The following is a 57,671-nucleotide window of genomic DNA, read 5'->3' as shown; positions in this document are numbered from 1 at the left end:
GATTAAATTTAGCGCTTTATCTCTTGTTGCTTTAACCAGTTTTTCTTCCGCACTATTTCTGCCTGCATCTGCAATTAAATAAATTTTATTAGGATTGTATTCTCTAACCCTTTCAAATATGACGTCTAATGTTTCCTGACGTTTAAAAATAAAAATAACAACCGGAAGTTTATTCATTATAAAACTCACTTAATTAAAACTAACAAATACAAAAATAAAAACAGACTTAACCATACTTACTAAATTCATTTTAGAGATTAGGATTTCACTCATCAACTATAGCAATCTAAGGATTAATGAATTAATGAATTAATCAGAATTAATGTATTAACATTTAAAAACTAAAGTCAAACAGTGTTAACGATCAGTTTGTTAATAATTTATCTAAAAGCTTATGATTAAGAAGTTAATTTAAAATGTTGCAAAAAATTAATATTTAAAGATAAAAATTACTCTATATCATATTAAAACAACATTAATAATGCGGCTAAAAAAATACTATTAAATACTTACTTTTGAGTTATCGCCCCATTCCAAACAACACAACCTTAACTGTTTTAAATAAGATTTTGATATCTAGATAAGTGCTATGATGCTTAATGTAATAAATGTCATATTTGTGTTTCCATACAGCATCTTCTACTGACGCACCGTATGGATAACAAACTTGCGCAAGCCCCGTTACGCCGGGTTTAACAGCATGCCTAAAGCGGTAATATGGAATTTCTTTTTCAAGTTCTTCAATAAACACTTCACGTTCTGGTCGCGGGCCAACAATTGACATCTCACCTTTGAAGATATTGATAATTTGAGGTAACTCGTCAATACGCGTTTTACGGATAAAGTTACCCACTTTAGTCACCCGAGCATCGTTTTTAGCAGCCCATTGTGCGCCTGCTTTTTCTGCGTCATTACGCATAGAGCGGAATTTGATAACCTCAAACTCTTCGTTATATTGACCAGTGCGGTTTTGTTTATAAAAAACGCCACCGGGCGATTCTAGTTTGATTGCAAGTGCGGTCAGTAATCCGATGGGCAGAGCAACTATAGATAATAATAATGCTGCAAAAATATCAAGCAAACGCTTAGCGTATTGCGTTCGCTTAGTTGAAAGGATCGAAAAGGCTTTTTGATGTAAAAAGTAACTGCTATGTAGTAATTTCACTTCAGTATAGCCAAGGCGTGAATCTAAATAACTCACCAACGGCTCTACCCAAGCGCCTAACTCTGTAGCAACCACAAGATAATGTCGTTGCTCTTTGGTCAAGTCGCTTGCACTGTAGTGACAGACTACTTTCTTATTTAAATCGGTTATAGTGTAATCGTTAACAACCATATCAAATGAGTAATCATTTACTATTTGGCCTAAGGTTTTTTCCGTACCAATAGGGCAATACACGTAGATTACTTTTTGCTTTAACGCTTCACCTCTCGACTTGAATCGATTAGTAACTTTTATCGCTTTAAATTTATCATTGTTATAGAACATTTCATCTCTCATGAACTAAATAATTTACAAACTACTCGAAAGTCCATTTCACAGTATCTGAAAATACAGTTATGAATAAAAATCGAATATTATCTATCGATAGAAAATAGAGGATTGCCTATAGAACTCAATTTTGCACACATTAAAAACATGACTAAATAAGCGTAAATACAATCTTTTATCAACAAACATTTATGCTAAAGGCCATGGTTATTAGTTAAAAATTAGTGCTTAAAAAGGTTTATTCATCACTTTCGGTGAAGGTATGACCCTTGTTAAGCTCTTTGAAAGTTAACTATAATTGACAGTTTGCAATTTTAAGAATCAAGTTTTAGTCTCTCACTAAGCCCCTTCTTATTGCATTTTGATACAGATCAATATTCGCTAGCATGAACCTAAGTTCTGCGAAAAAATCAATCTTCTTTTCTAACAAAATATCTAATTAATACCAACATTACACCAAACATTCCACCAAGTATTGTCCCTAAAATACAGATTAATGCCCGCTTAGGCTTTGATTTTTCTTCTGGTATTAATGCCGGATCGATAGTTTTAAATACGTACTCATCGCGAACTTCGGCAAACATAATCGTTTTCGCTTGCTCTTCAATTAACTTGTATAAAATTGAGCGGATGTCGGCAATATTTGTTTGTTCGATTTGAGATTTTAAAAATGTTGTGCTGCGAGTGGCCTCAGCAACATCACGGTCTTTCATTTCTTTATTAATGTCTTGTACTAACCAATTGACCCATTGATGAGCGACCTCGGGTGAAATATGTTCGACAGATAAAGTAACCATGCCCGTCTCTTTATCAGCATTAACCTCAATAATTTTACTGAATTCTTTATAGGCTTCTTGCATTGACGGTTTAGGCTTAAACGGTGCATCAACTATGCGAAGCCACTTTTTATCGGCTTGGTTATAGAGTTCTTCATCGTAGCTAATTGAGTTATCGGCCATATTCCATTTTTCTGCCGCCATTAAGTCAGGCAAAAGACCATGTTTTTGAATAAAGTTACTGGTAAATTGACGAGACTTCATTACCTCGATAGCCATTTGGGGTTTATCAACTCCACCGACACCGCCTAGGTTGATGCCTGCCATACTTGCTAAACCACCAAACTGCCCTGCAAGTGCTGCTAAACCGCCACCGCCTTGTTCAGAGTCTGCTGGGGCTAACAGCGCTTCTGATTTGTAGATATTAGGCTGATTAATCGCAAAAATAACAGAACCGATGGCAAACACAGCTGTGATGGCGATGATTAGCCATTTTCCTTGCCAAATAACAGCAAAAAACTCGCGCAAATCGATTTCGTCGCTTTCAACGCTACCCATTGGTTGTGATGATGCAAAGTTGGCGTCATAAGTAGGTTGCAGGTTTTGTTTAGTCATAAGTCTTATTTTTCTTGAAAGAAGAGCGCTACGCTTCTAGGTTCTAGGACGCTTCGCTGCTATACAAGCAAAGTAAAAGCCTAGATTCTAGGACGCTTTGCGGCTAGAGCGCTGCGCTGCTATAAGGTCAAAAGATACCAGCAGAAATCTGCTAAGTGTTAAGTTTATTACTGGTTAGATCGCTTGCCTTAAAAGCAAAAGCCTAGATTCTAGGACGCTTCGCGGCTAGAGCGCTTCGCTGCTATACAAGCGGAAATCACAAGCTTGCGTATTAGTCACTTTGTTTGGTAATCGGCATTATCTTCTTTAATCTGTGCTTGTTTTTGTTTAATAAGAGTACCTAATATTTTAGCTAACTCTTTGGCTTCTTTTACCATCGACATAGCTATTTGTTTATCAAGGTATTCGATTTCTGCTCCGATATATAACTGAGTCACAAGCTCACCTAGAGATCCTTTTGCGTAATACAGAAACCTTATCTTTTCTTTTAGTGTTTCACGTTCCTCTCCCTCCGCGATGTTTGAGGGAACAGATAATCCTGAACGTGTAATTTGATCTTTGAAGCCCCAGTTACTGACTGACTCAGTAAACCGATAAATTTCACAAGACATTCTAGAAGCTCTTTTCCACACATCCAATTGCTCGAAACGCATATCAGTTCCTTCTGACATTGAGTATCTTGTATCTAGAATCTTAGAGCGCTTCGCTGCTAGAGCGGCCTACGGCCTGCGATAAAACCCTAGAAGCGTAGCGTCCTAGCAGGACGTAGTCCGCCCTCTGGCGAGCCTGCGAGTTTCTAGAACCTCCAGTTCTTAGATACCTGAAACAGCTGCAAATGCTACCGCGGTATTATAAAGAATCTGCGTGACTTGCGACCAAAGGGTTAAGTTATCTTTGTACTCAGTGTCTAGCGGTACAATCACAGTATCGCCGGCCGAAATTTGCGAGTCGGTATTAAACCAAATACTTTGAGCTGGCATCATCACAGAACCATCAGCCTTGATAACGTAGACCCGGTCTTCATCACCGCGCTCTCTTGGGCCACCAGACATGTCTAAATAATCGCCAAGGGTTAAACCATCTTTAAATCTGTGGGTTGAAGGATGTTGAACCTCCCCCATAACGGCAACTGTTTGCTTAATGGTTGGCACGTACAATACGTCGCTGTCTTCAAGTTGAACATCAGCTTCTTTAATACCTAACTCAAGCGCATTTAAGTCTATAACTAATCGGCCAACGGCTTTGATATTTTCTAAGTCAGTTAACATTAATTGTGCTTCGGAATAATTAATGCTTAAGCCATCTTTTGATACCCCACGAGTAGCGATATCTCGGCGAAGTTGATCGGCTAACTTTTTAATTTCAATCTGTTCTTGCATCCGCACTGATTCACGGACAAATACTGCAGCAGAAGGATAAGCGAACTCAGTATAGCCACCTGCTCTAGCGATAACGTCTGATAATGTCTCACCACGCCTGATGTTATAAGTACCTGGGAACTTAACTTCCCCTTTAACTTCGACTACTTTTCTTTCTTGCCAGTCTGGCGTAGTCAGAATCGTCATCATATCGCGCCCTTTCAGCTCGATATTGTCTTGTTGGTTACCATTAAGCGCAGCAGAAAGGTTAACTTGTTGGTGAATAATATCGGATACAGCTGAGGTGGTATGAGTGCGTGTTAGTTCAGCTCGTTCAATATAAGCGCCTTCGAGTAGGCCGCCTGCCGCTTTAACTAAGTCGGTCACTTTTGCTGAATTTGTTAACGGGTACACACCTGGATGGCGGACTTTTCCCGCGATAGCCACAATCAAAATGCCATGTTGTGAATTTCCTTGCTGAGTTAGCTTGGTTACAATGGGATACAGCAGTTCTTTACGTGACATAACATTACTGAGTTTGATTAAATCACGGTCTTCAAATAAATTAGACAGCATTTTAGCCACTTCGCTGCTTACCAGCGTTTGCTCTTCAGATGTTTGCTCATTTAATGCGACACCAGCTATTTGATTGGTGTATTTGCTTGCTACGGTATTGTCTAAGGTTTCAAATCCAGCTTTAAACAGATCGGCATCCAGTAGTGAGTCACTTTTCAGTGATTTAACTTTGCTGACACGCTTTTTAACTAATGAATTCAATTCAAAACGGTTTTGAGTATCGTCACTGAAGTTAAAGATGATTATTTTATCACGAGGCTGTAAAACGATGTTTTGAATAGAATTAGGTGATGTAATGGCTTCACCTGGAGCAAACTGCAATGTTTCGATGTCACCATGTTTGTTGATTTCACGAACCACTAAACCGTAGTCGAGGTCAGCAGATAATAATAAATCGCCCCAAATTGAAGGTAATACATCGCTAATGCGTTGTTGCTTCCACTGATATTTACCCGGGCGAACCACGGCACCGACCACAGTGATAGCGTCTTCATATTGATTTGAAGCACTTTTAACCCGAATGTAATCACCAGCTTTGGCTATCGTGTTGTTGCCTTTATCTGAGGTTAAATCAACATTAATAATCGTTTTCAAACCATTAGCATTGTAACGTTCGATACTGCTATTTTTAGGATAGGCATCTTGCTTGATACCGGCAGCCATATTGATGACATCGGCAATAGTTTCATGCTTTTTCAACTCGTATATAGCAGGACGTTGCACTTCACCAGCGACACTGACTAACCCGCCAATCGATGGAATGAACACTACATCACCAGAACGAAGATTAATGTCTCCAGAAGCGTCGCCTCGAAGCAGTAAATCGTATAAATCTAATGAGCCGACTAACTTGCCGCCACGCTTAACTTGTACATTACGAAGACTACCGATTTCGTTAACACCACCAGCGACAAATAACGCCTGAGTAATGGTTGATAAACTCGATACAGTATATGAGCCTGGTTTGTAGGCATCGCCAGCAATGAAAATGCGAATTGAACGTAATTCACCCATGGTGATATTAGATTCGATACCAATCGTTTGCTGCTTTATGCGTTTAGACAATTCTTGACGTAAATCGGCAAAGCTTAGTCCAGCAACAGATACTGGGCCTAAATCGGGGATTTGTACCGTACCATCACGATTAATGGTTAAACTGTATTCGTTGCTTTCTTTGCCATAAAGTTGAACTTTAATCACATCGCCAGGGCCGACCATGTAGTCGCTTGGTACAGGTACGTCTGTGACAGGTGCAAAGGTGGTTGGCTCGCCAGCAAACATTTCGTAGCCAAAACGTTTTAATTGGTTTTTATCACTGTCTTGGTTGAAATCAAACTCACTCTTTCTAGCGCTTTGTTGCTGTTCATTTGATTGATTTTGACGAGGTTCAACAACAGTAGGGTTGCTTACGTTAACAGCGTTATTGGCACTGCCTGATAACATTGAAGGATCTATTCCATACTGACGCGCAACTCTTTCCTGTTCAGATTTAGGCAATTGTTTAAACTGCTCAATCATTTGCGGTGTTGGAGTAATAGCCTGCACTTGGGTGGTTAAAATAATAAAGGCCGATAAGCCAGCTAGTAACACGTTTTTGGTTTTATGTAGCACCAGATATCTCCAATATTATTTTTTATAAGAAGGTTGTAGGAGCTCGCAGGCTCGCCAGAGAGCGTGACTTCGTCACTTCTAGGTCCTAGTAGCGAAGCGTTCTAGTAGCGCAGCGTCCTATTTAAGACACGCTACCGCCCATGGATTACGGCTTCCAACATGCCCTTCGCAGTACGAATCTTTAATTTTTTATTAGCGTTAAACTGTAACAAGCGCTAATCAAGCGCGGAATTATACTTAAAAACAGACTCTGATGCTCAAGTAAAAAACACCTAAACGTTTGTAAAATGTTGCAAAAGAGTAAAAACACTATTTAAACGGACAACATTTAACCTTTTTGAGGTGAAAAAGCCCTTTTAAACATTAGCCCTAAATTTACAAATGGACAATTTCCTACAACAAAAACCGCTATTCTCTGACAAACAGTTTATTTAAGTCGGTTTATCGGTTGTTGATATCGCTTGTAAACTGGTCAATTCCACCAGAATTCGTTTCTGTTGGCCCATAATGTTAAATAACACATGGCAACGCTTATCAGGATTGTTCTCGTCAAATATGGCTTCAAGATCTTTAAACGGTCCGTCGATAAATTTGACCTTACCGCCTTTATCTAACGGCTTGATCTCTTCTGGCACATAGCCTTGGACACGTCTTTTAAGAGCCAAAATAATTCTATCGTCAATGGGAGTCATGTCTTCTCGACAACCCACAATGCGGTTAGCACCACGGGTATTGTGGATTTTGCTGACACTAGTGATTTGAGGATCGAAATAGATGAACAGATAGCTAGGAAACAGAGGTGCTGTAACCATTTGTGGTTTGTTACGCACTGTTTTTTGTTGGGTGATCATTGGTAAGTAGCTTTCGACTTCTTGCAAAGCCAAATTTTGCTGAGCACGGACTTCATGCCGTGGCTTGCAATACAGTAAATACCAAGATTTCATTATGTCTCACTTTTTATATTTGCTCATCAGTCTGAACAAGTGACGTCCCATTCACGGCTTAGGATACTAGCAAACTTCCCTATCCTTTTGAATGGGTATTTAAGCCTTAATGCCTATAAATACAGCGTTTAAATCATCGGTTGATTTTATTTTCATCAAAAACACAAGACATTAATAAGTAACTAATTGATTTATCATTCGACGTTGAAAAAACAACTTTAACATATGGTATTCGGTTAATTTTGTTTTATGTGTTCTAAAAAGTGGTAATTAACAGTAATTCACATCAAAAGATTTGCTTGAGAGTCAAAAGCGCCACTTTTATCACTGCATCTGTGGTATTAACAAAGTGATAAATCAATCAAGACAACGAATGAAAGATTTGCCTGTGTCATCTAGGATATTAACCATTACGGCCTAAAGCTAGAATCGACAGCATCATCATTGCGATGTGTAAGGATGCAACTAAGTTAGAGTCTGTTGATCTTCCAAGCTTGTTACTACACATTATTGGTTCATAACAGAAACCGTAAATAATAAGACAAAAGCTTGATGATGGCGTTATGCCACATAAATGCCAACAACACCCTTGAAATGGCCAACTAACGCGCCTCGAATGGCCAGCTAAAACGTTTTACTTTTTGTTGAGTGCATTTTCTCCAAGTAATAGTGCTTAAATTGCTAGGCGGCAATCCACTCGTCTCGATTAACACTCTTACACCGAACAAAACTTAATCAGCGAAGCTCACTGACTCTATGCATGCTCACAGTATAATCTTGTTATGAAATGTAAACCGTTAACCTTATGCGCTTTATCACAATAAGTCTTTTATGCTCAAACATTGATGAACAAAGGGTTTATGCAACAAAAAAGCCTCGGTAATCGAGGCTTTTTGCTAGCGTTGTTTATTTAACGTCAACGTTTACTGTGCTGGCTTAGGTGGATAATCCTTCATGACTGTATCAATAGCATGATTGATAATCTGGATACGCTCTTCAGGGGTGTTTTGATCTCGAACAGTATCAGCGACTGTGCCACGCCAAATAAGCTTACCTGTTTTGTTGTCGACTAAGTCGACCATTAAGGTACCAACATCGTATTCACGAACTGTGGTCTCAGTTTGCAGGCTGCCACCTAATCCCCAACGTGGACCATAATATGGGTTATAACCGAAGTGGCTATTAAAGGTGTCGATATTGATCTTTTTATCTACTTTGGTGATGTAGTTGACCAGCAAGTCTGCATTTTGCTTGTCTGTTTTACTGATACCTTTTTGGCTCAATTGGGTTTCGATTGCGGCACGAACACGTTGATCCATGAGTCCATCGAGATGATAGCCCGCATCATCAACCTTCTTCTCTACCCATGAGTAGGTTTTATATTGATTAAATGATACCGACGGATCGAAGTCTGAAGATGATTTTAAGGTACTACATGCGCTCAATGCCAATACTGCAGCAGCGATAAATAGGGTTTTCATACAGGCTCCAAAAAACAAGATGTTAATTCTTATTAGCTTATAGAGAGCAAAGGCGTTGTCAAGTTAACAAGATTTCATAACAAATGATAACAAACGGAAATAGCGATAAAGACCGATGACAAGCCAAGAGCCTAGAACGCTACGCGGCTAGAGACTATGAAATCAACAGCCTAGTCGCTTCGCAACTCAATCTTAGCTGCGAAGCTGTACTAGCATCCTAGAACCTAGCACCTAGTAGCGTAGCGAACTAGTTACTAATCCACACTGTTTGGTATGGTTGCAGTTGCATGGGTTGGGTGATGTCTTCTATTTGCTGCCCGGTTAATAGGTCGACCCAGTATTCAGCAATAATAAGGTTAAGTTCATTAATGGGCAGATCAGTAATTTGGTCCGATACATTACTGATGCAGAAGATACTTTGTTTACGATTACGACTTTGACGCCAGAAACCAAATAGCTGTAACCCAAGGTGCAAGGTAAATTGAGTCGCATTAGGATGAAATGCAATTTGCTGGGTACGAATATTGATTAGATGAGTGAGCGCCGTTAACACATGGCTATGGTCGCTGTTAGTATCACTCAGTTGCTCTGTTAATTGATTGAGATCCCAACGGTGACGATTGATAGCCCGATTATGCGAAGTATTGGCCAGCTTTTCATAATCATTGCGAGTTCCCAATAAACTGTGAATATAAATACCTGGAATGCCTTCTAGGGCTAACATAATGCTATGCGCGCAAACAAAACGTTGCATCCCCCATGAGTCTTTGCCTTTAGTGGTGCCTTGAAGTGCATCAAACAGCGCGATGTTCATTTCATACGGTTTTTGCTGGCCATCTTCTGTGGTTCTGGATGAAATTTGGCCGCCAAACAGTTTCATTGTCTCGACCAGAGTATCAATCTCATCATCTTCAAGTAAGCCTTCCGCTGGACGTAAACCAATACCATCGTGAGAGGCAATAAAATTAAAGTATGTGGTGCCATCTTGAGCAGGCGGCATGCTCATAAGCCAACGCTTTAAATACAAACAGCTGCCAGTAATAAGGCTGTTGATCAACAAAGGTGGCAAGGAAAAGTTATATATGCAATGTGCTTCGTTAGCATTGCCAAAGTAAGTTAAGTTTTGAGTATTGGGGATATTGGTTTCGGTAATGATTATGGCATCTTGCTGCGCATGCTCGATCAGGGTCCGCAATAAACGCACAACCTCATGGGTTTGCGCTAAGTTGATGGATTTGTTGCCAACAATTTTCCATAAAAACGCCACCGCATCGAGGCGAAAAATACTCACACCGGCATCTAAATATTGACGAATGATGCGCACAAACTCGATTAATACTTGTGGATTGCGAAAATCAAAATCAACTTGATCATGGCTAAAGGTGCACCACACATATTCCGTGCCGTTAGGTGTTTCTGTTGGTCTTAATAATGCTGAGGTTCTTGGCCGAACGACAGCGCTTAAGTCATCATTTGGATTGGCAGTAAAGAAGTAATCATGACCTATGCCCTCACCTTTACAGAAATTCTCAAACCATAAGCTCCGACTAGAGCAATGATTGATCACTAAATCTGACATTAACCTCCGTTTACTGGCAATAGCACTAATGTCTGCCCACGAGCCTAGCCCTTCGTTGACGCTTGAATAATCAATAACTGAGAAGCCATCGTCTGAACTGTAAGGAAAAAAGGGTAAAATGTGCACCGCATTGATGCAACTTAGGTAGCTGTCGATAAATTGCGCCAGTGTGGTGAGCGGTCGCTCGCCTTGTTGGATCACACTGTCACCATAAGTGATCATTATGATGTCTTTTTCAGACCAATGATTTGCAAAAGGCTCAGGTACTTGGCAATACTCTGTGATACGCATGATATCGATAAGCTGAGTTGCCAATACTGACAAGCTGATATTAATGTCGATATCATTATAAATGCAGCCCAGTTGTTGCTGCAGCTTTTGCTGTAATCCATCCATTACTGACATAAAGTGTCCTCGTTAATCGTTAATCGTTTACGTTAACTAAACTCAGCGTTGTCGGCTTCAACTGCGTCTTTAAGTTGTTCAAGTACATCGGGCATAGCACTCACCACTCGGCTCCAGGTTGGCATAAACGGAGTTTCCATTGGATTATCTAAAAAGCGTTGCCCTGCTGTAACGATATTTTGGGCAAACATTTCTACCGCTTTTTCTTCTAAATGAATGTCCGTGGTCAAGCCATTCATGATGGCATCGTTATGGTAGGTTTCGACATAATCGAGTGCAATACGGTAATACGTCGCCTTGACGGTTCGAAACGATTCATTGCTGAAAGTATGCCCTTGCGTCGCCAGTTTACGGAAAAAGGCTTTGGTGATATCAATCGACATTTTAGACAAACCGGCTTCTTCATTATCTAATGATAAGTCTTGATGTTTATGATCGTAATTGTCAGCAATATCGACCTGACAAATGCGGTTATGGGAATAATTACGCTGCATTTCTGATAGCACACCAATTTCTAAGCCCCAATCGCTTGGAATACGCAGGTCATTGAGCACGTCTCGTCTAAATGAAAACTCACCCGCTAATGGATAACGAAAACTGTCCATGTATTCTAAATATTCGTTATAACCGACCACTTTTTTAAGTGCTTTAATCAACGGCGTAACTAATAAGCGTGACACTCGACCATTAATTTGCCCATTCGAAATTCGCGCGTAATAGCCTTTACTAAACTCGTAATGAAACTGTGGATTGGCTACAGGATAAAGTAAACGAGCCAGCAACGACTTTTCGTAAGTGACAATATCGCAATCATGCAACGCAACCGATTCCGTTTTGCCTGAAGCCAAAATATAGCCCATGCAGTACCATACATTACGACCTTTACCCAACTCTTTGGGGGCTAATCCTAATGCCTGTAATTTTGCATCCAGCGCTTGTAAGCGTGGGCCATCATTCCACAAAATGCGGTGATGCTGTGGTAATTCACCAAAAAAGCTTAACGCGTGTTTGTACTGCTTAAGATCGGCTCTATCTAAGCCAATGACGATTTCGGATAAATACGGCACCTGTTTTAATTTACTGACGATATCTTTAAGGGCATCACCTTCTAGCTCTGAATACAAGGATGGCAAAATGAGTCCTAACGGACGTGTTTTTGAAAACGTTATTAAATCTTGCTCCAGCTCTTCAAGGCTACGTCGGGTTAAATTATGCATTGTGGTGACAATGCCATTTTGGTAAAAATCGGCCATATTACGCCCCTCCTAATGATAGTTGCTTTACAGGTGATTCAGCCGATGACGACAGCAGAGTTTGCTTAATGCATTCAGCCCAACCTTTAGGGCCAAATTCACTACTTTTGATACTGGGATTTTTAGTCGCTAATGAAGGAAACTCATGAACGGGGGATTTGATTTGGATTGCCAGATCAGCGGCTTCGAGCATGGCGTTGTCATTACCACTGTCACCGAGTGCAATGGTGGTCACGGGAGTGTTATATTGCTGAGAATAGACATCCGCTAACCATTGCATCGCTTTGCCTTTATCAGTATCGCCGCCAACATGAAGAAAGCGTCCACCTTGTAGGGTATGTGCACCAACACGGGTCATTAATTCAATAAAGGCTTGTTTATTGGTTTCACTGCCTTGCCAAAGTACTGGCTCGGCATAATTCCTAATCAAAGCCAACCTGGCATTATCTGGCGATAAATCGGTGATCTCACATAATGCTTCAACTGATAGAGATGAAAAACCAATAAAGTCATCGTTAAATGCTTGCGCATGTTGTGTTAACAAATCAAGCCAGTATTTTCGCGGCTGACAAAACTCTTTTACCCAGTAATATCCTTGGGTAAATGTGTCTTGTGGTTGTTGGTCAAAGTAACCAATAGGAATATATATTGCCGCACCATTTTCTGAAATAAACGGTGAATTAAAACCAATGGTTTGTTGCAGCTTTTCCATTTCGGCAAAGGTTTTACTAGTATTGGCAATAATCGGAATTTTCCGTTCATTCAATGCTTCAATCACTTCAATTGCATGGCTAAAGCTGTAGTCAAAATGATCAAGTAAAGTGCCATCTATGTCAGTAAAGATAAGTGGTCGTGTTGTCATATCCTGTCCTTTTCAATCATTGAACGAAACTAAGCATAGAGCGGACTGCGTCCTGCTAGATCGCTGCGCTGCGAGGTGCTAGGTTCTAGGCACTAGGGCGTGACTTCGTCACTGCTAGGAACGCTACGCGGCTAAGTGCTATACAAGTAATAAATATAGCGAATGAGTCATTATCGCGCTTAATCTAATCCGATTTACTTAAGATAGATTCAGGATATGTGCCAAACGTAATAAGTTTGCACCTTAATAGAACAAATAGACTTTAATCATTGATATAGTTGATTTTATTATTTTAAAAATAAAGGTGAGATAAAAAGAATTATTGAACAGGATAAGAAGATATGTGCAACGATGAATAAAAACTGCACCATTTCAGGGCAAATGAAGTGATAAAAAGCTGTAGAGCCTAGATGCTAGAGCGCTACGCTGCTAGATCCTATAAAATCCTAGCAGCGCAGCGACTCTAGCAGTGACGAAGTCACGTCCTAGCAGCGAAGCGACCCTAGCAGTGACACAGTCACGACCTAGCAGCGAAGCGACACTAGCAGCGAAGCGACACTAGCAGTGACACAGTCACGACCTAGCAGCGAAGCGACACTAGCATCTGGGCATTAACTTAGAATTGGTTTTCGAAATAACTTTCGATAATTAACACCGCTGACACGGCATCCACTTGGCCTTTGGTTAATGCTTTAAAACCACCTAATTCGAATAAGCGCGCTTTAGCATCTGCAGTGGTTAGGCGTTCATCTTGGGTGGCAATCTTGACACCAAATCGACCATTAATTCGATTAGCAAATTTTCGGGCTCGTTGAGTCATCTCTTGCTCAGTGCCGTCCATATTTAATGGCAAGCCAACAACCACAAGATCAGGTTGCCATTCTTTCAATAATTTGTCGATATCATCCCAATTAGGGATGCCATCAACCGCTTTAATCGATAATAAAGGCGTGGCACTGGCAGTGATGGCTTGACCGATAGCGACACCGATACTTTTGGTGCCATAGTCGAAGCCTAAAACGGTTTGTGGTTGCATGTGTATCTCTTTGTTTGAATCTTTAGAGGACGCTTTAAAAGTAACAGCCTAGAGCGCTACGCTGCTAGGACGCTTCGCGGCTAGATTCTATAAATCTTAGCAGCGCAGCTGCCCCCTAGCAGGACATAGTCCGCCCTAGAAGCGCAGCGAACTATTGTTAAGCATGGCCTATTTGACTCGACATTTGCCAAATATCGAAACCGAGTTGTTGGGTGGCCGACTGCCACATTTGTTCAGGTTCTACGTTAAATAATAACTCGGCCGAAGCTTTGATCGTTAACCAGGTATTGTCGGCAATTTCTTGTTCCAGTTGATTTTTACTCCAACCCGCGTAACCAAGCGCAACCACAAAATTTTCTGGGGATTTGTCTGAGCCAATCGAGGCCAATATATCTCGCGAAGATGTTAGCATTGTCTCCTCACTGATTTCAGTACTATTGAGCCAATGTTTTTGCGGCGTATGCAATACAAAACCTCGCTCTGGAGCAACTGGGCCGCCAATGAGTACTTGGCTGTCGAGGGAGAATAAAAACTCAGGCGATAAATACAGCTCCATTTGCTCAAGCAGCTCTTCAATCTCCAAACCTATTGGACGGTTAACAATGATGCCCATCGCCCCCTTTTGATCATGCTCGCAAATGTAGATCACTGAGCGTTCGAAAAATGTATCATCTAACGATGGCATGGCAATTAAAAAGTGGTCTTTTAAGCTATCCATATTCTCTCCCCAATAGTGCGTTAGCCTTGGGCTTGTTGGTCTTTCCAGATGATTTTTACCGCGATTTGTAGCCATGTCATACAAGGCAGAACTTGTTGATGAAGTTATACTAGATCAACAAGCAATAACGCAGTATAAAGCCGCTAAAAAGATTGCCCGAAGGGTTCGAATAAATATTGACCACCACAGACCAACAAGCCCTAGTATTATCCACCCGCCAATTTCACGGTGAAATTCAACTTCTCTAATATGGATTTTATTTGTTCGCGATTGTCGGTTTGTACCTCAATGCAGAAGTCTTTCACTGTACCACCGCAGCCACATTGTTTCTTCAGTTTTTGCGCTAACTCTTTTAAGGCTTTTTCATCTAACTCGAGCCCTTTGATCACACTAACGCCTTTACCTTTTCGGCCTTTACTGTCTTTGTGGATCCGCACGATACCATCACCGCTTGGTACTTCAACTTGCGGTTTAGGTTGTTCAATACGACCTTTATCAGTGCTATAAACTAATGCGATATTAGAATCTATTCTCATATTATTTCTTTAGCAATAAAACTTTATTTGAGTTTAACAAATCATAAAAGCAGAGGCGAGGATATAAAGCTAAAAGCCTAGGTACGCAACAGCCTAGCCGCATAGCGGCCAAGGATCTTAGCAGCGAAGCTGTCCCTAGCAGGACGCAGTCCGCCCTAGAAGCGAAGCGCCCTAGCAGTGACGGAGTCACGCCCTATAATTATAGAAAAGGTTTAACAAGGTTTGCCATCATATTGATATGATCATCATTATCGTTTAGACATTCGATGTATCTAAAGTTTTTGCCACCAGCATCTTCAAATACGTGACGATTTTCGCCCTTAATTTCTTCTAAGGTTTCTAAACAATCGGCACTAAATGCTGGGCAGATAACCGCGATATCGGTAACACCTTTTTCAGGCAGACTACCAATGGTTACGTCTGTGTATGGTTGTAACCATTTAGCTTTACCAAAGCGAGACTGGAATGTTGCCACATACTCATCTTCAGTTAGGCCTAATTTTTCTACCACTAAGCGAGTTGTCTTCATACAAAAACAATAATAAGGATCGCCTAAATGCAAATTGCGTTCAGGCATACCATGATAAGACATCACCAGTTTTTGTGGTTTTCCGTGTTGTTCGAAATCTTTTTCAATCGAGGCAGCAAGCGCATCGATAAGATCAGGGTTGTCATGGTAGGTATTAATAAAGTGCAGTGCGGGGATATAACGCCATTTCATTAATTCTTTGGCTAAAGCATCAAATGCCGAACCCGTTGTTGGAGCCGCGTACTGTGGGTATAAAGGCAAAACCACTAAATTATCTACACCTTGCTTGTGCATTGCTTGCAGGGTACTGGCCGTTGATGGAGAACCATAGCGCATAGCCAAATGGACGCTCACATCATGCCCTTGCGCGTGTAAATGATTGGCTAGTTTGGCTTGCTGACGTTGGCTAATGTCGAGTAGAGGCGAACCGGCTTCGGTCCACACTTGTTTGTATAAGGCTGCTGATTTAGCTGGACGAACACGTAGAATAATCCCATGAAGAATAATCATCCATATCAGTTTTGGAATTTCGACGACTCGAGGATCGGCCAAAAACTCAGCTAAATAGATGCGAACAGCTGATGCGGTTGGTGCATCTGGTGTACCTAGATTTAATAATAATACACCGGTTTTGCCACGCGCTTTGTGACCGGTTTCTTTATCTAGCCCTGAAAATCTAGCCAAAGTATCTTCTCCGTTATTAGTATGGATTTATAAATACATCAAAGTATGAGTAACTTGTGAGATGAAATTATAATTATATCGCTTTCGATTAACACAAAAAGAGCGCTAGTTATCGATTTGATGATCAAATCGATCGGCGCTCTAAAACGTCTATTTCAATTAAACTATTATCTCGATTAAATAGCTATATTAGTTAACGCTATCCTAAGTTAACTAATTATCCTAGCTAACTCATTTGGATAAGCTAACCACTTATAGAACGGACTCAATCGCTTTTATCAATTCATCGCTATCGGGTTTAACACGAGAGCTAAATTCTTTTACCGTTTTGCCATCACCTGAAACAACATATTTATAGAAGTTCCACTTTGGCTGGCCACTTTTATCACCTAAATATTTAAATACTGAGTTGGCTTCACTGCCTCTCACGGGTGATGTTGACACCATGGTAAACGTGACACCGTAGTTGATGAAACATACATCTGCGGTTTTAGCTTCGTCTTTTTCTTCTTGGAAAAAATCATCTGATGGAAAACCAATGACCACTAAACCTTTGTCTGCATATTGCTTGTGCAAGGCTTCAAGTGCTTCAAATTGAGGTGTGAAGCCACAATGGGAGGCGGTATTAACAATTAATACTGCTTTACCTTGGGTGAGTTCACATAAATTGACGTTTTCTTCAGAGTGTAATTTGCGGGCTTCAACATTGAGATAATCAGGACAACTTGCAGCGAAAGCCCCTGCACTGAGGGTAAACAAGCCTGCTGCGGCAATAAATTTAATCATGTTAAGTGTCCTTTTCTCAAAGTGAATAGGCACCGCTAAATGAATTTATCGGTGCCTAATGAAGTATCAATACATTATACGCGATACTTTTTTATTGAGATCAAAACCTTTTAGAAATAGAAACCAATATTGATGTTTAAGCGAGAATGCCATGATGTATCACCATTATTGATACCAACGCCTGGACCATCAACAAACCACATATTTTTACCGGCAATCCAATCTACATAAGAATAAAATTTACCTGCAGTGATGGCAACACCAGTCACATTCTGGATAGAATCATCAAGCCCTTGACCCGATGCCATTACCTGGCTGTAATCGTTGTAAAAATTTACATTAGAGATTGGACCCCAATCAACGTCAAACGATTTAGCAATGTTAACGGTAGCAACATCGGCTTGTGCAGCAATTTCAAATGGATATTGAAATGCACTCAGCGCAATACGTTCACTGTTGTCGATATCATAGTCATAATGAATATACTGTAACTGTAATTGCCATTGTTTCCAGTCAAGTTGCCAATGCGCTGCAGCGGCAAGACCATTGGTGTCTTCACCTACTACGGTAGCGGCATCAGCCATAAAATCTAATTGGCTGTATTGTAATGAACCACCTAACTTATGAGTCACTTCACCAGAGGTAAATTCTCGTTCAACTCGGGCGTTGATTTGTCCTGCCTCTTCATATGGTGAATCGGCTGTTGTGGCCGCATCAAATGAGTAACGATCATAATTAGAACCGTCGCCAATTTCGTCATTAGCAAAATACGCTAAGTCATAACGCCAACCATCTTGTTCATTTTTGTAATGGATACCGGCATCATAATCATCTTCAAAACCAAGATAATAGGTTGCGCCGAACCAAAATGAATGGGCGGCATAAGGTAATAATCCAAATGGCACTTGGGTTACACCCACTTGCACTGATTGGGCTTCATCAAATTGATAACCCATGTATGCATGATGCACTACGTCCATATTTTCATACCAACGATACTGAGCAGAGGCGAATAAGCCATCTTTACTCTTGTAGTTAACATCTGCACGGAACAGTTCAAACTCAAGTTTGGAGTTATTGTCGTAATCTTTCCAACCGTAGTTCACGCGCACTGCACCGCCGATATCGACTTCATCTGTGACTGGTACTGCTGAGGCCGCGAATGGAAACAAGATTAGCGAAGATAAGACGGTGACTTTTTGCCATAACTGCATGAAACATCCTTGAAAAACAATTTTATATAACGTGAAAAAATGTGTAACAGACAACGTAAAAATACGAATAAGGTTACTGAAAAAAAGATTTTTAATGTATTTTTGTTATCGCAACTTTCACAACAATAGTCATGATAACCACAGTAATGATAACAATAATGGTGACCATGGTAACAAAAAAGGCCGTAAGATGTGACTTACGGCCTTTAATAATAAACAGCTTGATGAATTATCAGCTTATTGACTGACTAAGATAATCACTAATCCATGTCTAGAGTAATGCCTTCCATTGTCCCTGACGACGCGGCTTCATTATTTTGTAATTTAATCATTAAGCGTAAATCATTAGGTGAATCGGCATGATGTAATGCGTCGGCATAACTGATTTCGCCTTCTACATACAAATCGAGCAAGGCTTGGTCGAATGTTTGCATGCCTTGTTCGCGTGACTTACCCATAGTTTCTTTAAGTAAATGTAACTCGTTTTTGGCGATCAAGCTGGCCACTCGAGGAGTATTGATTAACACTTCAATAGCTGCACGACGCCCGGTTCCATCTGATTTAGGGATAAGCTGCTGCGCGACAATACCGCGTAAATTTAATGACAAATCAAATAGTAGTTGGTTGTGCTTACTTTCTGGTACTAAATGCATAATACGATCAAGTGCTTGGTTAGCATTGTTGGCATGCAAAGTCGCCATACATAAATGGCCTGTTTCAGCAAATGACAACGCAAACTCCATGGTTTCTTGAGTACGAATTTCACCAATTAAAATCACATCAGGTGCTTGACGCAATGAGCTTTTAAGTGCGGCATCGAATGATTCGGTATCAATGCCCACTTCACGTTGCGTAATAATGCTTTTACGGTGGTTATGGACAAACTCAACCGGATCTTCAATGGTCAGAATGTGTCCGCGAGCATGTGCATTGCGGTACCCAACCAGTGCAGCTAACGATGTCGATTTACCAGTACCAGTACCACCTACCATGATGATAAGACCACGCTTACTCATCACCAAATCTTTTAAAATCGCCGGCAGTTTTAAGTCGTCAACTTCAGGAATTTGGGTTTCGATACGGCGCATAACACAACCGGCTGATTCGCGTTGCCAGAAGGCACTGACACGAAAACGGCCTAAATCTTTTGCCGCAAAAGCAAAGTTACACTCGCTGGTATCGTGAAACTCTTTCTTTTGTACATCACTCATTAAAGATTCAACAAACACCAGCGACTGCTCTGGGGTTAATTTATCTTCGGATAACTGACGTAACTCACCATCAATTTTGGCGCTGGGTGGAAAACCGGCAGTGATGAATAAATCAGACGCTTTTTTTTCCACCATCAAATTTAAAAATGGACGAACATCCATGATCCCAGCTCCTTAGAAATTAGCTTGTTTATTCGAGCTCTTCTGCATTGCATCTTCACGGGTAATTAAGCCTCTATTGACCAAGTTTTGCAGACATTGATCAAGGGTTTGCATGCCATGAGACATACCCGTTTGAATAGCGGAGTACATTTGCGCCACTTTGTCTTCACGAATGAGGTTTCGAATTGCTGGAGTACCCATCATAATTTCGTGAGCAGCAACTCGGCCACCGCCAATCTTCTTGATTAATGTTTGCGAAATAACCGCCTGAAGCGATTCAGACAACATGGTGCGCACCATACTTTTTTCACCTTCCGGAAACACGTCGACCACACGGTCAATGGTTTTGGCCGCTGAGGTGGTATGCAAAGTACCAAACACTAAGTGACCGGTTTCGGCTGCTGTCATAGCCAAGCGGATCGTTTCAAGGTCGCGCATCTCACCCACAAGAATCACATCGGGATCTTCACGTAATGCACTTCTTAATGCGGCATTAAAGCTATGGGTATGTTTATGAACTTCACGCTGGTTGATTAAGCATTGCTTATTTTGATGGACGAATTCGATTGGGTCTTCGATGGTTAAGATATGGTCATGGCGATTTTCATTAACGTAATCGACCATCGCAGCGAGTGTCGTTGATTTACCCGAACCGGTAGGCCCTGTAACTAATACTAATCCACGTGGGTAACTGGCAATTTTTTTAAATATTTCTGGAGCGCCAAGTTGCTCAAGCGATAAAATTTCAGAGGGAATGGTACGAAATACTGCGCCAGCGCCACGGGACTGATTAAATGCGTTAACACGAAAACGCGCTAAATTAGGCACTTCAAATGAAAAATCGATTTCTAGATGTTCTTCATAGTCTTTACGTTGTTTATCATTCATGATGTCATAGACAAGACTATGGACGCCTTGATGATCTAACGCAGGTAAATTGATTTTTCTTACCTCACCGTCAACGCGGATCATAGGAGATACGCCTGCTGAAAGATGTAGATCTGATGCTTTGTGTTTTACACTAAAGGCGAGTAATTCAGTGATTTCCATTGTAGAGACATCCATTTAACCAACATTATGACAACAATAGCAGACAGAATATCAATCGCCCAGAGTAGAATTAATCAAGCGGCGCAAAATTGTTCACGATCATCAGCTGAAATAAGCCTGCTGGCGGTGAGTAAAACTAAACCTATCAGTGACATCATTGCCGCTTATCAAGCTGGACAGCGTCTATTTGGTGAAAACTATGTTCAAGAAGGCGAAACTAAAATTACCGCCTTACAGGCAGATTACCCAGATATCGAATGGCATTTTATTGGCCCATTGCAATCAAACAAAAGCAAAATTGTTGCCGAGCATTTTGATTGGATGCACACCTTAAGTCGCGATAAAATTGCCCAGCGTTTACATGAACAACGCCCGAGTAACAAACCGCCATTAAACGTGTGTATTCAAGTTAATATTAGCCAAGAAGAGTCTAAATCGGGCGTCAATGCTGAAGACGTTGCCACGTTAGCGCTTACTATCAACTCTTTATCTAAGCTGACATTACGTGGATTAATGGCGATTCCTACCGCCACTAATGACGAGCAGATCCAACAACAAGAATTTGCGCAGTTAAAGCAACTATTTGATCAGCTCAAGCAACAGTATCCTAGCGTTGATACCCTTTCTATGGGCATGAGCAACGACATGGACATCGCCATCGCCAACGGTTCGACCATGGTGCGTATCGGTAGTGCGATCTTTGGCGAGAGATAAAGCTGATAGCATAGAGCAAAGCGACCCTAGAACCTAGCAGCGTAGGGCCTAGCAGGACGCAGTCCGCCCTAGAAGCGAAGCGATCTATCCGTGCAGCGGCCTAGCCCTAGAACCCAGAAGCGTGGCGTCCTAGGACTGAATTAGGTAACATACACACGAACTGGACATAAATTCACTCATTTATTGGATACAGACTCAATGACTCAAGCAAAAGTATGTTTTATCGGTGCGGGCAATATGACTCGCAGCATTATTAGTGGCTTAGTTAAACATGGCTATCCTAGTGACCTTATTCATGCAACCAATCCAAGTAAAGGTAAATTGGATGCTTTGCAGCAAGATTTTTCGATTCATGTTTCTCATGATAATAATGCAACAGCACAAGCTGCTGATGTCATTGTACTCAGCGTAAAGCCGCAGTTAATGGCCACCGTTTGCGAAGACCTCAGCTCACTGGATTTAACCAATAAGTTAATCATTACTATCGCAGCTGGTATTCCTGCATCACGTTATGCTGTTTATTTTAAACAGCCAATAAAACTTATCCGCACCATGCCTAATACTCCGACACAAATTGGTTACGGCATGACGGGTATTTATGCCGATGACAGTATTTCTGCCGAGCATAAAGCAATTTGCGAAACCTTGATGCAAAGTGGCGGCAAAGTGACCTGGGTTGATAATGAAGCTGAATTAGATCAGGTTATCGCGCTCGCGGGCAGTTCTCCTGCGTATTTCTTCTTGTTTATTGAGTCAATGATCGCTTCTGGGGTCAACATGGGCATGGCAGAAGACAAAGCAAGATTATTGGCAGAACAAGCAGCCTTAGGCGCCGCGCAGATGGTGATTCAAAACCAGCAATTATCGGTGACAGAATTGCGTCAAAATGTGATGTCAAAAGGCGGCACTACAGCCAGAGCCGTTGAAACTTTTCAGCAAGGCGGTTTAGTGGAATTAGTCGATAAAGCAATGACAAACTGTGTTGCCCGCGCCCAAGAAATGGCTAAAACATTTTAACACGATGAGATGAACTAATATTTAACTTAAAGTTAACCTCTTTGGTGTAAAATAGCTTAGGTAAAACTAAGCTTTAATAGCGCGGATCTGAGCGGTGAGTGATTATATTTGCAGCTTAGTACTGTATTGCTAAACATAAGCTCAGTTAATTGAAGCATTGATCCTAGTATGTGTTAAATACTAGATAGCATAAACATAAGCACTAAATTACATAAACGTAAGGCAATATCCATGAATGCAATGAGTTTTTTAGTCAACACCCTGTTTGACTTATACCTAATGATCGTCATTCTTCGTTTTTGGCTACAACTTGCAAGAGCGGATTTTTACAATCCATTTAGCCAATTTGTGGTTAAGGCGACACAACCGATTATCGCCCCAATGCGCCGACTATTGCCTTCGATAGGACGTATTGATACTTCATCGATGTTACTGGCCTTTATCGTCGTAATGGTAAAAATGTTAGTACTTACTTTCATGGCAGGCGCTGCGGTAGATATTCTTACCTTGGTATTGTTCTCAGTGATTTCTGTGGTAAAACAAGCCGGCGTATTACTTTTTTGGATGCTACTTGTTCGAGCGGTGTTGAGTTGGTTTAATCAAGGTTACAACCCAATTGTGATGGTAATGACTCAGTTAACAGAACCAATTTTAGCCCCAGTGCGCAAAGTACTGCCTGCAATTGGCGGCTTAGATTTATCTGTATTGGTAGTATTTATTGCCATGAACTTCATTAATATGTTGTGTGCACAGTACATCCCTTTTTGGGCGATTATTTAGTTGTTGGACATCACTAAATAATGACGGCTATAAGCTATTCCAACGATGAGCAGCAAGGTGACTTGCTGCTTTTTGTTTATCTACAACCCAAAGCAAGCCGCGATCAAATTATCGGCTTACACGGTAACGAATTAAAAATAGCCATAACTGCACCTCCAATTGACGGTAAAGCCAATGCTCATTTATCTAAGTATCTTGCAAAAGCCTGTAAAGTGGCAAAAAGTCAGGTGCATATCCTCAAAGGTGAACATAGCCGTCATAAGCAAATACAAATATGCCAGCCGCAAGTTATTCCAGCAGAAATAGCCGCACTTTTAAAGCTCACTCATCTATAATAACCCTATTGCTCAGCTCGCTAAGGACAAGATCATGTTTCAATCATTGCGTTTATCTCGCTCACTTTTACCGATATTATTATTGTCATTGATGGCAATGACGAGTACAGCTCAGGCAGAACAAAAACAGCAAGTCGGTAATTTCGATATTCACTACATGGCGCTCAATAGCACCTTTATTACACCAGAAATAGCCAAAACCTATGGTATTGAACGCAGTAGTTATAATGGTCTAGTTAATATTACCGTTCTCAATACCAGCCAAGATGGACACCCAGCAGTGCCAGTTGAAATATCGGGTATCGCCAATAACCTACTTGATGCACGCATAACGCTTGATTTTAAAGAAATCCGTGAAGGAAACTCAATCTATTACATAGCAGAAGTGCCTTATCGTGACGACCAAGAAGTTAATTTTACGATTACCATTAAGTACGGCAAACAACTAAACACATCATTGAAGTTTAAACAAAAGTTTTATGTCGATTAAGGCCTAAAATCTCGATAGCAAGCGATAAAAAGCATAGAGCGCTGCGCTGCTAGGACGCTTGGCGGCTAGAGGTTATAACATCAACAGCCTAGTCGCCCAGCAACTCAATCTTAGCAGCGAAGCTTGTCCTTAGCTGTGACCGAGTTACAACCTAGCAGGACGCAGTCCGCACTCTGGCGAGCCCGAGAGTTCCTAGCGCCGTAGCGCATCGCGGCTTTGTTAGCGTATAATAACGACAAATTTTTCTTCATTTCAAAAGCAAACCTATGCAGACTCCAATCAAACAACAAATTGTTCTTGCCAGTGGCAACAAAGGCAAACTTGCCGAATTTGATCAAATGCTTGCGGCATTTAACATTGAAGTACTACCGCAGAACCAATTTAATGTTTCTGAGGTGGCTGAAACAGGCACAACGTTTGTTGAGAACGCCATTATTAAAGCGCGTCATGCGGCTGAAATTACCGGAAAAGCCGCTATTGCAGATGATTCAGGCATTGAAGTTGATGCACTACAAGGTCAACCAGGCATATATTCCGCGCGTTATTCGGGTGAAGGGGCAACTGAAACCAGCAATTACCTTAAATTACTTGATGCACTCCAGGGTGAAACGCTTCGCAGCGCTCGGTTTCAATGTGTGCTGGTATACATGCGCCATGCAAAAGATCCGACCCCCATTATTTGCCAAGCATCATGGGAAGGCACCATTAACCATGCCCCGCAAGGTGAACAAGGCCATGGATATGACCCCGTTTTTATTCCTCAAGGCTTTGACTGCTCTGCAGCTGAACTCACTGGCGATCAGAAAAATGCTCACAGTCATCGAGGTAAAGCACTGAAACTGTTAGTGAGCGCCATGCAAGCCCAAGGCATAATCTTATCGACTAACACATCGAACAGTTCGTCGAGCAATACAATAACAATGGATGAGCAATCATAAATGACATTGCAATTACCGCCACTGAGTTTATATATTCATATACCTTGGTGCGTACAAAAGTGCCCTTATTGTGATTTTAACTCCCATGGCCAAAATGGTGAGTTGCCACAGCAGCAATATGTTGATGCGTTATTAAACGACTTAACACAAGACTTGGCTTATGTTCAAGGTCGAAAAATCCATACTATTTTTATCGGTGGTGGCACACCATCGTTATTTGATGCTAGCCAAATTCAACGCATACTTGATGGTGCACAAGCATTAATCCCTTTTGAAGATGATATAGAAATCACTATGGAAGCTAATCCTGGCACATTAGAGCATGATGACTTTAGTGCTTATCGTGCAGCGGGTGTGACGCGGCTTTCCATTGGGGTGCAAAGCTTCTCTAAAGAAAAACTTAACTTGCTTGGTCGGATCCATAATGAAGATGAAGCTAAAGTTGCGGCACAAAAAGCTAAGCAAGCAGATTATTTGAGTTTTAATCTCGACTTAATGCATGGTTTACCGAATCAAAGCTTTGATGAAGCCATGCATGATATCGATACCGCCACGGCATTAGCTCCGCCACATCTTTCGTGGTATCAACTTACCATTGAACCTAATACCTTATTTCATTCAAAGCCGCCTCAATTACCGGACGATGAGAACCTGTGGCAAATTTATGAACAAGGCCAACAGCGCTTAGCGGCATTAGGTTATGAGCAGTACGAAATATCGGCCTATGCAAAGCCTGGTTACCAATGCCGTCATAACCTTAACTATTGGCAATTTGGCGACTACCTTGGTATTGGCTGTGGAGCTCACGGCAAAATCACCTTGCCCGAATCAAATCAGATTGTGCGTACCGTTAAAATAAAGCATCCAAAAGGTTATCTTACTGCGGATAAATATACCTTTGAAACCACAGATGTCGTCGAAGAAGACCGCCCATTAGAGTATTTAATGAATCGCCTTAGATTGATGCTCCCAATTCCTAAATCTGAGTTTGAACAGCGTACCGGGCAAGCGGCAGAAGTGGTACAGCAAGGCATGCAAAAATCCATTGAACGAGGCTTACTAACCGAGACCACAACACACTGGCAGCTGACGCCTAAAGGGCATATGTTTGTAAATGATTTACTGTCTCAATTTATTTAACTGCACAATATAACTCGCGGTTTACTTTAATAAACAGTTAACTGCGAGTTAATCCTTATCCATTAATGTACAAATCTTCGACCGCAAATACACATCCTCTAACATTTCTATTCACACTTTTAGGCAAAGCTTTATTAGGATGTGCTCCTACATTTAGGTACTTTGGGAAGATATCCATGTCTATAAAAACAAAAACAACTCTGGTTGCTGTTGCTTTATCAAGCTTATTAAGTACATCGGCCCTTGCACAATTACAAAATGCGCCGCTGTCTAACCCACAAGAAAGTACAGCTGTAGCCACACAACATAGTGAATCTGAAAAAGCCAATGCATTGTTTGAAGCCATTTTTATGGAAAACGTCATGGCAAATCCGATTAATCAAACTTACCTTGGTATCAAACAAGATTACGGTAAATGGAATGACCTATCAGATGCTGCTGCCGATGCCGACATCGCTCGCAACAAAGAGCAACTCACCAGACTAACCCAGCTTGATACAGCAAAACTGGATCAGCAAGCACTGCTAAGTTATGAACTATTAAAGGCCGATTTAGAAAACACCATAAGCGACGATCAGTGGCGTTATTACAACTATCCAATGAACCAAATGTACGGTGTTCATTCAATGGTGGCATCATTTCTTATCAATCAACACCAAATAACAGATGAAAGTGATACTAAAGCTTATATCAGCCGATTAAACGCGGTACCGACACTATTCTCGCAATTAGAAACATCACTAGAAACGCGAGCGCAAAAACACATCATAGCGCCAAAGTTTGTTTTCCCTTATGTGATTTCCGACAGCAAAAATATTATTAGTGGTGCTCCTTTTAGCGATACAGGTAAAGACAGTGCGTTATGGGCTGACGCTAAACGCAAAATCAATAAACTCGATATCACTGATGATAAAAAAGACCTCTTATTAAATGAAGTAAAACAAGCCCTGCTCACTAACGTCAAACCGGCTTATGAAAAGTTAATCACTTATACCAAGACGCTCGAAGCACGTGCCGATACTAAAGACGGAGTATGGAAGCTACCTAATGGAGAAGCGTTTTATAATAACGCCCTCGCCCGCACTACCACCACTAACATGAGTGCAGACACCATTCATGATCTCGGTCTAACTGAAGTTAAGCGTATTCATGACGAAATGCGCGTCATTATGAAAAAGGTTCAATTTGCGGGTAGCTTAAAAGAATTTTTTGCTTTCATGCGTGATGACAAACAGTTTTATTATCCTGATACTGATGCTGGTAAAGCAGAGTATCTAGCTCAAGCTAAGTCAATCATAGATAATATGAAGACTCGATTAGACGAAGTGTTTACCATTCAACCTAAAGCCGATTTAGTTGTTAAAAAAGTTGAGGCATTTAGAGAAAAATCTGCAGGTAAAGCATTTTACGATCAACCTGCACCAGATGGCTCTCGCCCAGGGACTTATTACGCTAACTTATACAAAATGGATGCGATGCCAAAGTACCAAATGGAAGCGCTGGCTTATCATGAAGGGATCCCTGGTCATCATATGCAAATTGCTATAGCACAAGAACTGCAAGGCATTCCAAAATTCCGCAAGTTTGGTGGTTATACTGCTTATATTGAAGGTTGGGGACTTTATTCAGAATATTTCCCTAAGGAAATGGGCTTATATGCTGACCCATACTCTGACTTTGGTCGTCTATCGATGGAGTTATGGCGTGCATGCCGTTTAGTGGTTGATACAGGGATCCACGCTAAAAAGTGGACTCGTGAGCAAGGCATTGCCTATTATGTTGAAAATACGCCAAATGCTGAATCCGATGCGATTAAAATGGTCGAGCGCCATATTGTGATGCCATCACAAGCTACCGCATATAAAGTCGGTATGATAAAAATATTACAGCTGCGTGAACAAGCCAAAAAAGAGTTAGGCTCAAAGTTTGATATTCGCGAGTTCCACACTTTAATTTTGAAAAATGGTCCATTGCCATTAGATATACTTGAAGAGCAAGTCAACAAATGGATTAAACAAGTGAACTCACTGTAACTGACAATGGGTCATCTGCACCAACGTAAAACGGCAACCTAAGGTTGCCGTTTTCATGTCACCATTACCACAAAAAAATAACCCCAGAACAAAGTCTGGGGTAAACCAAATAAACTAGGATGATGGTTTTAAGGCCGGCATTGTTTTAGTTCGAAAAGCATTGCCAACTCTGATCCAAAATTTGCTACCTTGCAGATTTGTACGCTTAATTGAAAAGGGGTCATTTCTCAACCAAACGCATGCTTCAAATCATTTCGAATCAACACACAACCATTGTATTGATATCAGAACAGACTTCAACCACTAAAGCAGCGTAAATCACTAACCCCTTGATTAGCAGGTTACGGATCAACTAATAAAGACATAGCTTAAATATTTGATATAAAAGGGATAAAAATAGAATAAAACCTACAAGCAAGGCTTTGTTTTAAAAATAAAACAATGTTTCCACTTTCCTTAACATTAGCGCTAAATAAGAGAGGGAGTAAATATGAATAAAGCGATTTGTTTTAAGTTTGCAGCATCAAACTTGTCATATCTTTTTCACAATAGGCTTATTGAAAAATCAATACGCCTATTGTGAATAGATATCATCCTGCTCGCGGAAAAATGGCTATTTGATAAGCCCTTATTATCCGGCGTTGATGTTATTTACGCAGTTTATACAGGTGATCGAACTTAGCGTCCCAATATGGCGGGCTGCTAATATGCGTTTTAATAAAATCAATAAATGCACTGACTTTAGGAGCCAAGTGTTTACGACGAGGATATACAGCTTGTAATGGAAGGTTATGTGTCAACTGCCAATCGGGTAATAAAGGTACTAAAGTCCCTTGAGCAATCTCATCTTCCATCAAATAACTGGCTAAATACACAATGCCTAAACCACTCACCGCTGCCGATTTTAATGCTGGAGCATTATCAACACGGAAATTGCCTGACACGCCAATTTCGCAATAATCTTCACCTTTTCTAAATTGCCACATGCTGTGTTCATGCCACTCGCCTTGGTACACCAAACAATTGTGTTCGACTAATTGCTCAGGGCGGCTAATGTTACCATGTTGGGCAATATACCCCGGTGATGCGACTAACAAAAATTGACACTTCATTAGCGGTCTTGCCACCATACCTAGCGGCAATTGCTCAGACATGGTTAACAATAAATCTAAGCCTTCGCTGACAACATCAACTTTATGATCAAGTAAACTGACTTGCAGCTCAAGATCAGGATGTCTTGCCATAAACTCTGGTAAAGCGGGGATAATATGCATAGTACCAAATGATTGCGAGATCCCGACCTTCAATACTCCACGAGTTGCATCATTCAAGTTGTGCACACTCGATACGGCCTGCTCTGCATCGCGAAGTAATTCTTCACCCTGAAGATACAATAAATTACCGGCTTCAGTAAGACTTAAACTACGTGTTGTACGCTGGATCAGCTGGACACCAAGTTTATGTTCAAGATCTGCAACTTGAGTGCTCACTTTAGATTTAGAAATGCCAAGACGTCTGGCTGCAGCACTAAAACTTCCTGCTCGTGCAACGTGAGTAAAAATTGCGATAGGTTCTAACAGTTCTAACATGAAAGTCGCCTTAAGCTGGTTACGACATTAATAATAATTTCAGATATCTGTTCTAGTAACTAAACCTTGCCAAGCATCAAAATCAATATTCACTTGTTATGTTTTTACTGCTAAATAAGCACCAAAACACATGAATACTGTCAATCAACATCAACAATTGAAGATTCTAAAATATAACCACATCTAAAGTAGAGTGTAACTTTGTTATAATTGGCACCAGTATAGCAAAAAAAGCCTATATGGTTCTATATTTATAATTGACAATCTCTTTATCAGAACAAAGCAACACCAGCTATAGCGGCATAATCGTTAAAATAGGCGCAAAAAAAAGCCCCTGTGTCTTAATAAGAGCACAGGGGAAGGTCAGGTGTCGGGGAGACATATTGACGGTAAATCGATATAGGTTACTTTGCTGCTTCACCTAACTTAGCTAAGGTATAAGGAGCTAATTCAGGAATAGCCTGACGGGTTTGATTTTCAAGCACTAATAAAGTGGCAAAGTTATCACATACTTTATCGGCACGATCTTCAAGACCTTGCGATTGCGACTCAAGTTGCTTTTCGATGTCGGCACCGACGTTGTCCATCTTTTGTGAAAAAGCATTCATTTTCTCTTCAAATGACCCCCCTTCTGAAGACATTATTTGGCTACCCAGTGTCATCATTAATGATCCCATTGAACTGGTAACCATTTGTTCCATTTCTTGCTCAAACTCTTTGTTAAAAGCTTGCTCAATTGATGCTTCTGTTGAGCCTAAATAAAATTTATCGCCTTGTTGATATGCCATGGTATCAACACGCTTTTGAATACCGACCATTAATTTATCGATATGAACATTAGCTGCATCACCAAAAATAGGTGTTAACGCCATATTAACCGCTTGAGTAGCCACAGAAACAACATCTCCAACAAGGTCTATCACATCTGGCACTTGGCGAGAAAGTTCTTCTGAGTACTGGGTGAGTAATTTTTGTTGTTTGTCAGTAAGAGTCACTTTTTTACCCTCAACATAAAGCTGACCTAACTCAACACGATACTTTTCGATTCCATTATCGCTAATTTGTAGCGTAGTCGGCTCAACCGTTACGTCGTAGTTTAGGGTTACGTTACACTTCTCATCATTCAATGACATTTTTGCCATTGCAGGTGTTAACGCCCCAGCAGTGAATAACACACTCGTTAACGCTAAACCACAAATCAACTTTTGCTTAGTCATGATAAAAATCCTTTTGGTATACGAATATCAATAATTAGGTCGAATATGAAAGGTATAAAGCATAAGTTATGCCAAAAAATATAAGATTATGATTTATATTGAATTAAAAGCTTAGAAACAAAAAAGATGGGCGAGTAGAGAAACAATAGCGGAAGTGTATTCGTAAAATAAACCAAAAAGTAGTCTATTTTACGAATCTCAATAATAATTAATTTATCTGCACCAAACTAAAAAATAGATCGACCGAGTTGCTGACTGAGGTGCTCAAGCATCGCAGTGCCGGCAAGTGAGTTGCCATTAACATCAAGCTCAGGTGACCAGACACAAATTGACATGTCACCAGGGATAACCGCAATAATCCCGCCGCCCACACCACTTTTACCCGGCATACCCACGCGGTAAGCAAACTCACCAGCACCATCGTATAGTCCCGATGTTGCCAGTAATGCATTGAGTTGCCGAGTTTGCACAGGCGATACTAAACTGTCGCCATCGAGCGTTTTACCACGATTAGCTAAATAGAACATAGCCCGAGACAAATCAGCGCAATTCATTCTTAATGCACAATAATGAAAATAACTTTTAAGCACGGTATTAACGTCACCGTCAAAATTACCAAATGACTTCATCAAATAAGCAATAGATGCATTGCGGGCGCTGAACTGGAACTCAGAGTCCGCGACGACTTTATCGTAAGTGAGTATTGGGTTTTGGCTTAATTGGCGGACCACTTCCAACATACGATGCTTAGGTGCCCCAAGACGCGCTTGCAGCAAGTCGGCTATTACCAGTGCACCAGCATTAATAAAAGGGTTGCGAGGTTTACCGCGCTCTAATTCAACCTGCACGAGGGAATTGAACGAGTGTCCTGAGGGTTCTTTGCCTACCCGACTCCAGATTTCATCTTCGGTATATAAATTCAGTGCCAGAGTTAAGCTAAAAACTTTAGAAATACTTTGAATTGAAAAAGGTTCGAGGTAATCACCGGCACCAATTGTTTGACCATCAATGGTGGTGACTGCAATACCTATTTTATTAGGGTCAACACAGGCAAGAGCAGGAATATATCCTGCCACCTTGCCTTTACCCAAAAGCGATTTTACTTTATCGACAGCTTGCTGAAGTAATAATTGCTCTGGCAATTTAGCTTAACCCCACCAAATATCATATAAATCACTGACTTCAAGGTTAGAAACAGGCTTATCTTTCCAGAATGTTTTGACTGCTGCAGTATCTTCATCAGTACATTTACCAATAGCTTGGGTAGCAATAATACCTTCCCATTGCTTGTGTCCACCACCGTGGAAACCTAATTGACGAGGTTCAATAACTTCAATAAGAAACTGATCGACTAAGTTATCAATATCTTGCTCAGAAACTGACTCATCAAAGGTCCAGTTAATTTCAAAACCTAGCTCTTGAAACTCATCAACTCGTAATTTTTTACGTAAACGACGACTACGATTTTGCGCCATGGTGTATTCTCCGATTGCTGAAAGTGTAGTTGTGATTAAGCGATACGCTCAAACATGATATCCCATACGCCGTGACCAAGTCTGTGGCCCCTTGCTTCAAACTTTGTTAGCGGACGATGGTCTGGACGTTCGACAACTGTACCAGTTGTTGATTGATTTTTATAACCTTCTGCTGCATTCATTATCTCTAACATATGCTCGCTGTAATTTTCCCAATCGGTTGCCATGTGAAACACGCCACCAATCTTAAGCTTACGGCGGATAAGCTGTACAAACTCAGCTTGTACAATACGGCGCTTATGATGGCGCTTTTTATGCCAAGGATCTGGGAAAAATAATTGAACGCGCTCAAGTGAACCATCAACAATGCTGTGCTCTAACACTTCCATTGCATCGTGATGATATACACGTAAGTTAGTGACTTCAGCAGCACCAGCATCCGCAAGACACGTACCAATACCTGGCTTATGAACTTCTATGCCAATAAAGTTTTGCTCTGGGGCAGCTTTTGCCATTTGCACTAATGATGCGCCCATACCAAAACCGATTTCTAACACGGTATCAGCATCGCGACCGAACACTTGAGTTAACTCCAACGCTTGTGGAGTGTAATCAAGCCCCATTGTTGGCCAATATGCTTCAATTGCTTGAGATTGACCTTTAGTTAAACGGCCCTCGCGTAAAACAAAACTTCTGATTTTACGAATATACTTACCTTCTTCGTTAAATTCAGCTGTGGTAACGTCGCTCATTTTTGCCTCGTTGTCTGCGTATTCTGTTGTGCTGTGTAACTAGTGATAAAATCAGCTAGTGGCTATATGCCATCAAGCCACTCTTAACTAGCACGTTACGCAATTGCTATCTGTAATAGATCATTTATAAAGTCAGTTGCGCATTATACCTAAACTGATCGCACATGTTTATGCTAATTTATGTTTTTAAATAGCGCGGCTACTTGTGTAATAAAATGCCTATGGCTACACTGCGCCCATGAAAAATCTAAGCCCATTTTCTGAGCGTATTATCGCTTGGTACGACCTGCATGGTCGCAAATCACTGCCTTGGCAGCTCAATAAAACGCCTTACCGTGTTTGGGTGTCGGAGATCATGCTCCAGCAAACTCAAGTTGCGACGGTGATTCCCTATTATGAAAAATTTATGGCGCGCTTCCCAAGCGTTGTCGATCTTGCTAATGCGCATCAAGATGAAGTGCTGCATTTGTGGACCGGCTTAGGTTATTACGCCAGAGCCCGTAATCTACATAAAGCAGCACAGCATATACGTGATGCCTTTGATGGCAAGTTTCCCACTCAGTTTGAAGATGTTGTGGCTTTATCTGGAATAGGTAAATCTACCGCAGGGGCGATACTGTCATTATCACTTGGTCAACACCACCCTATTTTAGATGGAAATGTTAAACGAGTATTGGCCAGACATGGTGCTATTGCAGGTTGGCCAGGACAAAAAAACGTTGAGCAGCAATTATGGCAATTAACGGATGCGTTAACACCTGCCAAAAATGTTGAAAAGTTTAACCAAGCTATGATGGATATTGGTTCAAGTGTTTGTACTCGCAGCAAACCTAATTGCGCAGCCTGTCCTGTGGCAATTGATTGTGTAGCGCAACAAAGTGGCCATCAAAGCCTATATCCAGGTAAAAAGCCTAAAAAAGTGACACCCGAAAAATCAGCCTTTATGGTAGTTTTAGTTGATAACAGCGAAGATTCTATCAAAGTTCAGTTAATCCAGCGCCCACCAGCAGGTATATGGGGAGGGTTATGGTGTTTTCCACAATTTGAGCATCAAGCAGAATTAAATGATTATTTAACCCTGCATAATTTGACACAATCTGAACAAGGGCTTGCAGGGTTTAGGCATACCTTTAGTCATTTCCATCTTGATATTCAACCCGTATTAGTTGAACTATCTGTTGCTCAAGCTACTGGCATCATGGAACAAACCTCGGCTCTCTGGTATAACATAGAGCAACCTGCGAAAGTCGGCTTAGCAGCAGCCACAGAACGCATTTTGGCTAATTTAGCCGTACTTTTCGCGACACATTAGTGTTTACAGTAATTAATAAAGTTAGTAAGGAATCATCATGGCTCGCACAGTTCACTGTCAACATCTCAATAAATCAGCTGATGGCTTAGATTTTCAGCTTTACCCAGGCGAATTGGGTAAGCGCATTTTTGACAATATCAGTAAAGAAGCTTGGGGCTTATGGCAAAAGAAGCAAACCATGCTCATTAACGAGAAAAAACTCAATATGATGAATGTTGATGACCGCAAGTTTCTTGAAGAGCAAATGACTCACTTTTTATTTGAAGGTAAAGACGTTGAAATCGAAGGTTATGTTCCACCAGCGGAAGATGAATAACCTAGCAATATAATCGATAACAGTATTAAACAACAAAGCCGCTTAACTTAGCGGCTTTGTTTTATTCATCACTAATCCGACAGATTATTGTTTAACGCCTTCTACTACCAAGGCTAATTCAACATTAGCGGAAGCTGGACCTAAATCCATTTTGACACCGAAATCTTTCATCGCAAAACTGGTTGTGCCGGTAAAACCTGCACGGTAACCACCCCATGGATCTTTACCTTCACCAATAGCAACAGCATCAATGGTTAACGGTTTGGTTACACCATTTAAGGTAAAGTCACCATTAATCACAAACTGGTTATTACCTTTATCGACAATCGATGTTGATGTGAAAGAAGCCTCTGGGAATTTGCTGGTATTTAAAAAGTCTGCGCTGCGCAAATGCTTGTCACGTTCAGCATGATTAGAATCAACACTGTTAGTATTAATTTTAACGTTCACTTTGCCGTCTGCTACTTTGGCAGCATCGAAACTGAAGTCACCAGAGAACTCATTAAAGCGTCCCACCACAAAGCTATAACCCAAATGGCTTACACTAAATTGAATTGATGCATGTGCACCTTGAGTGTCGATAACATAGTCGGCAGCGTTAACAGCAACAGGTAACATAAACGTTGCACCCATGAGTGCTGCTATAAGGTGTTTTTTCATGACTTTTATTCCTTTAAGTTAATAACAAGTAGATAAATAGGTAGTGATATACATCGAACATAACGGTTAATCGGTTCGACGGTTAAACCATTCGATTATTTGCTGATACGACTTGGCAGCAACATTCTTTTAAGCGTGTTGTCTTTATCAATAACATGATGCTTAATCGCACCTGCGGCATGCAACACAACCAACCCCATTAAGCTGTAAGCAAGATATTGATGTATCACTCCAGCGGTATCGGCTTGATCATCAATAAAAGCGTCAGGAAATGGCACGGCAAACCAATCAAAAATCCAAATATCTCGACCATCAGCTGTCGAAATCATAATTCCTGAACACATAATGAGTAACATTAACGTATAAAGAGCAGTATGCGCCCACTTAGCCGCACGTTTTTCCCATGGCAGATGGTTCGATAATGGACTAGGAGCATGTGATATGGTCCGCCAAACAAACCTCAATAGTGTTAATCCAAGTAAAAGCAGACCGACACTTTTATGAAGATGTGGTGCCGTTTGGTACCAACTACTATAGTAGGTAAGCTCTACCATCCAATAGCCTACGCTAAATAGACCAATAACAGCGATGGCGGACAACCAATGAATAATAATGGTCACTAAACCATAGCCAGTCGGAGTGTTTTTTAACATGTCTTACTTTCCTCTAAACAAGTCACAACATTTTAACGTTAATTTTGGGAAAGAAAATCAGTAAAAATAGCCAAAATCGTTCTATAAAATAGAATTAATAGATTTTAAGATAGAGAATGACCGCATAATTAAGCAAGCTCTAATTAAACATATATCAATTGTAGTCACTACTAATCAAATATCATCAAGCCCGGTTGTTCGTCCGTCGTTAACATTCTTCAAACTAACCGGTTTGATTTTTATGAAACAAAGCGACACAAGTGTTAAAGACTCTGTCTCTAGCTGCGCTAATGTCTGGTAAAAAATTTATAAGATTAAAAGAGCTTCGAGCAGCGTTTGTGGTGAGTGTAAACTGCGTTATCGCTTACTGATGTAGCTTAACGACATGTCATAAACTCTGCCTTGAATTAAACGGCTATACATAGCTGCACAATTAATGTTGTCAGATTAGCTGGCATAATTCAGACCTATCTGAATCACTTCTCTCCCGTTGAGTAAATGTCCTGACATTTCAGTGAACCTAAATTAAGATAAAATGCCCTATAAAAAGTTCACTTCTTTACATGTAAAGAAGTGAACTATCAACGACTCGAGCTGGCCGTTAAAGCCAAAACTCTAACTATTTAGTTAAAAATCGGTCTAATGCAGATCAAGAAACGACAAATTCAATTTTCTGATTACTTTTTATGTAATCGTCAGCAAGCATCTATGACTTTATTCTTGGTGATTAATGCTGATAAACCACTTTCTGGGGTTAAAATCGATAAAAAAGCATCATTTTGCACATTAACTAGCCGAACGAGTGAAAACATTTAAAAAACCACTTGCACGATAAAATCCATCACTATACTATGTGCGCACTCCAGACGAGACAGGCATTGATTACCAAGTTAATACCTAGTTTGCAGTAGATAACTAACACTTAGTTAGTTGCCCGAATAGCTCAGTTGGTAGAGCAGAGGATTGAAAATCCTCGTGTCCCTGGTTCGATTCCGGGTTCGGGCACCACAATTAGCCGGCATAGCTCAGTTGGTAGAGCAACTGACTTGTAATCAGTAGGTCCCGAGTTCGACTCTTGGTGCCGGCACCATAAAAAACAAAAAAGCCACTCAATGAGTGGCTTTTTTGTATCTAATTATCCCCACCTACTAAATAATACAAGCTCACATTAAGCCCAGTATTCTCCCATAAAGCACAACGAATTCAGCTATATCAATATTACTGGATAAATGATTAAGAGTTTGCCTTATCAGATTAACTTAACCTCAAATAAACAATCAAAGATATAACCAACTTAGATTACCCCGCATCCCCGGCAGCGTTTCAGAGACATACTATAAGCAAAAAGAGAGCCTAGGCTCCCTTTTTCGGTTGATAAAATCGCTTTAAACGGTAAACGCTATTTCCAACGTCTCATCTTATGACCTTTAACGGCATAAAATAGAATGAATAAGTAGCATGGAAACATCACCATATACCCACCCTGCATACCTAAGGATGTCGCTGAACTGGTTAGTCCCCAAAATAGTGGCCCAAAAGCGCCACCGGCAATCCCCATTATTAACAATGCAGAACCTGTGCTGGTCAGTTTACCCATACCTGAAAGTGCCAATGGCCACACAGCTGGCCACACTATGGCATTGGCTAAGCCTAAAAATGCAATCATTAATAATGTATCGGGAAGTTGGGCACCACCAAAAGGAACTAATAAAGCGTTAGCTATGACATAAGACTGGCTATCACCAAACACGATACCGGCAGTTAATATCAGTCCTAAAATAGCACTGAGCATTAATGCATTAGGTTGGGAAATAAAACGGGGAATACAAATAATGCCTAAGGTATAACCTAGCACCATGCACAGCATGGTATAGGATGTCATTACCCCGTAATTCTCAACACCTAGCGTCAATGCAAATGTTCCAATCGTGTCGCCAGCAATAACCTCAACAGCCACATAAACAAATAAAGCAATAACACCTAATGCCAAACTTGGATGAGACAAAGCTTGTTTGATCTGGCCTTTTTCTGAATCGATTTCTGCTTGATCTTGTTCCAATTCAGGCAGAGGTGATTTTTTCACTGCAAAAGCAAGAACACCAATAAAGATAGCCATGCCAAGATAAGGATAAATTAAGCTGTTGGCCATTTCATCAATTTGAATAGAGGTTAATTCAGTACCGACTCGCTCTTTAAAACTATCTAAAATAAGTGCTGTGAATACCATAGGTGCAATCACGCCGGCGCCTTTATTCAAAATACCCATTACGCTTACACGTGCTGCGGCTGACTCTTCAGGACCTAAGCGAACCACGTAAGGATTAACCGCTGTTTGTAATAGTGTCTGCCCTGTCCCCATGACAAGCTGAGCCACTAGAAATAATATAAATACTTGGGTTTGGGCTGCTGGGATAAATAATAAACCAGCCAACATCATTATTCCCATGCCTAATGCCATACCATTTTTATAACCCACTTTACGAATAACCCAGGCTGAGGGTAATGCGGTAAACGTTACCGCAATATAAAATGAAAAGAGGATTAACGAAGCTTGAAAAGGGCTTAGCTGTAATATTTGCTTTAAGTAAGGCATTAAGGAGCCATTTAACCAGGTAGCAAAGCCAAGAATAAAAAATAAAATTGCCACAATTGTCATTGGTACAACACTATTTTCTGCCGATGTTTTTGTTGTTGTCATTTCCATAAACCTGCTCATTATTATATTTATAGGGAGGACTTAGTGGTTTAGAAATATCAATATTAATTGAGGAATATTAATACACACTCACCACTAAGACAGCCTTGTCATCCATAACTAACAACTCACTTTAATAGCTGAGTTAACCTTATACTCTTATGAATATTTTTCGACGGTACATCCACCACAGTACGAGCCATTGCACTGTGACTAAACCTATGACACTGATCATTAACTGACTGGAAGCTGGTGCTGAACGTATCACTCCACCTAACAAGCTTTGAGTGATATAAGACCAATCAAGGATACTTGTTCCTAAATAAACAATAATGGAGTTAACACCAATAATAACAAATACATAAGACCATTTTTGCCATTTTAGTACATCGATAATGGCATAAAATACGCTAAAAAATAGTAAGCTCCACCCTAATGTCACGAGTACAAAGCTACTGCTCCACAGATCTTTATTTACAGGAATAATAAAGTCGAGTAACCACCCGCCGGACCACATAAGTAGCGCACAGAGCATCATAATGCTCACTTTAGCCCAATCGCCTTTGGGGTGTGGCTTAACAATGTATTGGCCCACAAACACACCACATAATGCGTTAATGACCGCAGGGAATGTCGATAGCACGCCTTCAGGATCAAGTGCGCGATGCTGATAAGCCATACCCGGTCGTAATATACTGTCTATATAAGTATTAAGACTTCCATCTGCAGTAAATACTCCTGCTTGGCCGCCAGGAAAACCAACAAAACACTGTAATAAAATATAAAAAATGAACATCGATATGGTGATTAATATTTGAACTCGCAGCGAGGTGTGCCACACCACCATTGCCGCAAAAAACCATGCAAAACCAATACGCGCTAGCACACTTGAAAATCGAATCTGTTCTGGGTCAACAGGGATCCCAGTCCCCCATCCATGGTTATATAACACTCCCAATGCAATCAGTAACAGTAAACGTGTTAATGCATAACGGTATAGCGGAATTCGCTCACGAAAAGCCAATAAGTCGATACGCTTAGGTGATAGACCGAGCGCCACACCCGATAAGAAAATAAACAAAGGGAAAATTAAGTCATAAAAGGTAAAGCCGTGCCATTGACTATGTTGGGTCTGAGCTTCAGCAACACGCCATCCCGCCCACCCCGTTAAAGCAAATAACGCGGCAAAAATGCCTTCGCCACCGATAATCCAAAACATGTCAAAGCCACGTAATGCATCAAGTGACATAAGTCTGGGTTTGCTGGGCTTATCACGTTGAGTATTGGACTCAATTTTGCGATTAACTGACATCATAGTCTCTTTCATATTTACACAATTAGACAGTAAGCTTTACTGCGCAAAAACGACGTTGCCAGCAATATAGGTGCGACTGACTTTATTGGCCGGGTTTAATAACACTAGATCTGCTCTATAACCTGGTTTAATTAAACCTAGTTGTTGCTCTAAACCGAGAAATGTTGCTGGATATAACGATGCCATTCGTAAAGCTTCTTCATGACATAATCCAAGCATAGCCACGCTATTATTCACCGCCCCAACCATGTCTAAAACACAACCGGCTAATTCTCCCGTGGCTGCATTAAGCCTGTCCCCATGACGAGTAACCTGAGTACCAAATAATTTGAAACTGGCATCATCACTCATACCAACAGGCGGCATAGCATCGGTTACCAGCATGACTTTACCTTTAGGCTTAGCATTTATGGCTATTTTTGCTGCCGCAGGATGAACATGATGTCCATCGACAATTAAGCCACACCAAGCATCTTGACTTTCCAGCGCAGCACCGACCATGCCAGGTTCGCGTGAACCTAAAGCAGACATCGCATTATATAAGTGGGTAAATCCTGTAGCTCCAGCCTCTAATGCTGCATTCACTGTGTCATAGTCAGCATTTGAGTGCCCTAAACAGACTTTGACACCTGCTGACACCAGTGCCTTAATAACCTGAGTTGACACATTTTCAGGCGCCAGCGTGACCACTTTAATGCCTAAGTCTTGACGACTAAAAATACTCAGTTCTTTTTCACTAATTTGCCGAATATAGCGCTGTGGATGTACACCTTTTTTAGGCACACTTAAATGTGGACCTTCAAAGTGAATACCTAAAACACCAGCTTGTTGATTTGCAATAGCCACCGCAACCGTATCGGCTGCTTTTGTCATGATACTTACATCATCAGTAATTAATGTAGGTAAGAAACCTGTGGTCCCAAATCGTGCATGAGCACGGCCAATAATTTCAATACACTCAGTACTAGGCTCAGCATTAAATAACGCCCCGCCACCACCGTTCACTTGCACATCGACAAACCCTGGTGTGAGCGTACCCGCTAATTTTGTGACGGTATGGTGTTCGACATCAATTACATCTTCAGCACGTATGACAGCAGTGATCTTGCCTGCATCTATGGTTACGGCCATATTTTTATGAAATGACTCACCATCAAATAATCGCTCAACAATCAGGATTTGTTTCATAATACTCTCTGCTCTATATAGATTTTAATGAAGCAACTATAGTGTTTGAGTGACCTTCTTTAAGCCCGCGGGTTGATCAGGATTAATGCCACGGGCAATGGCGACTGCGGCAACATCAATGTAAAAACGCTGCAGTAATGCTAAAGGCGCAACTCGTGGATGAATATCTGCAGACGTTTGATTTAGATGCACTAAATCAGCACCTCGCTGCCTAACATTAGCAATTTGTTCTACATGGCTGGCATACGACTCATCGTTAATACATACATCAACAATCGCTAATTTCTTTTCAACTAATGTCACTGGGCCATGTAAAAATTCTGCACTACTAAATGCTTCAGCGTGTATTGAACAGACCTCTTTCATTTTTAATGCAATTTCTTTTGAAACTGCATAACCTAAGCCGCGACCAAGAACCACTAAGTTTTTAACGCCGTCCAATGACTCAGCAGTGAGTTGCGGTTCAGCATCAACTGCGGTTTGTAAAGCTTGGGGTAACGAGTTTACCGCTTGCGCTAATGATTCACTTTGAGTCCACTTAGCGGCAATTTGTAAAATAGCGGATAGAGTGGCTAGGTAGCTTTTTGTTGCAGCAACGGCTTTTTCTTCACCTGCACGTAATGGCACAATAACATCAACAATGTCTTTAATAGGCGCTGACTCATCATTGACCAATGCCACACAAAATCCGCCGGCCGCTTTAGCCATTCTTGCTTGTGCAAGAATGTCAGGGCTTCGGCCAGACTGTGAAATCACGATGACTAACGCTCCATCAAGTTGTAATGACTTACCGTATACGCTGGCAACAGAAGGAGCAGCAGCAAACGTAGGAACACCCGCTTCGATTTCAAATAAGTATTTAGCAAATACACCGGCATGATCAGAAGAACCACGACCTACAATCATGACAAATTTAGGCTTAAGTTCACGTAAGGTCTGACCCAATGTGTCAGTAATAGTCTGGTTGGCAATCAATTGCTCGGCAATTTTCTGAGGTGCGGTACGAGCTTCTTGTTCCATAACTGTAAGAATTGTCATAATAAACCTTGATAAAATAATGTTGAATTAACCAGTAACCTTGTAGGTATTGAGTTGACGTCAATTAACGTCAACAAACACTCTACTGATGATTTACATTAGCTATTGGTTGAGTTAAAAATTGCTTTTTGCCGAACAAATACGCCCCATATTCTGGTGGCGAAATAGAGGGTGAAATCTTGCTTGCTATCTCATTGTCTAACCAAGGTGTTAGTGGTTCTGCTAATCCACCAATAATAGAAAAACGACTTGGGTTAAGGACAAATAGCTTTCGAGCAAGCTCGCTTATGTAATTTGCTCCATCTTGTACAATAGCGATTGCAACAGCATCACCATCCTGTGCGCACATCAATACGATACGAGCTAGCTTTGCATAAGCGCTAGATGATTGACCGGCGAGATGTTCAACAATATCGATGGCATTTTTAGCGTTAAAATAATTCAGCAAGCTCTCAGTCAGCTTGCTTGAACATGCAAAACCGTCGAGAGCAAGTAGCACATGCTCAACCGCTTTTAAACCAAGCCATGCACCACTACCTTTGTCACCTAATGCAAATCCGTGACCGCCTAAAATAATACTTTGCTGACCAACATGCGCATAACCACATGAACCAGTACCAGTAATAATAACCGCACCATCTTCACCGTGATGAGCACCAATACAGGCTGTATGCAAGTCAGTCGTAAGATACATGGCTTTAAATGGATGTTGCCACTGAATAATTTGCTGATAAAACTGGCCAACATTAACTCCTGCTAAACCAATACCAGCGACTAACTGATGGCAAGTGTCAGGTGCAAAACCGGCATCGACTAAAGCCAAATGTGATGACTCAATCATTGATTGAAACGTTTGCTCTAAACCATGTAGTGGATTGGCACGACCAGCCACTGCGGTGCCAAGTTGTTGACCGTCATCGGAGTAAATCGTGGCACGACATTTACTGCCACCGCCATCAATACCGATATAAAGTTGCTGTTCGTTAGGCTGTTTGTTACCCATGACTGTCCTCTTGGTATTCTGTTTAACGCTACTATTTTTGATAGTCATCAAGCCTGTTAATAAGTTAACGCCATGTTACACCAAAAATGACAACGCTGTCATTTAATTTTTAATAAAAAACACTAATAATCAACAAAAATGATATTTACATCATATTTAACAGGAGGTTGTATAACTAAATTGTCTGCTGAATTAGGGGGTAACACGTCGCCAGTGCATATGATACTGACGACGCGGGTGTCTACTGGTTTAACAATTAGTCTACACGCAGAGTTCGGCCTTTTCGCTTACCATTAGCGGCTACTGCTCTAACATCAACAGGGCGTTTCACCGCTACCGCCGAGGTATATACTTGCCAAGGCTTATCACCTTCCCGATATTCTATCTGTAAGCCAGGAAAAGCAATATTCGCACTTAATATGCCGTCGTTAATTACTGCACCAACGGTGGGAACACGATAATTAACACCTGCATTATCTAACTTTGCCAGTTCTTTATTGCCTAGGTGGTTGGCGATTTTTTGCCATTGACGTGCTTGCTGTTGACGCATTGTAGTAGTGAAATGATCTGTTGTTTGGTTATACACAGCCCCTGCGTATTGGTATGGCACTTCCCATTCAGGTTTATACCATGCTCGCTCTGCTAACATTAATAGTCGCGGATAAATCATATACTCAACGGTTTGATCACTGCGTAACGTTTCACTCCATATTTGCCCTTGTATACCGTCAACAGTTTCACCAGCCTTCATTGGGCCAGCAGTTTGCTTGCCTGTATCGTCTAATTGAGGACGGTCATCGGCTTCAAAAGGTTGCCCTTCTATATCGAACCATTGTTCGGCATTAGCGGGTAAGTTACCTGGCATGAAGCAAAAAACATGATGGCTATTCAAGGCTCTAGTTCCCCAATAGTAACCATGTTCCTTTGGGTCTGCTTCATAGGGAAAATCAAAGTAAAGCACTTCAGGGTTGGACAATACCGTCGTCCAACCGTTATTAGCTTGTTGGTGAGCGCGTTGATAGCCTTTATGTGATACGAGATCCCAGACATTACTTTGAGAATGAGCAGGCATGCGGGCTGGATTCGTGTGGCTCATGCCATCACTCCAACCTGCTGGTTGAATACCTTTGTCGGCTAACATATTAGCGACACGTTCAATGAAATAAGCGCCAACATGATTGATATCAGTGACACCGTATTGGTTGCTCGCTATAAACGCTTGGCAAATAGGCGACTCAAGCCAAGCGCCTGCGGTTTCATCTGCACCGATATGATAGGTCTCTAACGGCTGCCCCGCTTGTTCATGTAATTTAGCGATTTCAGTAATCACTTTATCTATGAAACGGTAAGTAGACTCCATACAGACGTTTAATGTGTTGTCGTTGTAATACTGTACCGATGAATACTGTGTTGTATCGTTTGAGTCCGCTAATATGAACTCATTTGCCGCCTGTTTATCCGCTTTTGCCATCATATTTCGATAACGAACCTCCATCGATTTGATCGCTGCGCGTGAATGACCAGGCATGTCCATTGAAGGGATCACTTGAATTTGTCGAGCATTGGCGTACTTAATAATATCAATATAATCCTCTTTGCTATAGAAACCATTCACCTTAGTATCCGAAAAAGGCCCACTGCCTAGCTGTGGTAAAATACAACGAGTTTCAGACAAGTCATGACAACGTTTACTACCAACATCGGTAAGTTCCGGTAAACCGTCAATTTCTAATCGCCATCCTTCATCATCGCCCATATGTAAATGCAGTTTGTTTAATTTATAAGCTGCCATTTGATCTAGCAAATCTAAAATAAACTGCTTACTGTGAAAATTACGAGACACATCAACGTGCATCCCTCGATAAACGTATCGAGGACTATCTTTTATCTGCATAGGGTTAACGGTTAACGAGTCAATATTAAGTAATGAACTTAACGATGAAATACCATAACTAAATCCACTAGCATTAGCGGCTTTAATGATCATATTTTGTTGATTAATAATTAACTCATAGCGATCAGTGCTTTGGTTATTGCCCTGAGATAATCGCTCGAATACTAACGGGACGCCTGCACTCGATTGCCTGACACCAATGCGCTCCAGGCGGGCTAATGCGGCTTGAATATCGTGCAGTTCAAGCTGCACATCGACCAGGTTTTGGCGACTAATATTAATACCTTGATGCAAGGATATCGCCTTGCCATTAGCAACAATAACTTGCGATTTGGGAGTCGGTAGTAATGAATCAACGCTTAAACTGGCATCGGCAGATACCGTATTATTTTGGGTAAACAGTATTTCCGGCTTAGCCCAGACTAATTTGTCTGTTGGGCTACGCTGATACTGTCTTTTAGCATCGGTAAATGCTTGAGCATAAGGTCGAACTTCCATATTGGTTTCAGGGTCTTGCTGTACACGAGTACTATTAATCACTTGCGGGGTCAGCTCTACACCTTGAGCATCGTTAGCCACAATATAGTAATTGGGCATGGCATCAGTTTCAGAGAGTTGCCACAATTCGCCACGAAAACGCAGTGTGTTGGCTTGTCCTGCATGAAAACCAGTAAAAGCGGCAGTAGGGGTTATTCGATGAAGATCACCTTTAATTTGCTCAATCGTAAACTCATCACTTAATACTGCTTGTACAGGTCGCATTTGGCTAAAGTAAATAGCCCAATCAGCTAGCAACATATCGTATGAACTGGTGAAATCAATCTCAGCAATAAAACAACGCTCAGTCGCTTTGGCACCTTCAGCACAGGCTTCGTCGGTTAAATTAGACACTAAGCGATATGTTACGCTCACGTCATCTGCAAATTTGGCTAAATCATCTTGACTCCAAGACTGCAAAGCCATTTCCGACATAGGCGCTGATGATTGTGATGGTGTGCATGCGACTAAGTAGAAAGACATAATTATGGCACTAAACGTCCAAGTTGTTTTCATTGCGTCCTCGTTATCATCTAGAAGTACAGCTAATTTACCGTTATCGGTTTAGCTAACTGACATAATTTTTAGTGTCAATTAGCCTTTATTTAATATCAGGTTACTTGCTTATTACCAGTAAAAAAGCTGGAACATAAATCGCTTAAGATATGCACCAGCCCATACTTTTTTCTTGGGAGAAAGTAAAAAGTATCTTAAGGGATAGTGATGATTCAACCTGAAGTGCCACTATCAAACATGAATGGGAGAGCTACTCCTCATCACGTTAAACTGAAACAACGTTACAACCGCCAATGACAACGCTGTCATGCATAAGTTACCAATTTTAACCAATGAGATCCAGCTTTTTTACATTAGCCGACAAAAACAAACATAATTGTATTAACAACCATATATATCAATGCTTTAATAAAAAACCTGAGCGCCTTGATATACAAAATTCAACTTCGATTTATGACAAACATGCTTGTTACAAATAAGATAAGGCTCTGTACATCGTAAAATCCCCATAAACTCATAATCAAACTAAAGTTATCCGCCGAATTTGTAGATTTGGCCTTTACTCCTGCTGAATATTATTTTTAACTAATGTTTTTGATGTCGGTTAGTGTAGTTCGATAGGGGTTCATTATGCTCAGCAGCACAGATAAAACCAAAATGGCAAGTTTTATTGAGTTTTCTATTTTATGCAGCAGTTTTATTATTCATAACAGTACTCAAAAAATTATAATAAATGACTGTTACAACATTCAGTAAAGCCCATTATTAAGCAATACTATGTTAATGGTACTGCATTTTATCGCAGTCTAGTGACTGCTCAGTTATTTATTGGCATTAATGAATAGTGGCTATTTATCTGATATTTAGGCGGAATGTTGGACTAAGTTATCCATTGTAACTGCATGATAATGAGTATGTGAGTATGTGAGTATGTGCACCGTATCGTCAGTGATTTTAGAACCCGCAACAATGGTAGATATTGAGGTGTTTTTTTAATCCGTTAAGCTGAAGTAACTATTTCGTTTAGAATGATATTAACAGGCATTATCATGCTAACTTAACTAAGTATGTTATCTAAAAATGGCGCCATTTAGGCGCCATTTTTATAATCAGTTGACTAGCGACCTAAGACTTCCATGCGCGCAAGTCGATTAACTTGATTTAACGAGCCGAGATGGCCAAAAATAGGCCCTAAAATGCCACGTTTTTTTAGTTCTAAAAATGCCTCATCGGATAGCTGATTTAATTTTTGCTCGTCAATGAGATACAAGCCGTTAATATTACGTTTCTCGCCTGCAACATCTACGGTTAATGTTTGACTTACGAGTAATCCCTGCTCCGCTAAAAAGCCTAAGATGCCTCTTGTCGCTTGGTCTTGCTCATAATGGCTAATTAACTCTTGCTTACGAGCCTCTAAGAATGGGGTCTCTTTTTCCGCTTCAAATAGCGCTTGGCCTTCGGTAGTGCTGACATCTTTAGACTGCTCACGAATACCAATCCACACTTTGTCTTTTACGTCTGGATTCAACACTAAGCCAAGCGGATAGTCACGGATTACGGCAGGAATATATAACCCTAACCACTTACCGTCTTTTACACTTAGGTTTTGGCCGGGTTTAAGACCGAGCATTGCCACCGATTGAAACTCACCGGTGTCACTATTTTTAACAAATACAATGGGGTACTCTGTCGCAGCACGGCCAATTTCATGTAAGGTCACAGGCACAATATGTTGTTCTGCTATATGTGTGTAATCACTAGAAACTATTTTGAGATCACTGTGTTTAGCTGGGTCGAGTAGAGTAATTTGGTTGGACATCTTGGCTCCTTTGGGTGCGGCTCTGTGCAGGTAATCGCGACGATAGATAAAACGATCACAGGTTGGTTATAACCTGTTTACAATAAATTAGTATTGAAACTACCAAGTTAACCAATTTTTACAAGCACGAATATAACGATTTTGCGCTTTAACTTACCACTTGCTTAAATATCCACCAGCAAATAGATTTGTCATCATATTTTCTGCAGACCATATTGATGTATTTTACTGAGTAACTCTCGGTGAGCAGGTAAATGTTGGCATAACTGTTCGCTGTGCCGTCGAATCCTTGCGGCATGCTGTTTAGCGAGCACTAATGAGGACTCAGACATTATTTTCTTGTATGTCAAAAATTTCATGCCATACAATACATACAGGTAATTTTCTACATTGAACACTTCAAACTTAGAAAATAGGTCTTCACTCAAGGGCACATACTCTTGCCATAACGCCAGTTTGTTACTTAATCCTGCCGGGATAGTCTGTGGGTCGCGATTATCTATCCAAAAATCTGAATCATGACGATCAGAAAGGCAATAATGCATTTTGGCAAACTCAACGACCCGTTCCCATGCATACGACATAGTCTGATTAAATCGCTCGGATAAACTTTCACATTGACGACTATCACTAGGAAAACGACTTGCCAAGTAACCTGCTGCAAAATCCGTTAGCATGATTGATGTTGCCTCTATGGGCTCTAAAAATCCTTGAGCCAATCCTAAAGCGACACAGTTCTTAGCCCAAAACTGTTTACGGTAACCCACTTTCATTGGAATAGTGCGATACGAGTATTGATCTAATTGGCCACTGAGATACCGATTGAGCTTTTGTTCGGCTTGCTCACCATCGAGATGAGCACTTGAATACACTAACCCAACCCCACGGCGATTTGATAAAGCGATATCCCATATCCAACCAGCTTGATGAGCCGTTGCCTTAGTATAAGGGGGAATAATGGCATCAGGTTCAGTTGGCACTTGCACAACAACGGCTTTGTTAACAAATAGCTCCTGAGATTTATCCACAAACGGAACCTTCAGTGCTTTTGCTAATAAGATTGAATCAAAACCACTGCAGTCGATATAAAAATCAAATTCCTGCTCGCCACATTTATCTAAAACCAATGATGCAATACTACCATCGAGGTGCAAACGGGTATCGATCACATTGGCTTTAACATGATTAACCGCAAATTTCTGTTTGGCATTTTCAGCTAACAACAAAGCAAACTTTGCTGCATTTAGATGATAAGCATAACCTTGTACGGCCTGATATTCTGGGGTTGTAATTAATTTAGGGGCAAGGTTTGCTTCGCAAACGTCAAATTGACTGGAGACTAACTGGCTGTAAGCATCACTGGGATTTTGTAGCCATAACGAAGATAGATCATCTCCCATTGGACTCGGAGGGTCAAAAAGGTGATGATAAAAATTATCTCTGCCATGACGATGACTATCAAGCCAATTTTGAAACTTAATCGACTGCTTAAATGTCACATCACAACGGGTAATAAACTCGGTTTCACTGATGCCAAAACTTTGTAATGTTTTACGGATCGTCGGTACGGTTCCTTCACCAACACCAATAGTTGGAATATCAGGGGACTCGATCAAAGTAATAGTAATATTTTGATTAAATAGCGCTTTTGCAAGATGATTGGCCGCCAACCATCCCGCAGTTCCGCCACCAACAATCGCAACTGATTGAATTTTCATATCACCTCTTAATCCAATAAAAAGCCCGGCAAATGCAGGGCTTTTAGTATATGACTCAATTAATCTATTAGATTAGAAACGGAATGCGACACCCACTTTATAGCGAGCTTCACCTTCAAAGCTCCACACTGGGTAGTCTGCTTTAAACTCAGCAATCACTTCAGAGTCTAGTGGTGCAACACCTGTTTGGATGCTGTCTTCTTCGGTTAAGTTAACTGCTTCAAACGTTATATCCATCCAATCTGTCACGCTGTATGTTGTGCTTAAATCAAGTGTGCCATAGTCTTCATGTTGACGGTTACCATAGAAGCCAGGTAATTCACGCATCATGTATTCACTGCGCCAGTTATAGGCCAAGCGGGCTGAAAATGCATCCATCTCATAGTAACCGACTAAGTTAACTGTATGCTTAGACGAATCAGAGAACACACCCACTTGATCAGGATAGTTTTCTGCAGGAGAACCTGCATCTGCATAAGTATAGTTAATAGAGTAACCTAAACCGTTTTCATATGAATCTTGAAGTTGCAATTCAAGACCTTCAATACGACCACCGGTAGCATTGTATTTTTCACTTACCGTCCAGCAGTCATATACACCGACTCCACAAGCACTTTGGCCTTGAGCAGCAAGGTCATTATCGTTAATACCGATTTGTTGGTTTAACTTTTGACGAGTTGAAATGAATGAACTTACATCTTTAATAAAGTAAGTTGCTGCAGCTAAACCTGAGTCGCTGAAATACCACTCTAAACTTAAGTCGGCTTGAGTTGCTTTAAATGGGTCTAATGAAACAGAACCACGGTTAAGCTTCTCGTTACCAGGAGTACCATCGTTTAAACCCGGTAATGTTGACGTAGCAAATAGCTCTGCATAGTTAGGGCGAGACATTACCTGTGATGCAGAAGTACGTAAAATCAGATCTGGAGCTAAATCAAACGCGACGTTTAAGCTTGGTAACACATCACTGTAACTAGCAGAATCTGTTGATGTTGCATCAGCAAACTGACCTGTAGAACTGAGTGCATAGTAGTCAGATTCAATGTCGGTAGAGATATAACGTAAACCAAAGTTACCACGAATGCCTTCAGACTCGAAGTTAGCCATTGCATACACTGATAGGTTTTTCTCGTTCAATGTACCGTAACCAGACTTGTCACGAGTAAAACCGTTAATTGCCGCTTTAGCATCGTTAATCATGTTATCAAAGTTTGGCTTAGGCAAAGTAAAACCAGCACCCGAGCTCATTGTGCCGTCAAAATAATAAGAGGCATCATGAACGGCGATATCACCAACGATTGCTGCATCAGTTTGTTGAGTCACATCGTGGTCAGCATAACGAATACCTGTTTTGATTGACGAAATGGCCCCTAAATCTGTTGGCACTGTCACATCAAACTGAGCATAGGTTTCTTCGTCGGTATTAGGCTGTTTCTTTAATGCCCAACCCGCGCCAGATAATTGGCCATTGTAGTCTTCAGCACTAAAGTTTTTATTAGCAATATCGATGTCAATGATATTGCCCGTTGCATCATAGTGGCCAGCAAAATCTGAAGGCTTACCGATTGAGTTACCGTAGTTAGAGGTTAAACTGGTACCACCATCTGCCTTGGTATTACCGATACTACCTTCAATTTTGAAATTTTCATTATCATAAGCGAAATTGAAATCAAGGGTATCAGAAGTCATTTCAGCTTCTCGAGCCCAAGTTTGGTTCCAAGCGAAAGCATCCACACCAGTATGAGTAATATCTGTACACACACCCGCAGCGTTAGTTTGATTACAAGTGCTAACACCTTGCTGAGTTGGGAATAAGAAAATGGATGTGTTGGCATTATCAGCCTTTAGACTTAAACCTGTGTAGGTTAAGCCAAACTCTAATGCATCATTAGCACGGTATTGCGCGGCAACGTTTAACGCAGTGCGTTCACGGTCTTGTTGGAAGGTAGAAGGAACAATTTCACCCCAACCTAGCAAGGTTTCAATACCATTACGCTGATACTGGGTGTTCGCACCAGCACCAGAGATTAAGAAACCGAAGTTTTCGTTTTCATTTTTCCAGCTATATAGGCCAGATAATTCAGGATCAGTTTCTTCTGAAATCGTGCCATAGTCACCTTTGGCACTTAAAAATACTGTGTTTGACTCTAAGTCTAATGGCTTACGAGTCTTAACGATTACCGTGCCACCGATACCACCTTCAGGTAAATCAGCTTGCGAAGATTTATACACTTCGATACCACTGATCATTTGCGGTGGTAGTAACGAATAGTTAAAACTACGGTCAATGGCTTGCTGATCAAACCAACCAGTAGATGCAACTGAATGTCCGTTTAACAATGTGCTAGTCAATTGGCTCGAGGCACCACGAATAGACACCTGCTGACCTTGACCAAACTGGCGGTTTACTGCAACCCCAGGGATACGACCTAATGACTCACCGACATCGCCATCAGGAAACTTACCAATATCTTCTGCCGTTACTGAATCCACTACAGAATTAGCAAAACGTTTTTCGTTAATTGAAGCTTTCATGGAGGCACGCATCCCACGAACTTCAATTTTTTCAATGTTATCATCAACAGTAATTTCTTCTGCTGCAATAGCACCCACTGACACTATACTGCCAAACAGAATCGCAATTTGAGTAGCAAGTACATTTTTTTTAAAGATAGATGGTCGCATCTTTTTCCCCTTCCATAACTTTATTATCGTTTTTGAGTTCATAACCATTCACTAGGAATGACAACGCTGTCATGTCTGGAGCAAACATTACACAAAAATTAACAATGACGCCACAAAAAAATAACCGTTCCTGCTAATTCATTAATGTTTCTGCTAGATAAACAACCTAAAAAAAATAACAAATCATTAAAAAACATTTATATAGATAGGAAAATGATTTTAGACAGTATGTATTTTTAATTATAATAAATGGCGTAATATGAGTAGAAATGAAATTGAGGATTGCCAATTTATACAAAAACTCGCACTATTAGCAGACAAATAACCCACTTAATGTTGCGGCAATTTGCCTTGTTGAGTGGTGTTTCGCCTGAATGAAGAGTCATTTCTGACATGAAAGTAACGATTAACGACGTCGCAAAATATGCCGGCGTATCGATAAAAACTGTTTCACGGGTGACAAATAAAGAACCCTCAGTAAAACAAGCCACCATTGATAAAGTAAACCAAGCGATAACAGCATTAAATTACCAACCTAATTTAGCAGCAAGAAATTTAGCGAGCACTAGCTCGTATGTTATTGGTTTTATTTACGATAACCCCAATGCGTACTATGTCATTGATATGCAAAACGGTATTTTATCTGCCTGTAAAGACAGAGGATTTGAATTACTTATTCATCCATGTAATGCAAAATCCGAGACCATTTGTGATGAGCTGACCACTATGGTTAAGCATGCTAGATTGGCAGGGTTGGTACTTACACCACCGATGTCCGAAGACCCTAATATTTTGGCAGCCTTAGACCAGATAGGTGCTAATTACGTTAAAATTATTGCAGGTGAAAAGATCATCAATAATAACGGATTGACGGTATTGGTTAATGACCAAAGAGGTGCGGTTGAAATTACTCAACATCTTATTGATTTGGGTCATAAACATATTGCATTTCTTAGTGGTGATTTACAACATGAATCAACAAAAGAGCGATTACTTGGATTTAAGAAAGCGTTAAAAAACAACTTTCTAACTCTAAATACTGATTGGGTGCTTGAAGGGGAATACTCATTCGAGTCCGGTTTAGCTGGTGCAAATAAACTCATTGCTATGGCTAAACGGCCGACTGCAATTGTTGCCTGTAACGATGAGATCGCCGCTGGAGCATTATTCGCAGCGCGATTAGCTGGACTCGATATTCCAACAGAACTATCTATTGTCGGTTTTGAAGATAGCCCATTCTCTCGTCAAACATGGCCTAAATTAACCACAGTCCATCAACCCAATATCGAAATTGCTCAAATTGCGACGCAACTGTTAATTGATAAACGCAAAAATCAAACAACTGAAACGTTCAGATGCTTTACTCCAACACCGGTTATTCGTAACTCAACAACCTCGCCTACATAACACCAGAAAGCCTCTATCAATAGAGGCTTTCTGGTGTTTATCAACATAAACTCGTTTAATGCAACTTAAGTTTAGGACGTTGCCAGCGCAGTAGTTTTTGCGCAATACGATATACCGAAGCCGAGAACCAGCCATATAAACTGGCTAAATGACGCTGATAAAGCGAAATATACATCAAACGCGCAATATGACCTTCAACAAAAAAGTCTCCTGAACGTAGACTGCCCATTAAATTACCCACTGCTGAGAAACGACTAAGTGAAACCAATGAACCATAGTCCTTATACACGAAAGGCTTTTCTGGTTGTTGTTTCATCTTTAAGCAAATATTGGCATAAAGGCAATCGGCCATTTGGGCTGCCGCTTGGGCTCTTGGTGGCACAGGTTTACCTGATGGTAAAATAAGTTGCGCACAGTCACCTAAGGCGTAAATATCATCAATGCCTTTAACATGCATACAATCATCTACATCAATTTGATTACGAGGAGTGATCGGAAGTTGAGTAAAGTGTTCAAAAACTTTCGGACCTTTTACACCTGCTGCCCATACTTTAATGTTGGCTTTGATAGTCTCACCAGTCGCTGTAACGAAACCTTCTTTAGTGACTTCTTTAACCTGCACACCTAAATGCAATTTAACGCCTAACTTTGACAGTACAGTTTGTGCTCTTGTACTGACTTGCTCTGGTAATTGCGGGAGGATTTTGCTTGATGCTTCAATTAAGTTTATGTCTAAATGATCTTTAGAAATATTTTGGTAGCCATACTCTCTTACTGATTCAATAACATGATGAAGTTCAGCTGCAAGCTCAACGCCTGTGGCGCCAGCTCCTACAATACCTATACCTAACTGGTCTTGGGTTTCATTAAGCTGTAATAGTGCATCCATGAGCTTATGATGAAACAGATTAGCACTATCTAAGCTGTCTAAGAAAATACAATGTTTTTCAGCGCCTGGTGTATTAAAGCTATTTGAAACGCCTCCCAATGCTAAAACAAGCGTATCATATTCAATATTGCGCGCAGCAATAATGATCTCACCTTCATCGTTGTACACTGGAGCCAGCTGGATTTGTTTGGTATTCGGATCACATTGATCAATAGCGCCACGAATATACCGGTAACCGTTCTTTAAACCGTGATCTCGATACTGTAGCCCTTCAATTGATTGATCAATGACACCAACTGCCACTTCGTGCAATTTTGGCTTCCAAATGTGAACGGTATTTTTATCTATTAAACTAATATCAACTAACGGGTTTTTACCAAATTTTCGTCCCAATTTTGAAGCCAACGCTAACCCTGCCGCCCCTCCACCTACGATAACAATTCGCTGAACCATACATTACCTCAGAGATACCTTATTCCAACAACTTAACTACAAAAATATACACGTATAAAAAAAGGCCCTATGGGCCTTAAACTGCTTCTTCATTTTCTTCGCCGGTACGAATACGAATAACACGCTCTACATCGGTTACAAAAATTTTACCATCACCAATTTTTCCAGTTCTAGCAGTATCAACGATGACATCGATTGCACGCTCTAAAAGCTCATCTTGAATAACGAGCTCGATTTTTACTTTAGGTAAAAAATCCACCATGTATTCTGCACCACGATAGAGCTCTGTATGACCTTTTTGACGGCCAAAACCTTTAACTTCAGATACTGTCATACCCGTAATGCCAATTTCAGCAAGTGACTCACGCACATCATCAAGTTTAAACGGTTTAATAATCGCTTCGACTTTTTTCATTAAATACTCCTGTCATCGCTAATTTGTTGATTAACCCTACTCGGTATAAGAGATGAGATAAATCGATATAAAGATCGCTTCACGTCTGCAATATAAAACTCACCATTTGTGTTACAACAGGTATTTGCACGCTAATACATGGCAAAGACTGTTTGAAAATTATTGTTATCCTTTGCAGAGGATGATTAAGCATATGTCCTAATTACAGTTTATATGCTTGCTAACGTCATTCAAATATCTTACTTGAAAGCGCTGCCAATTGTCGCGGCTATTTTACGTATTTATGAAAAGATATTTCGCAGCAAATCCACTGTTCATTTTCTATACTAACTTAATCTTGCTGCAGGACGCAGCTGACAACGTTTAAGGATGAACAACGATGAGATTTTCTATTCAAGACAATGGCTTCAGTTTGATTGAAGTTATTATCACCACGCTAGTCGCTTCAATTATGTCATTGATAGCTATCCCCCCATTAAATGACGTGATTGAACAAATCAGAGCCAGAAGTACTATTCAAGTTATTCAACAAACTATTCAATTAGGCCGAAATATGGCCATAAGTTACGGTGCAAGGGTAACGGTTTGCCCTTTAGTTGAAAACGTGTGTTCTGAGGATTGGAGTCTTGGGCTAAGTGTTTTTATTGACCAAGGTGAAAAAAATCAACTTGATGCGAATGACCAACTACTCCAACAGACATCACCGTTTAATGAAAATGATTATATTAGATATAACCGCCCGGCGATCCGCTTTCAACCTGATGGACTTGCCTCTGGCACTAATGGCACATTAACTTACTGCCCTGGAAAGGTTGATAGTGAATATGCAAAAGCGGTTATTGTTAATCAAGCCGGTAGGGTAAGGATATCAAAGAAGAAAAATATAACATGTAAACTTTAGCGAATCGTAAAATGACAAATTTTACACGTAAGAAATTGATTGCGACTGATGTCCGCAAATAGTCAATAAAACACTGTTATTCAGGTTGTGCTTGGTTATACTCTGCTTATATGGCAGAGGACTCTCGCATGAAAAAAATACAATCTGGATTTACCCTAGTAGAATTGATGGTCACTGTTGCAGTTGCTGCAATACTGTTAGCAATTGGAGTTCCTTCGTTAACTAGCCTTTATGAAGGTATTCGAGCAAGAAGCGCTATCAGTACAATTGAATCATCATTTGTATTTGCGCGTAGCCAAGCAGTTAGTTATGGCAGTAGAGTCTCAGTCTGCCCAATGGCATCGACATCATGTGGCAGTGACTGGAGCAAGGGTTTTAGCATATTCATTGATAATGGCACTATTGGCACTATGGATACGACCAATGGTATTGCTGATGTGCTATTACGCAAGGTAGATGCATTTAACAGTAACGATATTATTAAATCAGATTTATCACGATACAGTTTTAACCCTGATGGTATGGTGGCGAATGGCAACAGCGGCACTTTGCGATATTGCCCTAGCACTGCAGACAACAGCTCTTCTGAGGCCATAAGTATGAACTCGTCAGGCAGGATTTCTAAAATGAGTGGTACCGTAACCTGTAGCTAGGGGCTGTTGATCTTTGCTGTACAAATGTTGATCAGCAATACATCGGTAGCCACATTAACATAAACGCCAGTGACACCATACTGGCGTAATTTCTTGCTAGCTTGTCATATCTTATTGATATTGCTCGATAGTGTTTAATTCTTCCAAAAGCATTCTCCACTAAATGTCGATACCGATATAAGCACCAATCGACTTTTTCTTGAGGTGTATTCTTATAGCGGCGCTTTGGAATAACGGATTTCCCGC

The 57,671-nt window shown here is 40.8% G+C and carries 50 protein-coding genes and 2 tRNA genes (1 of these 52 running past the window's edge); 15 read left to right on the top strand and 37 right to left on the bottom strand.

What is annotated here, in order from left to right; translation table 11 throughout:
- From ACED29_RS09425 to ACED29_RS09340, 18 genes are all read right to left on the bottom strand, one after another.
- Positions 1–177: the 5' portion of a hypothetical protein gene (locus tag ACED29_RS09425; RefSeq protein WP_371697534.1), read on the bottom strand. It extends 846 nt beyond the left edge of the window; only the first 177 of its 1,023 coding nucleotides appear in the window; it begins with the start codon at positions 175–177; the stop codon falls past the left edge of the window.
- Positions 178–520: 343 nt separating this feature from the next.
- Complete coding sequence (locus ACED29_RS09420) at positions 521–1,489, bottom strand: exopolysaccharide biosynthesis polyprenyl glycosylphosphotransferase (RefSeq protein ID WP_371697533.1); 969 nt, start codon at positions 1,487–1,489, stop codon at positions 521–523.
- A gap of 413 nt (positions 1,490–1,902) precedes the next feature.
- Positions 1,903–2,883, bottom strand: coding sequence for a Wzz/FepE/Etk N-terminal domain-containing protein (locus ACED29_RS09415; RefSeq protein WP_371697532.1), 981 nt, complete (start codon positions 2,881–2,883; stop codon positions 1,903–1,905).
- A gap of 275 nt (positions 2,884–3,158) precedes the next feature.
- Positions 3,159–3,536 (bottom strand): four helix bundle protein, encoded by a 378-nt coding sequence (locus tag ACED29_RS09410; RefSeq protein WP_371697568.1) that lies wholly within the window; start codon positions 3,534–3,536, stop codon positions 3,159–3,161.
- Between the two features lie 159 nt (positions 3,537–3,695).
- Positions 3,696–6,428 (bottom strand): SLBB domain-containing protein, encoded by a 2,733-nt coding sequence (locus ACED29_RS09405; protein ID WP_371697531.1) that lies wholly within the window; start codon positions 6,426–6,428, stop codon positions 3,696–3,698.
- A gap of 431 nt (positions 6,429–6,859) precedes the next feature.
- On the bottom strand, positions 6,860–7,372 hold the full coding sequence (gene rfaH / locus ACED29_RS09400; protein WP_371697530.1) for a transcription/translation regulatory transformer protein RfaH: 513 nt from the start codon (positions 7,370–7,372) through the stop codon (positions 6,860–6,862).
- A 923-nt stretch (positions 7,373–8,295) separates the two neighbouring features.
- Positions 8,296–8,853 carry a DUF4136 domain-containing protein gene (locus ACED29_RS09395; protein ID WP_371697529.1) on the bottom strand — a complete coding sequence of 186 codons (558 nt, stop codon included), beginning with the start codon at positions 8,851–8,853 and terminating at the stop codon, positions 8,296–8,298.
- A 247-nt stretch (positions 8,854–9,100) separates the two neighbouring features.
- Positions 9,101–10,837, bottom strand: coding sequence for a sugar phosphorylase (locus ACED29_RS09390; protein ID WP_371697528.1), 1,737 nt, complete (start codon positions 10,835–10,837; stop codon positions 9,101–9,103).
- A 32-nt stretch (positions 10,838–10,869) separates the two neighbouring features.
- A complete protein-coding gene (locus ACED29_RS09385; protein WP_371697527.1) occupies positions 10,870–12,090 on the bottom strand; it encodes a glycosyl transferase in 1,221 nt (406 codons plus the stop codon).
- A 1-nt stretch (position 12,091) separates the two neighbouring features.
- Entirely contained in the window at positions 12,092–12,952 is an 861-nt protein-coding gene (locus ACED29_RS09380; RefSeq protein WP_371697526.1) for an HAD-IIB family hydrolase, read from the bottom strand.
- A gap of 616 nt (positions 12,953–13,568) precedes the next feature.
- Complete coding sequence (ruvX, locus tag ACED29_RS09375) at positions 13,569–13,988, bottom strand: Holliday junction resolvase RuvX (RefSeq protein ID WP_011638297.1); 420 nt, start codon at positions 13,986–13,988, stop codon at positions 13,569–13,571.
- A 157-nt stretch (positions 13,989–14,145) separates the two neighbouring features.
- The gene (locus tag ACED29_RS09370; protein WP_124017190.1) at positions 14,146–14,706 is read right to left on the bottom strand and encodes a YqgE/AlgH family protein; all 561 of its coding nucleotides are present in this window, start codon (positions 14,704–14,706) and stop codon (positions 14,146–14,148) included.
- 206 nt (positions 14,707–14,912) lie between these two features.
- Positions 14,913–15,242, bottom strand: a complete 330-nt coding sequence (gene yciH, locus ACED29_RS09365; RefSeq protein WP_371697525.1) for a stress response translation initiation inhibitor YciH — start codon at positions 15,240–15,242, stop codon at positions 14,913–14,915.
- Between the two features lie 199 nt (positions 15,243–15,441).
- A complete protein-coding gene (gene hemH / locus ACED29_RS09360) occupies positions 15,442–16,455 on the bottom strand; it encodes a ferrochelatase (protein WP_347690200.1) in 1,014 nt (337 codons plus the stop codon).
- 252 nt (positions 16,456–16,707) lie between these two features.
- Complete coding sequence (locus tag ACED29_RS09355; RefSeq protein ID WP_182698372.1) at positions 16,708–17,241, bottom strand: glutathione peroxidase; 534 nt, start codon at positions 17,239–17,241, stop codon at positions 16,708–16,710.
- A 110-nt stretch (positions 17,242–17,351) separates the two neighbouring features.
- Positions 17,352–18,455, bottom strand: a complete 1,104-nt coding sequence (locus ACED29_RS09350) for a hypothetical protein (protein ID WP_371697524.1) — start codon at positions 18,453–18,455, stop codon at positions 17,352–17,354.
- 260 nt (positions 18,456–18,715) lie between these two features.
- A complete protein-coding gene (locus ACED29_RS09345) occupies positions 18,716–19,828 on the bottom strand; it encodes a PilT/PilU family type 4a pilus ATPase (RefSeq protein WP_124017185.1) in 1,113 nt (370 codons plus the stop codon).
- 12 nt (positions 19,829–19,840) lie between these two features.
- Positions 19,841–20,878 (bottom strand): type IV pilus twitching motility protein PilT, encoded by a 1,038-nt coding sequence (locus ACED29_RS09340; RefSeq protein WP_011638307.1) that lies wholly within the window; start codon positions 20,876–20,878, stop codon positions 19,841–19,843.
- A gap of 27 nt (positions 20,879–20,905) precedes the next feature.
- Here ACED29_RS09340 and ACED29_RS09335 point away from each other — a divergent pair, with 27 nt between their 5' ends.
- The 8 genes from ACED29_RS09335 to ACED29_RS09300 all read left to right on the top strand — a co-directional run bounded on the left by ACED29_RS09335 (position 20,906) and on the right by ACED29_RS09300 (position 28,325).
- Positions 20,906–21,592 carry a YggS family pyridoxal phosphate-dependent enzyme gene (locus ACED29_RS09335; protein ID WP_273057716.1) on the top strand — a complete coding sequence of 229 codons (687 nt, stop codon included), beginning with the start codon at positions 20,906–20,908 and terminating at the stop codon, positions 21,590–21,592.
- Positions 21,593–21,790: 198 nt separating this feature from the next.
- Positions 21,791–22,609 carry a pyrroline-5-carboxylate reductase gene (proC, locus tag ACED29_RS09330; RefSeq protein ID WP_182698369.1) on the top strand — a complete coding sequence of 273 codons (819 nt, stop codon included), beginning with the start codon at positions 21,791–21,793 and terminating at the stop codon, positions 22,607–22,609.
- A gap of 231 nt (positions 22,610–22,840) precedes the next feature.
- The gene (locus ACED29_RS09325) at positions 22,841–23,389 is read left to right on the top strand and encodes a YggT family protein (protein ID WP_124017182.1); all 549 of its coding nucleotides are present in this window, start codon (positions 22,841–22,843) and stop codon (positions 23,387–23,389) included.
- Positions 23,390–23,409: 20 nt separating this feature from the next.
- Positions 23,410–23,724: a DUF167 family protein YggU gene (gene yggU / locus ACED29_RS09320; RefSeq protein ID WP_124017181.1), complete on the top strand. Its 315-nt coding sequence runs from the start codon at positions 23,410–23,412 to the stop codon at positions 23,722–23,724.
- Positions 23,725–23,815: 91 nt separating this feature from the next.
- A complete protein-coding gene (locus ACED29_RS09315) occupies positions 23,816–24,214 on the top strand; it encodes a DUF4426 domain-containing protein (RefSeq protein WP_371697567.1) in 399 nt (132 codons plus the stop codon).
- 266 nt (positions 24,215–24,480) lie between these two features.
- A complete protein-coding gene (rdgB, locus tag ACED29_RS09310) occupies positions 24,481–25,152 on the top strand; it encodes an RdgB/HAM1 family non-canonical purine NTP pyrophosphatase (RefSeq protein ID WP_124017180.1) in 672 nt (223 codons plus the stop codon).
- Entirely contained in the window at positions 25,153–26,292 is a 1,140-nt protein-coding gene (gene hemW / locus ACED29_RS09305) for a radical SAM family heme chaperone HemW (protein ID WP_371697523.1), read from the top strand. It begins immediately after the preceding gene.
- 176 nt (positions 26,293–26,468) lie between these two features.
- Positions 26,469–28,325 carry a DUF885 family protein gene (locus ACED29_RS09300; protein WP_371697522.1) on the top strand — a complete coding sequence of 619 codons (1,857 nt, stop codon included), beginning with the start codon at positions 26,469–26,471 and terminating at the stop codon, positions 28,323–28,325.
- 647 nt (positions 28,326–28,972) lie between these two features.
- On the opposite strand, the gene ACED29_RS09295 is transcribed toward ACED29_RS09300, so the two are convergent.
- From ACED29_RS09295 to trmB, 5 genes are all read right to left on the bottom strand, one after another.
- Positions 28,973–29,914 (bottom strand): LysR family transcriptional regulator, encoded by a 942-nt coding sequence (locus tag ACED29_RS09295; protein ID WP_124017177.1) that lies wholly within the window; start codon positions 29,912–29,914, stop codon positions 28,973–28,975.
- 404 nt (positions 29,915–30,318) lie between these two features.
- Positions 30,319–31,131: a YggN family protein gene (locus ACED29_RS09290; protein ID WP_182754434.1), complete on the bottom strand. Its 813-nt coding sequence runs from the start codon at positions 31,129–31,131 to the stop codon at positions 30,319–30,321.
- A 227-nt stretch (positions 31,132–31,358) separates the two neighbouring features.
- A complete protein-coding gene (glsB, locus tag ACED29_RS09285) occupies positions 31,359–32,273 on the bottom strand; it encodes a glutaminase B (RefSeq protein WP_124017175.1) in 915 nt (304 codons plus the stop codon).
- A 6-nt stretch (positions 32,274–32,279) separates the two neighbouring features.
- Positions 32,280–32,606: a YggL family protein gene (locus tag ACED29_RS09280; RefSeq protein ID WP_182698363.1), complete on the bottom strand. Its 327-nt coding sequence runs from the start codon at positions 32,604–32,606 to the stop codon at positions 32,280–32,282.
- Between the two features lie 35 nt (positions 32,607–32,641).
- Positions 32,642–33,358, bottom strand: a complete 717-nt coding sequence (trmB, locus tag ACED29_RS09275; protein ID WP_124017173.1) for a tRNA (guanosine(46)-N7)-methyltransferase TrmB — start codon at positions 33,356–33,358, stop codon at positions 32,642–32,644.
- 238 nt (positions 33,359–33,596) lie between these two features.
- On the opposite strand from trmB, the gene mutY reads away from it, so the two are divergent.
- Together mutY and ACED29_RS09265 are read left to right on the top strand one after the other, a co-directional pair.
- Positions 33,597–34,670: an A/G-specific adenine glycosylase gene (gene mutY / locus ACED29_RS09270; RefSeq protein WP_182698361.1), complete on the top strand. Its 1,074-nt coding sequence runs from the start codon at positions 33,597–33,599 to the stop codon at positions 34,668–34,670.
- Between the two features lie 37 nt (positions 34,671–34,707).
- Positions 34,708–34,986: an oxidative damage protection protein gene (locus tag ACED29_RS09265; RefSeq protein WP_101086395.1), complete on the top strand. Its 279-nt coding sequence runs from the start codon at positions 34,708–34,710 to the stop codon at positions 34,984–34,986.
- Positions 34,987–35,070: 84 nt separating this feature from the next.
- Here ACED29_RS09265 and ACED29_RS09260 read toward each other — a convergent pair whose 3' ends face one another.
- Both ACED29_RS09260 and ACED29_RS09255 read right to left on the bottom strand, forming a co-directional pair.
- Positions 35,071–35,646: a YceI family protein gene (locus tag ACED29_RS09260; RefSeq protein ID WP_124017171.1), complete on the bottom strand. Its 576-nt coding sequence runs from the start codon at positions 35,644–35,646 to the stop codon at positions 35,071–35,073.
- Positions 35,647–35,741: 95 nt separating this feature from the next.
- On the bottom strand, positions 35,742–36,299 hold the full coding sequence (locus tag ACED29_RS09255; protein ID WP_371697521.1) for a cytochrome b: 558 nt from the start codon (positions 36,297–36,299) through the stop codon (positions 35,742–35,744).
- Positions 36,300–37,231: 932 nt separating this feature from the next.
- Here ACED29_RS09255 and ACED29_RS09250 point away from each other — a divergent pair.
- Both ACED29_RS09250 and ACED29_RS09245 read left to right on the top strand, forming a co-directional pair.
- Positions 37,232–37,307, top strand: a tRNA-Phe gene (locus tag ACED29_RS09250).
- A 6-nt stretch (positions 37,308–37,313) separates the two neighbouring features.
- Positions 37,314–37,389 (top strand) — tRNA-Thr (locus ACED29_RS09245).
- Between the two features lie 309 nt (positions 37,390–37,698).
- Here the strand turns inward: ACED29_RS09245 and nagP are convergent.
- The 9 genes from nagP to ACED29_RS09200 form a co-directional block, all read right to left on the bottom strand.
- The gene (gene nagP, locus ACED29_RS09240; protein ID WP_371697520.1) at positions 37,699–39,003 is read right to left on the bottom strand and encodes an N-acetylglucosamine MFS transporter NagP; all 1,305 of its coding nucleotides are present in this window, start codon (positions 39,001–39,003) and stop codon (positions 37,699–37,701) included.
- Positions 39,004–39,145: 142 nt separating this feature from the next.
- Positions 39,146–40,321 (bottom strand): transmembrane glucosamine N-acetyltransferase NagX, encoded by a 1,176-nt coding sequence (gene nagX / locus ACED29_RS09235; protein WP_371697519.1) that lies wholly within the window; start codon positions 40,319–40,321, stop codon positions 39,146–39,148.
- A gap of 24 nt (positions 40,322–40,345) precedes the next feature.
- Positions 40,346–41,497, bottom strand: a complete 1,152-nt coding sequence (gene nagA, locus ACED29_RS09230; protein WP_371697518.1) for an N-acetylglucosamine-6-phosphate deacetylase — start codon at positions 41,495–41,497, stop codon at positions 40,346–40,348.
- Positions 41,498–41,533: 36 nt separating this feature from the next.
- Positions 41,534–42,535 carry a glucosamine-6-phosphate deaminase NagB-II gene (gene nagB-II / locus ACED29_RS09225; RefSeq protein WP_371697517.1) on the bottom strand — a complete coding sequence of 334 codons (1,002 nt, stop codon included), beginning with the start codon at positions 42,533–42,535 and terminating at the stop codon, positions 41,534–41,536.
- An 82-nt stretch (positions 42,536–42,617) separates the two neighbouring features.
- On the bottom strand, positions 42,618–43,538 hold the full coding sequence (nagK, locus tag ACED29_RS09220) for an N-acetylglucosamine kinase (RefSeq protein WP_182754421.1): 921 nt from the start codon (positions 43,536–43,538) through the stop codon (positions 42,618–42,620).
- 256 nt (positions 43,539–43,794) lie between these two features.
- Complete coding sequence (locus tag ACED29_RS09215; RefSeq protein ID WP_371697516.1) at positions 43,795–46,485, bottom strand: family 20 glycosylhydrolase; 2,691 nt, start codon at positions 46,483–46,485, stop codon at positions 43,795–43,797.
- 1,117 nt (positions 46,486–47,602) lie between these two features.
- A complete protein-coding gene (locus ACED29_RS09210) occupies positions 47,603–48,304 on the bottom strand; it encodes a SapC family protein (protein ID WP_124017163.1) in 702 nt (233 codons plus the stop codon).
- 194 nt (positions 48,305–48,498) lie between these two features.
- Entirely contained in the window at positions 48,499–50,022 is a 1,524-nt protein-coding gene (locus tag ACED29_RS09205; protein WP_371697515.1) for a tryptophan halogenase family protein, read from the bottom strand.
- Positions 50,023–50,094: 72 nt separating this feature from the next.
- Positions 50,095–52,707: a TonB-dependent receptor gene (locus ACED29_RS09200; protein WP_124017161.1), complete on the bottom strand. Its 2,613-nt coding sequence runs from the start codon at positions 52,705–52,707 to the stop codon at positions 50,095–50,097.
- 393 nt (positions 52,708–53,100) lie between these two features.
- On the opposite strand from ACED29_RS09200, the gene ACED29_RS09195 reads away from it, so the two are divergent.
- Complete coding sequence (locus ACED29_RS09195) at positions 53,101–54,114, top strand: LacI family DNA-binding transcriptional regulator (RefSeq protein ID WP_371697514.1); 1,014 nt, start codon at positions 53,101–53,103, stop codon at positions 54,112–54,114.
- Between the two features lie 55 nt (positions 54,115–54,169).
- Here ACED29_RS09195 and ACED29_RS09190 read toward each other — a convergent pair whose 3' ends face one another.
- Positions 54,170–55,456 carry an NAD(P)/FAD-dependent oxidoreductase gene (locus tag ACED29_RS09190; RefSeq protein WP_182698351.1) on the bottom strand — a complete coding sequence of 429 codons (1,287 nt, stop codon included), beginning with the start codon at positions 55,454–55,456 and terminating at the stop codon, positions 54,170–54,172.
- A gap of 76 nt (positions 55,457–55,532) precedes the next feature.
- Positions 55,533–55,871 (bottom strand): nitrogen regulatory protein P-II, encoded by a 339-nt coding sequence (gene glnB / locus ACED29_RS09185; RefSeq protein ID WP_124017158.1) that lies wholly within the window; start codon positions 55,869–55,871, stop codon positions 55,533–55,535.
- 379 nt (positions 55,872–56,250) lie between these two features.
- Between glnB and ACED29_RS09180 the strand changes: the two genes are divergently transcribed.
- Entirely contained in the window at positions 56,251–56,772 is a 522-nt protein-coding gene (locus ACED29_RS09180; protein WP_273057705.1) for a GspH/FimT family pseudopilin, read from the top strand.
- Between the two features lie 128 nt (positions 56,773–56,900).
- A complete protein-coding gene (locus ACED29_RS09175; protein WP_273057704.1) occupies positions 56,901–57,425 on the top strand; it encodes a GspH/FimT family pseudopilin in 525 nt (174 codons plus the stop codon).
- Between the two features lie 31 nt (positions 57,426–57,456).
- On the opposite strand, the gene ACED29_RS09170 is transcribed toward ACED29_RS09175, so the two are convergent.
- On the bottom strand, positions 57,457–57,671 hold a 215-nt coding region (locus ACED29_RS09170), incomplete at its 5' end, for a transposase (RefSeq protein WP_371697513.1).

Source organism: Shewanella sp. 5S214 (assembly GCF_041439795.1).
GTDB classification, from domain to species: Bacteria; Pseudomonadota; Gammaproteobacteria; order Enterobacterales; family Shewanellaceae; genus Shewanella; species Shewanella vesiculosa.
This window is presented reverse-complemented; position numbering and strand designations above follow the sequence as displayed.

Bases quoted from the DNA above. Each gene is read 5' to 3' on its own strand.
- mutY (WP_182698361.1), top strand. From the start codon at position 33,597: ATGAAAAATCTAAGCCCATTTTCTGAGCGTATTATCGCTTGGTACGAC.
- ACED29_RS09175 (WP_273057704.1), top strand. From the start codon at position 56,901: ATGAAAAAAATACAATCTGGATTTACCCTAGTAGAATTGATGGTCACT.
- ACED29_RS09385 (WP_371697527.1), bottom strand. From the start codon at position 12,090: ATGGCCGATTTTTACCAAAATGGCATTGTCACCACAATGCATAATTTA.
- ACED29_RS09265 (WP_101086395.1), top strand. From the start codon at position 34,708: ATGGCTCGCACAGTTCACTGTCAACATCTCAATAAATCAGCTGATGGC.
- ACED29_RS09335 (WP_273057716.1), top strand. From the start codon at position 20,906: ATGACAACAATAGCAGACAGAATATCAATCGCCCAGAGTAGAATTAAT.
- ACED29_RS09350 (WP_371697524.1), bottom strand. From the start codon at position 18,455: ATGCAGTTATGGCAAAAAGTCACCGTCTTATCTTCGCTAATCTTGTTT.
- hemW (WP_371697523.1), top strand. From the start codon at position 25,153: ATGACATTGCAATTACCGCCACTGAGTTTATATATTCATATACCTTGG.
- ACED29_RS09340 (WP_011638307.1), bottom strand. From the start codon at position 20,878: ATGGAAATCACTGAATTACTCGCCTTTAGTGTAAAACACAAAGCATCA.
- ACED29_RS09410 (WP_371697568.1), bottom strand. From the start codon at position 3,536: ATGCGTTTCGAGCAATTGGATGTGTGGAAAAGAGCTTCTAGAATGTCT.
- ACED29_RS09390 (WP_371697528.1), bottom strand. From the start codon at position 10,837: ATGTCAGTAATGGATGGATTACAGCAAAAGCTGCAGCAACAACTGGGC.
- ACED29_RS09415 (WP_371697532.1), bottom strand. From the start codon at position 2,883: ATGACTAAACAAAACCTGCAACCTACTTATGACGCCAACTTTGCATCA.
- ACED29_RS09190 (WP_182698351.1), bottom strand. From the start codon at position 55,456: ATGGTTCAGCGAATTGTTATCGTAGGTGGAGGGGCGGCAGGGTTAGCG.
- ACED29_RS09345 (WP_124017185.1), bottom strand. From the start codon at position 19,828: ATGGATGTTCGTCCATTTTTAAATTTGATGGTGGAAAAAAAAGCGTCT.
- glnB (WP_124017158.1), bottom strand. From the start codon at position 55,871: ATGAAAAAAGTCGAAGCGATTATTAAACCGTTTAAACTTGATGATGTG.
- nagB-II (WP_371697517.1), bottom strand. From the start codon at position 42,535: ATGACAATTCTTACAGTTATGGAACAAGAAGCTCGTACCGCACCTCAG.
- proC (WP_182698369.1), top strand. From the start codon at position 21,791: ATGACTCAAGCAAAAGTATGTTTTATCGGTGCGGGCAATATGACTCGC.
- ACED29_RS09290 (WP_182754434.1), bottom strand. From the start codon at position 31,131: ATGACTAAGCAAAAGTTGATTTGTGGTTTAGCGTTAACGAGTGTGTTA.
- ACED29_RS09195 (WP_371697514.1), top strand. From the start codon at position 53,101: ATGAAAGTAACGATTAACGACGTCGCAAAATATGCCGGCGTATCGATA.
- rfaH (WP_371697530.1), bottom strand. From the start codon at position 7,372: ATGAAATCTTGGTATTTACTGTATTGCAAGCCACGGCATGAAGTCCGT.
- yciH (WP_371697525.1), bottom strand. From the start codon at position 15,242: ATGAGAATAGATTCTAATATCGCATTAGTTTATAGCACTGATAAAGGT.
- nagK (WP_182754421.1), bottom strand. From the start codon at position 43,538: ATGGGTAACAAACAGCCTAACGAACAGCAACTTTATATCGGTATTGAT.
- nagP (WP_371697520.1), bottom strand. From the start codon at position 39,003: ATGGAAATGACAACAACAAAAACATCGGCAGAAAATAGTGTTGTACCA.
- ACED29_RS09315 (WP_371697567.1), top strand. From the start codon at position 23,816: ATGGCAATGACGAGTACAGCTCAGGCAGAACAAAAACAGCAAGTCGGT.
- ACED29_RS09420 (WP_371697533.1), bottom strand. From the start codon at position 1,489: ATGTTCTATAACAATGATAAATTTAAAGCGATAAAAGTTACTAATCGA.
- ACED29_RS09300 (WP_371697522.1), top strand. From the start codon at position 26,469: ATGTCTATAAAAACAAAAACAACTCTGGTTGCTGTTGCTTTATCAAGC.
- ACED29_RS09180 (WP_273057705.1), top strand. From the start codon at position 56,251: ATGAGATTTTCTATTCAAGACAATGGCTTCAGTTTGATTGAAGTTATT.
- ACED29_RS09215 (WP_371697516.1), bottom strand. From the start codon at position 46,485: ATGAAAACAACTTGGACGTTTAGTGCCATAATTATGTCTTTCTACTTA.
- yggU (WP_124017181.1), top strand. From the start codon at position 23,410: ATGACGGCTATAAGCTATTCCAACGATGAGCAGCAAGGTGACTTGCTG.
- nagX (WP_371697519.1), bottom strand. From the start codon at position 40,321: ATGAAAGAGACTATGATGTCAGTTAATCGCAAAATTGAGTCCAATACT.
- trmB (WP_124017173.1), bottom strand. From the start codon at position 33,358: ATGAGCGACGTTACCACAGCTGAATTTAACGAAGAAGGTAAGTATATT.
- ACED29_RS09200 (WP_124017161.1), bottom strand. From the start codon at position 52,707: ATGCGACCATCTATCTTTAAAAAAAATGTACTTGCTACTCAAATTGCG.
- ruvX (WP_011638297.1), bottom strand. From the start codon at position 13,988: ATGCAACCACAAACCGTTTTAGGCTTCGACTATGGCACCAAAAGTATC.
- ACED29_RS09260 (WP_124017171.1), bottom strand. From the start codon at position 35,646: ATGAAAAAACACCTTATAGCAGCACTCATGGGTGCAACGTTTATGTTA.
- nagA (WP_371697518.1), bottom strand. From the start codon at position 41,497: ATGAAACAAATCCTGATTGTTGAGCGATTATTTGATGGTGAGTCATTT.
- ACED29_RS09370 (WP_124017190.1), bottom strand. From the start codon at position 14,706: ATGGATAGCTTAAAAGACCACTTTTTAATTGCCATGCCATCGTTAGAT.
- rdgB (WP_124017180.1), top strand. From the start codon at position 24,481: ATGCAGACTCCAATCAAACAACAAATTGTTCTTGCCAGTGGCAACAAA.
- ACED29_RS09205 (WP_371697515.1), bottom strand. From the start codon at position 50,022: ATGAAAATTCAATCAGTTGCGATTGTTGGTGGCGGAACTGCGGGATGG.
- ACED29_RS09280 (WP_182698363.1), bottom strand. From the start codon at position 32,606: ATGGCGCAAAATCGTAGTCGTCGTTTACGTAAAAAATTACGAGTTGAT.
- ACED29_RS09395 (WP_371697529.1), bottom strand. From the start codon at position 8,853: ATGAAAACCCTATTTATCGCTGCTGCAGTATTGGCATTGAGCGCATGT.
- ACED29_RS09210 (WP_124017163.1), bottom strand. From the start codon at position 48,304: ATGTCCAACCAAATTACTCTACTCGACCCAGCTAAACACAGTGATCTC.
- ACED29_RS09325 (WP_124017182.1), top strand. From the start codon at position 22,841: ATGAATGCAATGAGTTTTTTAGTCAACACCCTGTTTGACTTATACCTA.
- ACED29_RS09380 (WP_371697526.1), bottom strand. From the start codon at position 12,952: ATGACAACACGACCACTTATCTTTACTGACATAGATGGCACTTTACTT.
- ACED29_RS09355 (WP_182698372.1), bottom strand. From the start codon at position 17,241: ATGATTAAATTTATTGCCGCAGCAGGCTTGTTTACCCTCAGTGCAGGG.
- ACED29_RS09255 (WP_371697521.1), bottom strand. From the start codon at position 36,299: ATGTTAAAAAACACTCCGACTGGCTATGGTTTAGTGACCATTATTATT.
- ACED29_RS09295 (WP_124017177.1), bottom strand. From the start codon at position 29,914: ATGTTAGAACTGTTAGAACCTATCGCAATTTTTACTCACGTTGCACGA.